Genomic DNA, 57,671 nt, shown 5'->3' with positions numbered 1-57,671 from the left:
GGCATGAACATGATCGACCCGTGGTTCCTGGTGCAGATCGAAGATCTGATCAAGGAAGAAGAGAAGGTCAAGACCCTGGGTCTGGCCAGCATCGACCGCGACATGATGTTCCGCCTCAAGCGCAAAGGCTTCTCCGACCAGCGCCTGGCCAAGCTGCTGGGTGTGACCGAGAAGAACCTGCGCACGCATCGCCACAAGCTGGAGATCTTCCCGGTCTACAAGCGCGTTGACACCTGCGCCGCCGAGTTCTCCACCGACACCGCCTACCTGTACTCCACCTATGAGGAAGAGTGCGAAGCCGCCCCGTCGGGTCGCGACAAGATCATGATCCTGGGCGGCGGTCCGAACCGTATCGGCCAGGGTATCGAGTTCGACTACTGCTGCGTACACGCCGCTCTCGCCCTGCGCGAAGACGGGTACGAGACCATCATGGTCAACTGCAACCCGGAAACTGTTTCCACCGACTACGACACCTCTGATCGCCTGTATTTCGAGCCAGTGACCCTGGAAGACGTGCTGGAAATCGTGCGCGTCGAGAAGCCAAAAGGCGTGATCGTCCAGTACGGCGGCCAAACCCCGCTGAAACTGGCGCGTGCCCTTGAAGCGGCCGGCGTGCCGATCATTGGCACCAGCCCAGATGCCATCGACCGTGCGGAAGACCGTGAGCGCTTCCAGCAGATGGTTGAACGCCTGAACCTGCGTCAGCCGCCGAACGCCACCGTGCGCAGCGAAGACGAGGCTATCCGCGCCGCCAGCAAGATCGGCTACCCGCTGGTGGTGCGTCCGTCCTACGTACTGGGCGGTCGGGCGATGGAAATCGTCTACGAAGAAGAAGAACTCAAGCGTTACCTGCGCGATGCGGTGAAAGTGTCCAACGACAGCCCGGTGCTGCTGGACCACTTCCTCAACTGCGCCATCGAAATGGATGTGGATGCGGTCTGCGACGGCACTGACGTCGTGATCGGCGCGATCATGCAGCACATCGAGCAGGCGGGTGTTCACTCCGGTGACTCGGCGTGCTCGCTGCCACCGTACTCGCTGCCGGCGCACATCCAGGACGAGATGCGCGAACAGGTCAAGAAAATGGCCCTGGAACTGGGCGTGGTCGGCTTGATGAACGTACAGTTGGCGCTGCAAGGCGAAGACATCTACGTCATCGAAGTCAACCCGCGCGCTTCGCGTACCGTGCCATTTGTTTCCAAGTGCATCGGTGTGTCCCTGGCCATGATCGCTGCCCGCGTGATGGCCGGTAAGACCCTGAAGGAAATCGGCTTCACCAAGGAAATCATTCCGAACTTCTACAGTGTGAAAGAGGCGGTGTTCCCATTCGCCAAATTCCCTGGTGTGGACCCGATCCTGGGCCCAGAGATGAAGTCCACCGGTGAAGTGATGGGCGTGGGCGATACCTTCGGTGAAGCATTCGCCAAGGCCCAGATGGGTGCCAGCGAAGTGCTGCCGACCGGCGGTACTGCGTTTATCAGCGTGCGTGATGACGACAAGCCACTGGTTGCAGGCGTGGCCCGTGATCTGATCAACTTGGGCTTTGAAGTCGTGGCCACCGCCGGGACCGCCAAGCTGATCGAGGCTGCCGGCCTGAAAGTGCGTCGCGTGAACAAGGTGACGGAAGGCCGTCCGCACGTGGTCGACATGATCAAGAATGACGAAGTCACGCTGATCATCAACACCACCGAAGGTCGCCAGTCGATCGCGGACTCCTATTCCATTCGTCGTAACGCCTTGCAGCACAAGATCTACTGCACCACCACCATTGCTGCTGGCGAAGCCATCTGTGAAGCACTCAAGTTCGGTCCGGAAAAGACCGTGCGTCGCTTGCAGGATCTACACGCAGGATTGAAGGCATGACCAAATACCCAATGACCGTCCAGGGCTTCAAGGCCCTGGAAGAGGAGCACGCCCATCTGACCAAGGTCGTACGTCCAAAGCTGAGCCAGGACATCGGTACGGCCCGCGAACTGGGTGACCTTAAGGAAAACGCCGAATACCACGCTGCTCGCGAGCAGCAAGGTATGGTCGAGGCGCGGATCCGTGACATCGAAGGCCGCCTGCAGAACTCGGTGGTCATCGACGTAACGACCATTCCGAAGACCGGCAAGGTGATTTTCGGCACCACCGTGGAAATCGCCAACGTCGAGACTGACGAAAGCGTGGTCTACCACATCGTCGGGGAAGACGAAGCTGACTTCAAACTCGGCAAGATCTCCGTCGGCTCCCCGCTTGCCCGCGCCTTGATTGCCAAGGAAGAGGGTGACGTGGTGGCGGTCAAGACGCCGGGTGGCGTGATCGAGTACGAGATTGTTGAAGTCCGTCACGTCTGAACGGCGGCGCCCGCTTCGTGCGGGCGCCATGCTTTGGCAGCTTGCCCAGATGCTTTGGGTGGGCGGCCTGTGGTTGTTGCACATTGGTGTGTTGCCGGCGCTGGGCCTGATTGGCCTGGCACCGTTGCTGATCGATGAGATCGATGGATTACTGAGTGCGCTGCTGGTGGGTTTTGCGGCGGCGTGCGTGACGCTCCAGGCGTTGGTGCTGGTCAAGGCCGAAGGCTTGGGGAGTTTGTGGCGGGATATTCGCGGCCAACTGCTGTTGATGGCGCTGTATGCATGTGCGATGTACTGCATCGTGCATGTGTGGCTGCCGGAAGCGTTGCGCTGGCAGTTATTCAGCTATCTTGTGCTAGGGTTCTCCGGCCTGGTGCTGGTTATACAGCCTGCACCGGGATGGAGTGGCGGGGCGCGCGAAGCACGCCCGTGACCCTTGTTGTCATTTGAAGCGATGAACGTTCGACAGTTGCTTGTTGACGCTGAAGTTCTTGCGATACAGCAGCGCCATCTTGCCGATGACCTGGACCAGGTCCGCTTTGCCAACCTTGCACAGTTCTGCAATGGCGGCCAGGCGCGCTTCACGGTCAAGGATATTGACCTTGATCTTGATCAGTTCGTGATCGTTCAGTGCGCGTTCAAATTCGGCTAACACACCTTCAGTCAAACCGTTATCTGCCACAATCAAAACTGGTTTCAGATGGTGGCCAATGGATTTGTACTGTTTCTTCTGCTCTTGAGTGAGCGGCATAATCTGACCCCTGCGTCTGATCTTGTAAAAAGCGGCGGCCAGTTTACCCGAGCGAGTCCGGGACCGCCCAGTTAATCACGACCCGTTTTATTTTTCGAGGTGGCCCGTGGCCCGTTCCAAAACTAGCCTTAAGTGGCTGCAAGAGCATTTCAACGATCCTTACGTCAAAAAGGCGCAGAAGGACGGCTACCGGTCCCGGGCCAGCTACAAGCTGCTGGAGCTCCAGGACAAGGACAAATTGTTTCGCCCCGGCATGAGCGTGATCGACCTGGGTGCAGCACCCGGTGGCTGGTCCCAGGTGGCCAGTCGTCTGATTGGCGGGCAAGGCCGATTGATCGCTTCCGACATCCTCGAGATGGACAGCATCCCGGATGTAACCTTCGTGCACGGCGACTTCACCCAGGACGCCGTACTGGCCGAGATCCTGGAAGCCGTCGGAAATTCGCAGGTAGACCTTGTGATTTCCGACATGGCCCCCAATATGAGTGGATTACCGGCTGTTGATATGCCGCGAGCCATGTTCCTCTGCGAGTTGGCATTGGATCTGGCGGGGCGGGTATTGCGTCCGGGTGGTGATTTCCTGGTCAAGGTCTTCCAGGGTGAAGGCTTCGACGAGTACCACAAGAATATCCGCAAGCTGTTCGACAAGGTACAGATGCGTAAACCGGACTCTTCCCGGGACCGGTCTCGCGAGCAATATCTGCTGGCGCGGGGGTTCCGCGGCATTGAAGGCGCTGCCAGTGATGAGCGTCTTTGAAGGTTTGAAGGGAGTCGATAGGTTTTTTTATATCGCTTTCGTCACGAAGCTTTACGAATATTGTGTAGTCAAAGTTTCACAAAGGGTTACAGACGGCGCCTGCCAGAGTTGTAGGTAATGTAGTAAGTTAGGCCGGTGAATATCATGCGAAGCGCGCGCCAGTAGCGGAGCTTGCTTCAGAGGGTAGTTAATTGAACGATATGGCAAAGAATCTGATCCTGTGGTTGATCATCGCGGCTGTCCTGGTGACGGTGATGAACAACTTCTCCAGCCCTAACGAGCCGCAGACCCTCAACTATTCCGACTTCATCCAGCAAGTTAAGGATGGCAAGGTCGAGCGCGTGGCGGTTGATGGCTACGTGATCACCGGCAAACGCAACGATGGCGACAGCTTCAAGACCATTCGTCCGGCCATTCAGGACAACGGTCTGATCGGCGACCTGGTGGATAACCATGTGGTTGTCGAGGGCAAGCAGCCTGAGCAGCAGAGCATCTGGACTCAACTTCTGGTCGCCAGCTTCCCGATCCTGGTGATCATCGCCGTGTTCATGTTCTTCATGCGCCAGATGCAAGGCGGTGCGGGAGGCAAGGGCGGGCCGATGAGCTTCGGCAAGAGCAAGGCGCGCCTGCTCTCCGAAGATCAGGTGAAGACCACCCTGGCTGACGTCGCGGGTTGCGACGAGGCAAAGGAAGAAGTCGGTGAGTTGGTTGAATTCCTGCGCGATCCGGGCAAGTTCCAGCGCCTGGGCGGCCGTATTCCTCGCGGTGTGCTGATGGTCGGTCCTCCGGGTACTGGTAAAACCTTGCTGGCCAAGGCGATTGCCGGTGAAGCCAAGGTGCCTTTCTTCACCATTTCCGGTTCTGACTTCGTCGAAATGTTCGTCGGTGTCGGCGCCAGCCGCGTTCGCGATATGTTCGAGCAGGCCAAGAAACACGCACCATGCATTATCTTCATCGATGAAATCGACGCTGTTGGTCGCCATCGTGGTGCTGGCATGGGCGGTGGTCACGATGAGCGTGAGCAGACCCTCAACCAGTTGCTGGTCGAGATGGATGGTTTCGAGATGAACGACGGCATCATCGTCATCGCTGCGACCAACCGTCCTGACGTGCTGGACCCTGCGCTGCTGCGTCCAGGCCGCTTCGACCGTCAGGTTGTCGTGGGCTTGCCGGATATCCGTGGTCGCGAGCAAATACTTAAAGTCCACATGCGCAAAGTGCCAATGGGTGACGATGTCGCTCCGGCAGTGATTGCGCGTGGTACGCCGGGTTTCTCCGGTGCCGACCTGGCCAACCTGGTCAACGAAGCTTCGTTGTTCGCGGCCCGTACAGGCAAGCGCATCGTCGAGATGAAAGAGTTCGAACTGGCGAAAGACAAGATCATGATGGGCGCAGAGCGCAAATCCATGGTCATGTCCGAGAAAGAAAAGCAGAACACCGCTTATCACGAAGCCGGTCACGCCATTGTGGGTCGCGTTGTGCCAGAGCATGACCCGGTCTACAAGGTGTCGATCATTCCTCGGGGTCGGGCGCTGGGTGTCACCATGTTCCTGCCGGAAGAGGATCGTTACAGCCTCTCCAAGCGTGCGCTGATCAGCCAGATCTGCTCACTGTACGGCGGTCGAATTGCTGAAGAGATGACCCTGGGCTTTGATGGCGTAACGACCGGGGCTTCCAATGACATCATGCGTGCCAGTCAGATTGCGCGGAACATGGTGACCAAGTGGGGCTTGTCGGAGAAACTCGGTCCGTTGATGTACGCCGAGGAAGAGGGTGAGGTATTTCTGGGTCGTGGGGGTGGTGGTCAGAGTGCCAGCTTCTCCGGCGAGACAGCCAAGCTGATCGACTCCGAAGTGCGCAGCATCATTGACCAGTGCTATGGCACGGCCAAGCAGATCCTGACCGACAACCGTGACAAGTTGGACGCCATGGCTGACGCGTTGATGAAGTACGAGACTATCGATGCTGACCAGATCGACGACATCATGGCAGGCCGTACGCCGCGTGAGCCGCGTGATTGGGAAGGTGGTTCGGGCACCTCTGGCACTCCGCCTGTCGTGCAGAACGAACGCCCTGAAACCCCGATCGGTGGTCCGGCAGCTGACCACTAAGGTTTGAAATGACTTCTGTGTTGTCCTCCACCCGGTTGCCTTGCGGCAACCGGGTTCTTGATTTGGCCCATACGCACGTGATGGGCATTCTTAATGTCACCCCTGACTCCTTTTCCGACGGCGGCCGCTTCAGCCAGCTCGATGCTGCGTTGCGCCATGCCGAAGCAATGGTGTCGGCGGGGGCGACCCTGATTGATGTCGGCGGTGAGTCGACTCGGCCGGGCGCTCGGGTGGTTTCTCCGTTGGAGGAGCTGGAGCGTGTGGCGCCGATTGTCGAGCGCATTGCTCGCGAGCTGGATGTCATTATCTCGGTCGATACTTCCACCCCGGCAGTCATGCGTGAGACGGCGCGCCTGGGGGCGGGGTTGATCAACGACGTGCGTTCCCTGCGGCGTGACGGCGCCCTGGACGCCGCAGCGGCTACCGGTCTGCCGGTGTGCCTGATGCATATGCTGGGTGAGCCCGGCACTATGCAGGACAACCCGCACTATGATGACCTGGTGGGTGAAGTGAGCAGCTTCCTGGCTGAAAGGGTCGCTCAATGCGCCGCAGTCGGGATTGCGCCTGAAAAGATTATCCTGGATCCAGGGTTTGGCTTCGCCAAGTCCTTGCAGCACAACTTAAGCCTGTTCAAGCACATGGAGTCCCTGCATGCCCTTGGTCGGCCCCTGTTGGTCGGTGTTTCGCGCAAGAGCATGATAGGGATGGCACTGAATCGTCCGGTAGGTGAGCGGTTGTACGGCGGTCTCGCACTCGCGGCGCTTGCTATGACCAAGGGTGCGCGTATCTTGCGCGTGCATGATGTCGCCGAGACGGTGGATGTGGTGCGCATGATTGCCGCGGTAGAATCAGCCGAATAAGAATGATGGAGCACTTATGACTAAAAAATATTTTGGCACCGACGGTATCCGTGGGCGGGTCGGCGAGTTTCCGATTACTCCGGATTTCATGCTCAAGCTGGGGTGGGCGGCAGGTATGGCGTTCCGTAGCATGGGCGCCTGCCGCATCCTGGTGGGTAAGGACACTCGAATTTCCGGGTACATGTTTGAATCCGCACTGGAAGCTGGTTTGTCCGCCGCGGGCGCCGATGTGATGCTGTTGGGGCCGATGCCGACGCCGGCTATTGCCTACCTCACGCGTACCTTCCACGCGGAAGCCGGGATTGTCATCAGTGCTTCTCACAATCCCCATGATGACAACGGCATCAAGTTTTTCTCGGGTCTGGGCACCAAGCTGCCGGATGAGATCGAGTTGATGATCGAAGAGCTGCTGGACGCACCGATGACGGTGGTTGAGTCCAGCAAGCTGGGCAAGGTGTCGCGTATCAACGACGCCTCTGGCCGCTACATCGAATTCTGCAAGAGCAGCGTACCAAGCAGCACCAATTTTGCCGGGCTGAAAATTGTTGTCGACTGCGCGCATGGTGCGACCTACAAGGTGGCCCCGAGCGTATTCAAGGAGCTTGGGGCTGATGTGACAGTGCTGTCGGCCCAGCCTAACGGGTTGAACATCAACGACAACTGTGGCTCGACGCATATGGGCCAGCTGCAGGCGGCGGTCCTGGCCGAGCATGCGGACCTGGGCATTGCCTTCGACGGTGACGGCGATCGCGTGCTCATGGTGGATCACACCGGCGCCGTGGTCGACGGGGATGACCTGTTGTTCATCATTGCTCGCGACCTGCATGAGCGTAACAAGCTGCAAGGGGGTGTCGTCGGTACGCTGATGAGCAACCTGGGGTTGGAGTTGGCCCTGGCAGATCTTGGCATTCCGTTCGTGCGTGCCAATGTCGGTGACCGCTATGTGATCGCCGAGTTGCTTGAGCGTAACTGGCAGATCGGTGGGGAAAACTCGGGGCATGTTGTTTGCTTCCAGCACACCACCACCGGTGACGCGATCATTGCTGCGCTGCAGGTGCTATTGGCCCTGCGTCGCCGTGAAGAGAGCCTGGCCCAGGCGCGCCAGGCCCTGCGCAAGTGCCCACAAGTATTGCTCAACGTGCGTTTTGCCGGTGGCGAAAACCCGATCGAGCATCCCGCTGTCAAAGAGGCGTGCGAGCGTGTGACCCTGGCAATGGCGGGGCGTGGCCGGGTGTTGTTGCGCAAGTCCGGCACAGAGCCTCTGGTGCGTGTCATGGTCGAAGGTGACGACGAAACTCAGGTTCGCGGCCATGCCGAAGACCTGGCAAAACTGGTAACTGAAGTTTGCGCCTGAATTCGGCTTGCCAGTGATGATGTGGTTGGGTAACATCTGCGCCCACTTTGACCGACGAGGTACAGCATGCGTCGCACTATGGTAGCTGGTAACTGGAAGATGCACGGTACCCGCGCCAGTGTCGCTGAGCTGATCAATGGCCTTCGTCATTTGGCCTTGCCTAGCGGTGTTGATGTCGCGGTTTTCCCGCCTTGCTTGCATATCACTCAAGTAGTTGATGGCTTGAAAGGCAAGTCGATTCAGGTCGGCGCGCAGAATTCTGCGGTGGAAGCCATGCAAGGTGCGTTGACCGGTGAGATTGCACCGAGTCAATTGGTCGATGCGGGTTGTTCCTATGTGCTTGTCGGGCACTCCGAGCGCCGTCAGATGATGGGCGAGCGTGATGGGACACTCAATCGCAAGTTCGCAGCGGCACAGGCTTGTGGCTTGATTCCAGTGTTGTGCATAGGGGAGACCCTGGAGCAGCGTGAATCGGGCAAGACTCTTGAAGTTGTCTCGCGTCAGCTGGGCAGCATCATCGAGGAGCTGGGTGTTGGTGCGTTTGCAAAGGCAGTTATTGCTTACGAGCCGGTCTGGGCCATTGGTACCGGGCTGACTGCTACACCGCAACAGGCGCAGGATGTGCACGCAGCCATCCGCGCGCAGTTGGCGGCAGAGAATTCTGAAGTCGCACAAGGTGTGCGACTTCTATACGGCGGCAGCGTGAAGGCGGCCAATGCGGTCGAACTGTTCGGCATGCCGGATATCGATGGGGGGCTCATTGGTGGAGCTTCCCTGAATGCAGATGAGTTCGGTGCGATCTGTCGCGCCGCGGGAAACTGAAAAAATGCTGGAAACAGTCGTAGTCGTTTTTCATCTGTTGGCTGCCCTGGGCGTAGTTGCCCTGGTTTTGTTGCAACAGGGTAAAGGTGCGGATGCTGGTGCGTCTTTCGGTGCAGGTGCTTCAAATACTGTGTTCGGAAGCCAAGGTTCCTCTACCTTTCTTAGTAAGTTTACTGCTATACTTGCCGCCGGTTTCTTCATAACCAGCTTGGGGTTAGGTTACTTTGCTAAAGAGAAAGCTCATGTGCTGACTCAAGTAGGTCTCCCAAACCCAGCAGTGTTGGAAGTACCAAAAGCAAAACCGGCTTCTGATGATGTCCCGGTGCTTCAAGAGCAAAAGTCGGCTACTCCAGCGACTGACGTACCTCCAGCTCAAGAGCAGAAGTAAGAAGGGTTGTAAACGCTGTATTGCCGAGGTGGTGGAATTGGTAGACACGCAACCTTGAGGTGGTTGTGCCCATAGGGTGTAGGGGTTCGAGTCCCCTTCTCGGTACCAATTATCAGGAGAGCCCGCTGTTGCGGGCTTTCTTGTAGGTGGAAGGTTACATTGACCCTGTAAGGGATCGGTCGTATACTTCCGCCCCAGCTTTGTCGCGGGGTGGAGCAGTCTGGTAGCTCGTCGGGCTCATAACCCGAAGGTCGTCGGTTCAAATCCGGCCCCCGCAACCAGTTTTAGCGGAGCCCCTTTTAAGGGGCTTTTTGTTAGCTGGACACTTTCAACGCCGCTGTTCGACGGCGTTTCAAGGATGGGCGTTTCGCCCATTTTTTTATTTTGCACAGCATGCACATACATGCACGAGGGGGTTCAGGTGTCGAGCAAGCTAGAAGAGTTGCAGGCCTTGTTGGCCCCGGTGGTCGTGGCCCTAGGCTATGAATGCTGGGGTATTGAGTTTTCGGCTCAAGGTCGCCACTCAATGTTGCGCGTTTATATCGATAAAGAGGGCGGCGTGCTGGTGGACGATTGTGCCATTGTCAGCCGTCAGATCAGCGGTGTCCTGGATGTTGAAGATCCGATCTCCGTTGAATACACCCTCGAAGTTTCCTCGCCAGGCATGGAACGCCCACTGTTCACTATTGATCAGTTTGCAAAATTTGCCGGTGAACAAGTGAAGATCAAGCTGCGATCCCCGTTCGAAGGGCGTCGCAACTTTCAGGGCCTTCTGCGCGGTGTAGAAGAACAGGATGTCGTGGTGCAGGTAGAAGACCATGAGTTCCTGTTGCCGATCGATATGATCGACAAGGCCAACATTATTCCCAGTTTTGACTGAGACGCGGATCCCGCGGATCCAATGGCTTGCGAAAGGCGAGGCGTACGATGAGCAAAGAAGTACTGCTGGTTGTTGAGTCGGTATCCAATGAAAAGGGCGTACCGGCAAACGTGATTTTTGAAGCGCTGGAGCTGGCCCTGGCCACTGCAACCAAAAAGCGTTTTGAAGACGAAGTTGATCTGCGTGTGGAAATCAACCGCCACACCGGTGCCTATGAGACTTTCCGTCGCTGGACGGTCGTCGAAGAAGCCGATCTTGATGATCCGGCCATCGAAACCTGGCCAAGCAAGGTTGCTGAAACGCACCCTGGCGCCAAGGTCGGTGATGTCGTCGAAGAAAAGATCGAATCGATCGAATTCGGCCGTATTGCTGCACAGACCGCCAAGCAGGTCATTGTGCAGAAGGTTCGCGAAGCCGAGCGCGCTCAAGTCGTTGACGCTTATCGCGAGCGCCTGGGTGAAATCATCTCCGGCACCGTGAAAAAAGTTACCCGCGACAACGTGATCGTCGACCTGGGCAACAACGCCGAAGCGTTGCTGGCCCGCGAAGACATTATCTCTCGCGAAACTTTCCGTGTTGGCGTGCGTTTGCGTGCGCTGCTCAAGGAAATCCGCACCGAGAACCGCGGCCCTCAGTTGATCCTGTCGCGTACCGCGCCGGAAATGCTGATCGAGCTGTTCCGTATTGAAGTGCCGGAAATTGCCGAAGGCCTGATCGAAGTCATGGCTGCGTCCCGCGACCCGGGTTCGCGCGCCAAGATCGCGGTTCGCTCCAAGGACAAACGCATCGACCCGCAAGGCGCTTGCATTGGTATGCGCGGTTCGCGCGTCCAGGCAGTGTCGGGCGAATTGGGCGGTGAGCGTGTGGACATCGTCCTGTGGGACGATAACCCGGCGCAGTTCGTGATCAACGCCATGTCGCCGGCTGAAGTGGCGGCAATTATCGTTGACGAAGATGCCCATGCAATGGACATCGCCGTTGGCGCAGACAATCTGGCTCAGGCCATTGGTCGTGGTGGTCAGAACGTGCGTCTGGCCAGCCAACTGACCGGCTGGACCCTGAACGTGATGACCGAATCGGACATCCAGGCTAAGCAGCAAGCTGAAACCGGTGACATCCTGCGCAACTTCATCGACGAGTTGGAAGTCGACGAAGACCTGGCGCAGGTGCTGGTAGATGAAGGCTTCACCAGCCTGGAAGAGATTGCCTACGTACCGTTGGAAGAAATGCTCAACATCGACGGCTTTGACGAAGACACCGTCAACGAGCTTCGCGCTCGGGCCAAGGATCGTTTGTTGACTAAAGCCATCGCTACTGAGGAAAAGCTGGCAGACGCCCATCCGGCCGAAGACCTGCTCTCGCTTGAGGGTATGGACAAGGATTTGGCGATGGAACTGGCGGTGCGCGGCGTAATTACCCGCGAAGACCTGGCCGAGCAGTCTATTGACGATCTGCTCGACATCGACGGCATTGACGATGATCGTGCCGGCAAGTTGATCATGGCCGCCCGAGCCCATTGGTTCGAGTAATTAGGCGCGGCCTGAGGAGAGAAGTGCATGACGCAAGTCACGGTGAAACAACTGGCCGATGAGGTCAAAACACCGGTAGAGCGCCTGTTGCAGCAGATGCGTGAGGCAGGTCTGCCGCACACCGCCGCCGATGAAGGTGTGAGCGATAGTGAGAAGCAGTCTTTGCTGACTCACTTGAAGAGCAGCCACAAGGCGAAAGTGGAAGAACCGCGCAAGATTACATTGCAGCGCAAAACCACCAGCACACTGCGTGTTGCTGGTAGCAAGAGCATCAGCGTTGAAGTACGCAAGAAGAAAGTCTTCGTACAGCGCAGCCCGGAAGAAATCGAAGCCGAGCGCAAACGCGAACTGGAAGAACGTCGCGCAGTAGAAAATGCTGCTCGTCAGAAGGCTGAAGAAGAAGCCAAGCGTCGCGCCGAAGAAGAAGCGCGTCGCCAGCCTGCTGCTGCGCAACCTGCTGCCACTGAAGCAGTCGCCGCGCCAAGCGCGCCGGTAGAAGCTGTGCGTGAGGCCGCTCCGGTTGCCGCCGCACCTGCTCCTGCAGCTGACGCCCGCAAGCGCGACGAACCGCGTCGTCCAGACAAGCCACGTGCCGACGATAACAATCGTCGTGGTGGTGGCGGTGATGGCGAGCGCAAAAACGCTCCGCATCGTGCCTCGGTCAAAGAGAAAGCGCCTGCTCCACGCGTTGCCCCACGTACTACCGACGAAGAAAGCGATGGCTTCCGTCGTGGTGGTCGCGGCAAGGCCAAGCTGAAAAAACGCAACGCCCACGGTTTCCAGAGCCCAACCGGCCCTGTCGTGCGTGAAGTGAAGATCGGCGAGACCATCACTGTGGGCGATCTGGCCCAGCAGATGTCGGTCAAGGCTGCTGAAATCATCAAGTTCATGTTCAAGCTGGGTACTCCGGCCACCATCAACCAGGTACTGGATCAGGAAACTGCCCAACTGGTTGCTGAAGAGCTGGGCCACAAAGTGACCCTGGTCAGCGACACCGCCCTGGAAGATTCCCTGGCCGAGTCCCTGAAGTTTGAAGGCGAGGCTGTTTCCCGTGCGCCCGTCGTGACCGTAATGGGCCACGTTGACCACGGTAAGACATCCCTGCTCGACTACATCCGTCGTGCCAAGGTAGCTGCAGGCGAAGCCGGCGGCATTACCCAGCACATCGGCGCTTACCACGTTGAAACCGACCGTGGCATGGTGACGTTCCTCGATACCCCGGGTCACGCCGCGTTTACCGCAATGCGTGCTCGTGGTGCCAAGGCGACCGACATCGTGATCCTGGTGGTTGCAGCGGACGACGGCGTGATGCCACAAACCATCGAAGCTGTTCAGCACGCGAAAGCGGCTGGCGTGCCGCTGGTGGTTGCCGTGAACAAGATCGACAAGCCGGGCGCTGATCTCGATCGCATCCGTAGCGAACTGTCGGTTCACGGCGTGACTTCCGAAGAGTGGGGTGGCGACACTCCATTCGTACCGGTCTCTGCGAAGATGGGTACCGGCGTTGACGAACTGCTCGAAGCCGTTCTGCTGCAAGCCGAAGTTCTGGAACTGACTGCTACTCCATCGGCTCCTGGCCGTGGTGTCGTGGTTGAGTCCCGCCTCGACAAGGGCCGTGGCCCGGTCGCGACCGTCCTGGTTCAAGACGGTACCCTGCGCCAAGGCGACATGGTGCTGGTCGGTTCGAACTACGGCCGTGTACGTGCCATGCTCGACGAGAACGGCAAGCCAATCAAGGAAGCAGGTCCAGCTATCCCGGTCGAGATCCTCGGCCTGGACGGTACGCCGGACGCTGGCGACGAGATGAGCGTGGTTGCCGACGAGAAGAAAGCCCGTGAAGTGGCTCTGTTCCGTCAAGGCAAGTTCCGCGAAGTCAAACTGGCCCGTGCTCACGCTGGCAAGCTGGAAAACATCTTCGAGAACATGGGCCAGGAAGAGAAGAAGACGCTTAACATCGTCCTCAAATCTGACGTCCGTGGTTCCCTCGAAGCGTTGAACGGCGCCCTGAACGGCCTGGGTAACGACGAAGTGCAAGTGCGCGTTGTCGGTGGCGGTGTCGGTGGTATCACCGAATCCGACGCCAACCTGGCACTGGCTTCCAACGCTGTACTGTTCGGCTTCAACGTGCGTGCCGATGCTGGCGCTCGCAAGATCGTCGAGCAGGAAGGCCTGGACATGCGTTACTACAACGTCATCTACGACATCATCGAAGACGTCAAGAAGGCCCTTACCGGCATGCTTGGCAGTGACGTCCGGGAGAACATCCTGGGTATCGCCGAAGTACGTGACGTGTTCCGCTCGCCGAAATTCGGCGCGATCGCCGGCTGCATGGTTGTCGAAGGCACCGTGTACCGTAACCGTCCAATCCGCGTACTGCGTGAAGACATCGTTATCTTCGAAGGCGAGCTGGAATCCCTGCGCCGCTTCAAGGATGACGCTTCTGAAGTGCGTGCCGGCATGGAATGCGGTATCGGCGTCAAGAGCTACAACGACGTCAAGGTTGGCGACAAGATCGAAGTCTTCGAGAAGGTTCAGGTTGCTCGCAGCCTCTAACTCGCGCACTTCAGGAGCCACACGGCGTGCGGGCATGCAGATGCCCCGCGCAGTGTCCGGACTCTAAACGCAACGCCCGGTCTGGCTTTTGTCAGGCCGGGCGTTTGCCGCTTTCAGACCCCACGGGTTTCACCGTGTGGCAGTAACAGGTAACAAGACATGGCAAAAGAATACAGCCGTACCCAGCGTATCGGCGATCAGATGCAGCGTGAGCTGGCCCAACTGATCCGTCGCGAAGTCAAAGACCCCCGCGTTGGCCTGGTCACCATCACCGCTGTTGAAGTGAGCCGTGACGTTGGTCACGCGAAGATTTTCATCACCGTGATGGGCCAGGACAGCAGCGAAGAAATCGCGCAAAGCATCAAGGTGCTCAACTCGGCTGCAGGTTTCCTGCGCATGCAGTTGGCCCGTGAGATGAAGCTGCGCAGCGTGCCCCAGTTGCACTTCCACTACGACGAAAGCGTCGTGCGTGGTGCGCACCTGTCGGCACTCATCGAGCGCGCCGTGGCTGAAGACAGCCAGCACCCGTCCACACCTGAAGACGCCAAGGAGTAAGCGGTGGCTCAGGTCAAACGTATTCGTCGCAATGTCAGCGGCATCATTCTGCTCGACAAACCCATTGGCTTTACCTCCAATGCTGCGTTGCAGAAGGTTCGCTGGCTGCTCAATGCCGAGAAGGCCGGGCATACCGGCAGCCTCGATCCCCTGGCCACCGGTGTATTGCCGTTGTGCTTTGGCGAGGCCACCAAGTTCTCGCAATACCTGCTCGATTCCGACAAGGGTTATGAAACCCTGATGCAACTGGGCAAGACCACCACCACGGCTGACGCCGAAGGTGATGTTCTGCAGGTTCGCGACGTGACCGTTGGTCGTGCTGATATCGAGGCTGCTTTACCCGCTTTTCGTGGAGAAATCAGTCAGATACCACCGATGTACTCGGCTCTCAAGCGCGATGGGCAGCCTCTTTACAAGCTGGCACGTGCGGGCGAAGTAGTGGAGCGCGAACCGCGTTCTGTTACTATTGCGCGCTTGGAATTGCTCGCCTGTGAAGGTGACACTGCGCGCCTGGCCGTGGACTGCAGCAAAGGCACCTATATCCGTACCCTGGTGGAAGATATCGGTGAAAAGCTCGGTTGCGGCGCGTACGTTGCAGAGCTGCGACGTACCCAGGCCGGACCTTTCAGCCTGGCCCAGACGGTGACGCTGGAAGAGTTGGAAGCGGTTCACGCCGAAGGCGGCAATGAAGCGGTGGATCGCTTCCTGATGCCATCGGACAGTGGTTTGCTGGATTGGCCATTGCTGCACTTCTCGGAGCACAGCGCGTTCTACTGGCTCAACGGCCAGCCGGTACGTGCCCCGGATGCCCCGAAGTTCGGCATGGTGCGAGTACAGGATCATAACGGTCGCTTTATCGGTATCGGTGAAGTGAGCGAAGACGGGCGCATCGCGCCGCGTCGACTGATTCGGTCAGAATGACCGGAACCAGTTTGTGGTAAAAGCGCAGTAGATTTTACGCAAACTGGAACGAGGGTGGCTGTTAACAGGCACGGTCACTACTCATTTTTAGATACAGGGATTTGTCCCTGGCCTGTTGAGACTGCCCTTTGGGTGGTTTCCTGAAAAAAGGATTGCCTCATGGCTCTCGACGTTCAAGAAAAAGCACAAATCGTAGCTGACTATCAGCAAGCTGTTGGTGACACTGGTTCGCCAGAAGTGCAAGTTGCACTGCTGACCCACAACATCAACAAGCTGCAAGGTCACTTCAAGGCCAACGGTAAAGATCACCACTCCCGTCGTGGTCTGATCCGCATGGTAAACCAGCGCCGTAAGCTGCTGGACTACCTGAAAGGCAAGGATCTGGGTCGTTATCAGGCTCTGATCGGTCGCCTGGGTCTGCGTCGCTAATAAGCGATTGCGCTAGAGGTTGGTTGTCTGTCGTGTGTCAGTGGGATTCCCGCTGGCCCATGGCAGGCTCCCAGCCTCAAGTTTTATCTGGACACACGTTTTACCCTGGACAGCAGTCGGGCCGACTCCCGGCATTGCCCAAGAATTTCGCAAGAAGACAAGTTCCCCAAGAGCCACAAAGAAGGTAGGACACCGTGAACCCGGTTATCAAAAAATTCCAGTTCGGTCAGTCGACCGTTACCCTCGAGACAGGCCGTATCGCCCGTCAAGCCTCCGGCGCAGTGCTGGTCACCGTTGACGATGACGTCACCGTACTGGTGACCGTAGTCGGCGCGAAGACCGCTGACCCGAGCAAGGGCTTCTTCCCTCTGTCCGTTCACTACCAGGAAAAGACTTACGCTGCCGGTAAGATCCCTGGCGGTTTCTTCAAGCGCGAAGGCCGTCCTTCCGAGAAAGAAACCCTGACTTCCCGACTGATCGACCGTCCGATCCGTCCGCTGTTCCCAGAAGGCTTCATGAACGAAGTGCAGGTTGTCTGCACCGTCGTTTCCACCAGCAAGAAAACCGATCCGGACATCGCTGCGATGATCGGTACTTCGGCTGCCCTGGCCATCTCCGGTATTCCTTTCGATGGTCCGATCGGCGCAGCCCGCGTTGCTTTCCACGAGAGCACCGGTTACCTGCTGAACCCGACTTACGAACAACTGAAAGCATCGAGCCTGGACATGGTCGTTGCCGGTACCTCGGAAGCCGTTCTGATGGTTGAATCGGAAGCCAAAGAGCTGACCGAAGACCAGATGCTGGGCGCCGTGCTGTTCGCCCACGACGAATTCCAGGCTGTCATCAAGGCTGTCACCGAGCTGGCTGCCGAAGCTGCCAAGCCAACCTGGACCTGGGCTGCTGCCCCGGAAGCCACCGAACTGCTGGGTGCTATCCGCTCCGAGTTCGGCGCTGCTATCTCCGACGCCTACACCATCACCGTCAAGGCCGACCGTTACGCTCGCCTGGGCGAGCTGAAGGATCAGGTTGTGGCCAAGTTGTCCGGCGAAGAAGGCCAGTCTTCCGCCAGCGACGTCAAAGCTGCATTCGGTGAAATCGAATACCGCACCGTTCGCGAAAACATCGTAAACGGCAAGCCACGTATCGACGGTCGCGACACGCGCACCGTGCGTCCGCTGAATATCGAAGTCGGCGTTCTGCCGAAGACTCACGGTTCGGCCCTGTTCACCCGTGGTGAAACCCAGGCCCTGGTAGTCGCGACTCTGGGTACTGCCCGTGACGCACAGCTGCTGGACACCCTGGAAGGCGAGAAAAAAGACCCGTTCATGCTGCACTACAACTTCCCTCCGTTCTCGGTGGGCGAGTGTGGTCGCATGGGTGGCGCTGGTCGCCGCGAAATCGGTCACGGCCGTCTGGCCCGTCGTTCGGTCCAGGCCATGCTGCCGGCGGCTGACGTGTTCCCGTACACCATCCGTGTTGTCTCGGAAATCACCGAGTCCAACGGTTCCAGCTCGATGGCTTCCGTGTGCGGTGCTTCCCTGGCACTGATGGACGCTGGTGTGCCGATGAAGGCACCCGTTGCCGGTATCGCCATGGGCCTGGTTAAAGAAGGTGAGAAGTTCGCCATCCTGACCGACATCCTGGGTGACGAAGACCACCTGGGCGACATGGACTTCAAAGTAGCCGGTACCGCCAAGGGTGTGACCGCGCTGCAGATGGACATCAAGATCAAGGGCATCACCGAAGAGATCATGGAAATCGCTCTGGGCCAAGCCCTGGAAGCGCGCCTGAACATCCTCGGCCAGATGAACCAGATCATTGGTCAGTCGCGTACCGAGCTGTCGGAAAATGCTCCGACCATGATCGCGATGAAAATCGACACCGACAAAATCCGTGATGTCATCGGTAAAGGCGGCGCGACCATCCGTGCGATCTGCGAAGAGACCAAGGCTTCGATCGACATCGAAGACGACGGCTCGATCAAGATCTTTGGCGAAACCAAGGAAGCGGCTGAAGCAGCACGTCAGCGCGTTCTGGGCATCACCGCTGAAGCCGAGATCGGCAAGATCTACGTCGGCAAGGTTGAGCGCATCGTCGACTTCGGCGCATTCGTCAACATCCTGCCTGGCAAGGACGGTCTGGTTCACATCTCCATGCTGAGCGATGCTCGCGTCGAGAAAGTGACCGACATCCTGAAAGAAGGCCAGGAAGTGGAAGTGCTGGTACTGGACGTGGACAACCGCGGCCGTATCAAGCTGTCCATCAAGGACGTAGCAGCAGCCAAGGCTTCGGGCGTTTAAATACCCGCAGGCTTTAAGCTGGAAAAAGGACCCTTCGGGGTCCTTTTTTTATGTCCGTGAGAAAATGCCGGTAAATCAGGCGCTTAGTAAATCGAAAAAAACCGCAACTTGCATGCAGCATCGGTCAGGTTCATGCAAGTTGCACGATTCCGAAAAAAGCGTGTTTTCTTAACGTATTGTTTTATAAGGATTTATTTGGATATCGAGACTTGGCACACTGTCTGCAATATCCCTGTTAACGCTGCAGCATCAAGGTTCACACACTGCAGACTTTTAATAAAACAGGAGTTACTCGTATGAAGAAGTTCGCTCTCGCTACTGCTACCGCTCTGACCCTGGCCATGGGTGCTAACGTGGCCTTTGCCCAGACTTCCCAAGCTCCAATGACCATGGCGGCGGGTGAAGCCACCAAGGCAAAAGAAAGCGTTTCGGATACTTGGATCACCACCAAAGTTAAGTCTGATCTGCTGACCGAAAAAGGCATTCCTGGTTCGGACATCAAGGTTGAAACCAACAAAGGTGTGGTTTCCCTCTCGTCGACCGTAGCCATTTCGGATTCGCAAAAAGCGACCGCTGTAGCGATCACCAAGAAAATCAAAGGCGTAACTGCAGTTTCTGCTGATGGCCTGCTGGCTGGCGGCGCTACCAAGGCAGACAACGTCGACAAAACCAAAAGCGCAGCTGCAGGTGCCAAAGAGTCCACCTCGGACACTTGGATCACCACCAAAGTGAAAGCTGACCTGGTAACCGAGAAAGGCATTCCTGGTACCGACATCAAAGTCGAAACCAATAAGGGTGTAGTTTCCCTGTCCTCTTCGGTCGCTGTGACTGAAGCACAGAAAACTACCGCGGTGAACATCACCAAGAAAATCAAAGGCGTTAAAGCTGTATCGGCCGATGGCCTGAAAGCAGAGTAACGCTTATCCATTCGTCTGAACTAGGCGAAGGCGGCAACGAGTGAGCTAGATATCCACTCAATGCACCTCACGAGTTCATGCGACCGGCCACAAGGATGTGGTCATTACAGGCCCCGGCATTCGTGTCGGGGCCTGTTCTATTATGGGTCGAAATAAAACCTTAGTGCGAAAGCGGTCAGATGTGGCAGCAGGCTTGCGCGCGAATTCGGTGTGTCAGCCCATAACTGACTGACTGACGCACCGCCTTCGCAAGCTACTCGGCATCCAGGTGCATTGGCGTCACCACCCGGCCATCCTTCTCGGCCTGGCCCAGGTTGGCATCGATGAAGTACACCCGGTCATCTTCCAACTGCCCTTTGTCCACCAGGTAATCCTTGATGGTACTGGCGCGATCCTGGCCGAGCTGGCGCAGCAGCACATCACTGCTGCTCCAGAACTTGATTACACCGTCTTTCAACTTGGCCGTGCGGTCGTCGCGGCTGAGGTCTTTCCACTCGGCTGGCGGCTGCTGCTTCAGGCGCGTGCGGTAGATGCCTTCCAACAGCGGGGCCTTCTCGCTTTCCGGAACCACCAACAACGATGCCTGGGCCGGGACCTTGTCGCCACGGCGCTGGAGCATCTTGTAGTAGTTGTATTGGTATTCACGCTCCAGGCGCTGGGAGGCAAGGAACGGGCCGTCGCTGCTGGCCGCGGCCGTGCCTTCGATTTCCAGGCGCAGGGTAGGGCGTTCCTTGAGTGCCTTGGCCAGTGTATTCAGTGCACCTTCGGCGTCTTTGCTCAATTCGCTGGAGCCGGCGGCGAAGGACACATTACCCAGGTCCTCCGAGCCTCCCCCGGTGATCAGCCCGCCGATGAATTTGAACGGCGCCGTCGCCGCGCGTACCACCAGGTTTCGCAGGGTCTGCCAGACGATCGGCATCACGCTGAATTGCGGGTTGTTCAAGTCGCCGGTGACCGGCAGTTCGATCGAGATCTTGCCGTCGCTGTCCTTGAGCAACGCGATGGCCAGGCGAATCGGCAGGTCCACGGCATCGGCGCTGTCGACTTTCTCACCCAACTGCAGTTGCTCGACCACCACCTTGTTTTCGGCCTTCAGTTGGCCTTTGGTGATCACGTAGTGCAAGTCGAGGTTGAGACGGCCCTTGCGGATACGGAAGCCGGCGAACTTGCCCGAGTAAGGCGTCAGGGTGGTCAGCTCGACACGTTTGAAGCTGGTGGCGATATCCAGCGCCGCCATCGGATCAAACGGGTTTACGCTGCCTTTGATGGTGACGGGGGCGTAACGGTCGACCTTGCCCTTGATGTCGACGCTGGCCGGTTTGGCCTGGCGGCTGTCGATGGTGCCGATCTGCCCGTTGAGTTGTTGAATCGCCGTGGCGAAGTTGGGCGTGAGGCTGAAGTCGGCGAAGTTGGCCGAGCCGTCGTTGATCGCGATTTGCCCGACATGAATGCCCAGGGGTTTGTCTTTGCTGGCCGGTTTTGCTGTTGACTTGGCGCCACTGTTGGCCGGCTGTGGAATCAGCAGGTCATCCACGTTGGTGGTGCGGTCGTCGTTGATCATGAACCGTGCATACGGTTGCAGCAGGTTGACCTTGTCAATCGACAGGCTCTCACCGTGCTGGTAGTTCACGCCTTCCAGCACCAGGCGCTGCCACTTCACGAAGTCGCGGGTCTTCAGGGTGTCGAGGGTGTGCAACTGGTCGACTTGCGCCCGGCCCGTTACCTGGAGCTTCAGCGGATCGGCGCTCTTGAGGTTGACGTCCAGATTGCTGCCGAGCATGCCGCTACGCAGTTCCAGGCGAATAAACGGGCTGATATAGGACTGCGCCACCCGAAGGTCGATGTCCTGGGTATTCACTTTCAGCTTGGCGCTGATCGGGTTGAGGTTGACCTCGCCGGTTGCCTGGATCTTGCCCTGCTTGCCCAGGCCGGAGTCGACCTTCAAGGTGAAGGGGCTCTGGTTGAGGCTGTCGAAGTTCTGCATGTCGACGTTCAACGGGCCCAGTTCAAGCGCAACGGCGGGTTTGACCTGGCGGTCGGCCAGGTGCACTTGATAGTTGCGCAGTTGCACATCCTTGAGCAGCACTTGCCAGGGTTTGCTCGGCGCGGCGGGTTCGGGTTTCGGTGAGTCAGCGGTGGCCGGCGCCGTGGCAGGTTCCGGCGCCTTGGCCGGTTTGCTCGGTTGGCTGGCGAACAGTTTCTGCCAGTCAAGTTGGCCGTCGGCTTCACGGGCGGCCCAGGTTTCCAGTTTGTTGCTGCGGATCTTGCCGATGACGACCTGCTGCTTGGCCAGGTCAACCGTGGTCTCACTGACGTCCAGGCGCTCCAGGCGCACCAGCGGGCGACCATCCGGCGCGTTGATGGCAAACGGCGCGACGCTCGCTGCGGTGTTGGTCAGGTTCAGCTCGGTCTCTTTGGCCAGGCTGAATCGGTAGTCGGTACTGAAGTTGAGTACGCCGTCTTCGAGCACCAGTGGCAAGGCGTCGCGTACATAAGGCCACCAGGCTTTCATCTTGCCGTCGGTAACCTTCAGAGTCCCTTCGGAAATGATCGGCACCAGGCTGAAATTGCCTTTCCAGTCGATCCGCCCGCCTTCAGGTCCGGCGGCCACCAAGGTCATGTCGGCGTTGTCTTCGGGCAAGGTGCTGAGGTTCTTCAGTTCGAAGTCGAGCGTGTCGTAGAGAAATTCGATAGGTTCGCTGGGGCGCAGGTCCTGAAAGTGCACATAGCCGCCCGCCAGCTTGATGCTGTCGATACGCAATGGAAACGGCTTGGCATTTGGATCGGCCGGGCTAGGCTCGCTGGTCGGCAGCTTGAACAGCTGCGCCAGGTTCAACTGGCCGGACTTGTCGAAGAGCAGTTCGGTCTTGGGCTTGTCCAATTGCACATCGGCCAGGTGCAGTGCGCGAGTCCACAGGCTATCGATCTGCAGGTTGGCGTAGAGACGCTCGAAACCCACTTGCTCCTTGCCCGGCTCGCCGATTTTCAGGCCCCATGCCGTCACTTCCAGGCTGAACGGGTTGAGCTCGATGCGCTCGATCCGGGCCGGCACCGTGGCGTAATGGGCCAGTTGTTGGTTGGCAATGCGAAGGGCGATGCCCGGCAGAATCAGAAAGCCCAGCAAGCTGTACAGGGCAAGGGCGGTCAACAGGGCGCCAGCGGCGCGAATCAATCCTTTGGGCATGGGTGACGCCATCTATGTCGAACAAGAGTGCCTTGGAGTATGGCACGGGATTTCGGTTCCGAAGTACGCGGCTTCTTGGGAAAAGTACTACAGCTGCAGGATCAGGGTCTTCAACGGCGGCTGTTGGTCTTGCGAGGGAAAGTCCGCGCCAGGTGTCATGATCTGCCAGTCGCGTACCGGCCGCCCGGCTTTCTCGGCGCAGCGCAGCACCTGGTCGCGCCAGTCGTCCATGCTGACTTTTGCGAGGTTGTTGCAGCAGATCAGCACGCCGTTGTCGGCGGTGGCGAGCAGCGCCGGCTTGAGCAGGCTCTGGTAGTCGCGCAGCAGGTCGACAGTGCCGAATGCGCTCTTGGCCCAGGCCGGTGGGTCGAGCAATACCAGATCATATTGACGTGGCTCCAGGCGCGGGTAACTCGGCAGCTTCTGCCCACGACGTTGGGTAATCGGCAAGCCGGCCAACTGGCGAATCGCAGGGAAATAATCCGACTGCACAAACTCCATGGTCGGCAATTGCGGGTTGAGCAGGCCGTTCTCACGGCCGACCGCCAGATTGCCTTCGGCGAAGTCCAGGTTGCACACCTCGCGGGCGCCGCCGGCCGCGGCACTCAAGCCGACGCCACAGGTGTAGGCAAACAGGTTCAGCACGCTTTTGCCCGCGCTGTGCGCCTTGACCCAGCCGCGCGTGTTGCGCAGGTCAAGGAACAGCAACGGGTCCTGCCCGGCATGCCGCCCGCGCACGCGGTAATTGAGGCCCCACTCGTGGCCGATCATGTCTTCCAGCGCAGCGGGTTCGGCGCGGTACACCGTGTCTTCGCGGTCGATTCGCGAGTTGCCACGGGAGCGGTCGTTGTACACCAGCAGCAGTTCAAGGCCCAGGTGCTGGTTGATCTGTTGATGCAGCGCCAGCAGGTCGCTGGTTTCCAGGCTCTGGTGGAAGCTCTGCACCAGCAGTTGCGGGCCGTAGCGGTCGACGGTCAGGCCGCCGGCGCCTTCCTGGCTGCCATGGAACAACCGATAGCAATCGGTGCCCTGGGCATGCAGCTCGTTGATCAGGTCTTGGCGTTGATCGAGGGCGGCGCGCAGCGCCTGATTCAAGGAAGACATGGAGCGCGCCTTGCTGGGGAAATGAGGGCGCGGAGTTTAACAGTTATGCGCCACGGCCTACATCAACCCCATCCGCCGATGGGCGCGTTGCACCGAACCATTGCGCATCGCCCAACGCAGCAACGGCGCACTGCGCTTGACCCCGGCGCGGATCATCTGGCGCTGCAGCGGGCTCTGCTGTTGGTCGAGCATGGCGCTGGCCCAGTCCGGCAGCAGATCAATGCCGGCCTGCATCATCAAGGCACCGAAAGGCTTGGCCAGGTGGCTGGGCGCAGGCGCATTGAGCAGCAGGCGCAGCACTTCATGGCTGCGCTCGTCGCACAGCAGTTGAGGACGAATACGCGCCATGTAATCCGCCACTTCCTGCCGCGAGCGAGGCACATGCCGCGCGCCCAGTCGCTCGGCGACCAAGGCAATCTCGCTGTAGTAACGGTCCTGATCCCGGCCGGACAGGTGCGGGTTGCGATAGCGCAGGTGGGCAGCGAGGAAATTGCTTACCTCGGCCACGTGCACCCAGGTCAGCAGCTCCGGATCGCTGGCGGCATAAGGTCGCCCGTCCGGTGCATGGCCGACCACCTGCAGGTGAATGGTGCGGACTTTTTCGATCAGCCATTCGGCATCCTTGCGCGAGCCGAAGGTGGTCCCGGAGATGAACTGCGAAGTCCGCCGCAGCCGCCCGAGCATGTCCTGGCGGAAGTTCGAGTGATCCCACACGCCCGCCAGGGCCAGCGGGTGCAAGGCTTGCAGCATCAAGGCGCTGATACCGCCGATCAGCATGCTGCTGAAGTCGCCATGCACCTGCCAACTGACCGAGTCCGGCCCGAACAGGCCGGGGTCGCCCTTGGGGTTTTCCAGGTCCAGCTGGCCCAGTGACAAGCCGGTCAGGCTCATCAACTGGGTTTCAATACGGCTGCGCAGAAATTCCATGGTGTCCTATCGGTTCAGGCGTTTGTCGATCAGGCCGTCGACCACACTCGGATCGGCCAGGGTGGAAGTATCACCGAGGCTGTCGAGTTCGTTACAGGCGATCTTGCGCAGGATCCTGCGCATGATCTTGCCCGAGCGAGTCTTCGGCAAAGCGGGCGCCCATTGGATCAGTTCCGGCTTGGCAAAGCTGCCAATTTCCTTGCTGACCAGCTCCAGCAGGTGCTTTTTCAATGTGTCATCGGGCTCGACGCCATTCATCGGGGTGACGAAGGCATAAATGCCCTGGCCCTTGACGTCATGGGGGTAGCCGACGACGGCCGCTTCGGCCACCTGGTCATGCAGCACCAGGGCGCTCTCCACTTCGGCGGTGCCGATACGGTGGCCGGACACGTTGATCACATCGTCGATGCGCCCGGTGATCCAGTAGTCGCCGTCTTCGTCGCGCCGGGCGCCGTCACCGGTGAAGTAGTAGCCGGGGTAGGGTTTGAAGTAGGTGTCGATCATGCGCTGCGGATCGCCATACACACTGCGGATCTGCCCCGGCCAACTGGCCTTGATCGCCAGCACGCCGCTGCCGGCGCCGCTGATCACCTTGCCGTGCTCATCCAGCAGCGCGGGCTGTACGCCAAACATCGGCTGGGTCGCACAACCCGGCTTGATCCGCCGGGCGCTGACCAGCGGGCTGAGCATGATGCCGCCGGTTTCGGTTTGCCACCAGGTATCGACAATCGGGCAGCGCTGTTCGCCGACCGCGTTGAAATACCAGTCCCACGCCTCCGGGTTGATCGGCTCACCGACACTGCCCAGCAGGCGCAGGCTGGCGCGGGAGGTGCTCTGCAAGGGGCCATGGCCTTCACGCATCAAGGCGCGCAGGGCGGTGGGCGCCGTGTAGAAGATATTGACCTGATGCTTGTCGATCACCTGCCAGAAGCGTGAGCTGTCCGGGTAGCTCGGTACGCCCTCGAACATCAGCGAGGTGGCGCCATTGGCCAGCGGGCCATACACGATATAGCTGTGGCCGGTGACCCAGCCGACATCGGCGGTGCACCAGAACACCTCGCCATCGCGGTAATCGAGCACGTATTTGAAGGTCATCGCCGCCTGCAGCAGGTAGCCGCCGGTGGTGTGCAGCACGCCCTTGGGCTTGCCGGTGCTGCCGGAGGTGTAGAGGATGAACAGCGGGTCTTCGGCGTCCATGGGCTCGGGTGGGCAATCGTCGCTCGCGGCTTCCAGGGATTGCCGATACTTCAGGTCGCGGCCTTCGCTCCAGTTCACAGTCGCGCCGGTGCGCTCGACCACCAGCACTGTACTGACGTCCGGGCAACTGGCCAGGGCCTTGTCGACATTTTGTTTCAGTGCCACCGGCTTGCCGCCGCGCACGCCCTCATCGGCGGTGATCACGGTGCGGCAGTCGGCATCGAGGATGCGGTCGCGCAAGGCATCCGGCGAGAAACCCCCAAACACCACCGAGTGCACTGCACCAATGCGCGTGCAGGCGAGCATGGCGTAGGCCGCCTCCGGGATCATCGGCATGTAGATACACACCCGGTCACCTTTCTTCACGCCACGGCTTTTCAGCACGTTGGCGAGGCGACAGACGTTTTGGTGCAGTTGGCGGTAGGTGATTTTGGAAGCGTTTGTCGGATCATCGCCTTCCCAGATGAAGGCCGCCTGATCGGCGCGTTGCGCCAGGTGACGGTCGATACAGTTGTAGCTGACGTTCAGTGTGCCGCCGGCGAACCACTGGGCGGCGCCGGTGTGGATGTCCGACTGCTGGACGGTGTGCCACGGAGTTATCCAGTCGAGAAAGGCCATGGCCTGTTCAGCCCAGAAAGTATCCGGCTGGTCGATGGATTGGCGATAGAGGCGCTGATAGTCCTCTTGGCTGAGTTGCGCAGCCCGGCGGACGGCATCGGCGGTGGGGAATTGGCTGAGGTCGAACATGAGCGGTCCTTATTCTTGTTTTAGCGACAAGAGGGGAGCCGTGCGACCCTCGTAGGTGCCGGCTTGCCGGCGATGGCGTCCTGAAGATCGCTATCGCTGGCAAGCCCGCTCCTACACAGGGTGTGCTCCCGCAGGTTCAGACCGTAAGTGTAGTGCCGATCCCTTTAACCGCGGTGACGACCGCGGAAGTAGTTGATCAGGCCCTGGGTCGAAGCATCCTCGGCGGAGGTTTCTTCGGCGCCGGTCAGACGGTTGTAGACGCCCTTGCCCAGCTCCTTGCCCAGCTCCACGCCCCATTGGTCGAAGGCGTTGATGCCCCAGATCACGCTCTGCACGAACACCTTGTGCTCATACATCGCCACCAGCGCGCCCAGGCGGCGCGGGCTGATCCGTTCGACCACAAGGGTGTTGCTCGGGCGGTTGCCCGGGATCACCTTGTGTGGCGCCAGTTTCTGCACTTCGGCTTCCGGCAGGCCTTTGTCGCGCAGTTCGGCTTCGGCTTCGCTGCGGGTCTTGCCGAGCATCAGCGCCTGGCTCTGGGACAGGCAGTTGGCGTACAGCCACTGATGGTGATCGGACACCGGGTTGAAGCTGACAATCGGCACGATGAAGTCGGCCGGGATAAGTTGGGTCCCCTGGTGCAGCAACTGGTGGTACGCGTGCTGACCGTTGCAGCCGACGCCGCCCCAGATCACCGGGCCGGTATCGGTGGACACCGGTGTGCCATCCTGGCGCACGCTCTTGCCGTTGGATTCCATGTCCAGCTGTTGCAAATGCTTGGTGATGTTACGCAGGTAGTGGTCGTACGGCAGGATCGCATGGCTCTGCGCGCCCCAGAAGTTGCCGTACCACACGCCCAGCAGGCCCAGCAGCACCGGCATGTTCGACTCGAACGGGGCGTTCTGGAAGTGCTGGTCCATGGTGTAGGCACCGGACAGCAGCTCCTTGAAGTTGGACATGCCGATGGCCAGGGCGATGGGCAGGCCGATGGCCGACCACAGCGAGTAACGACCGCCGACCCAGTCCCACATCGGGAAGATGTTCTCTTCGCGAATACCGAAGGCCACCGCTGCCGCGTTGTTGCTCGATACGGCGATGAAATGGCGATACAGCTCGGCTTCCGAGCCACCCTGGGCCAGGTACCAGGCGCGGGCGGCCTGGGCATTCTTCAGGGTTTCGAGGGTATTGAAGGACTTCGACGAGACGATAAACAGCGTGGTCTCGGCGCGCAGCTTCATGGTCAGTTCGTGGAACTCACTGCCGTCGATGTTCGCCAGGTAGTGGCAGCGCACGCCTTTATGGGCGTAGGACAACAGCGCTTCGGAGACCAGCTCCGGGCCGAGGAACGAGCCACCGATACCGATGTTCACCACGTCGGTGATCGGCTTCTCGGTGTAGCCACGCCACAGGCCGTCGTGGATGCGGCCGACCAGGTCAGTGATCTGGTTCAGCACCTTGTGCACGTCCGGCATGATGTTCACGCCGTTGACCGACAGCTTGTCGCCCACCGGGCGGCGCAGTGCGGTGTGCAGGGCCGGGCGGCCTTCGGAGGAGTTGACTGGCTCGCCGGCGTACAGTGCGTCGATCGCGCCTTTGAGATTCACTTCCTTGGCCAGGCCCACCAGCAGGTCGCGGGTTTCGCTGGTGATCAGGTTTTTCGAGTAATCGAGGAAAAGTCCGCAGCTGCTCAAGGTGAACTGGGAAAAACGCTGGGGATCGGCAGTGAACGCTTCGCGCATGCTGAAATCCTGCATGGCTTGGCGATGTTGATTGAGCGCTTGCCAGGCGGGCAGAGCGGTAACGTCATGAGGAGTGCGGTAGTACGCCATCGCTGCGGGTTTCCTTTTATTACGGGGACTGCCTTTAGGACACTTCAAAGCCCGGAACGTCCAGTCTTTCATCAAGGGCGGGTTCCGGACAGCGCTAACCATAGCGCAGGGCGATTACATTAAACCTAGCGTGTCGATATGTCTTGGCTTTGTCTGCGCTGTGGCCGGTACTTTTTTATACCGGCACAGCGAGGAGGGCAACTGGCGGGGGGATCAGAGGTTCAGGTGCAGGTTGTCGATGAGGCGGGTAGCGCCCAGATAGGCGGCGACCAGGATCACCACATCGCGGTCCTCGGGCGTGGCCGGGCGCAGGTTCACGCCCTGGCGCACTTCAAGGTAATCCAGGCGCAGCCCGGCGGCTTCGATCTGCCGGACCTGTTCGGCGCGCAGCGTGGCGAAATCGTGGTCACCGCCTTTGATGGCGGCGGCGATCTGGCCGAGGCTGCGGTACAGCACCGGGGCGATGGCGCGTTGCTCATCGCTGAGGTAACCGTTGCGCGATGAGAGCGCCAGGCCGTCGTCGGCACGCACGGTCGGTTCGCCGATGATCTGGATCGGCATGTTCAGGTCATGGACCATGGCGCGAATCACCGCCAGTTGCTGGTAGTCCTTCTGGCCGAACACGGCCATGTCCGGCTGGACCATGTTGAACAGCTTGCTGACCACCGTCGCCACGCCCTCGAAGTGCCCGGGACGACTGGCGCCGCACAGGCCTTCGGACAACTGCGGGACGCTGACGCGGGTCTGGCCGCTCATGCCACCGGGGTACATTTCCTCGACGGTCGGCGCGAACAGCAGGTTGCAGCCGGCTTGCAGGAGCTTTTCCTGGTCCGCGGCCAAGGTCCGCGGGTATTTGTCCAAGTCTTCGCCAGCGCCGAACTGCAGTGGGTTGACGAAGATGCTCGCGACGACGAAGTCAGCCTGTTGCGCGGCTTTGGTCACCAGGGTGGCGTGGCCGCTGTGCAGGTTGCCCATGGTGGGCACGAAGCCGATGCGTTTGCCGGCTTTACGGGCATGGGCGACGGCAGCCCGCAGTTCGCGGACGGTTTTTACGGTGTTCATGCAGAGAATCCGTGTTCGGCGCCGGGGAAGGTCACGCCTTTGACTTCGGCGACATAGGCGCTCAGCGCGGCGTGGATGCTGTCCTGGCCGGTCATGAAGTTTTTCACGAACTTCGGCACGCGGCCGGTGAGCGACAGGCCGAGCATGTCATGCAGCACCAAGACCTGGCCATCGGTGGCCGAGCCTGCGCCAATACCGATCACCGGCACTTTAACGGCCTGGGTGATTTCTGCTGCCAGTTCGCTGGGCACGCATTCGAGCAGGATCATCGCAACGCCCGCTTGTTCCAGGGCGATGGCATCGGCACGCATCTGGCGCGCCTGGGCTTCATTGCGGCCCTGGACCTTGTAGCCGCCGAGGATGTGCACCGACTGTGGCGTAAGGCCCATATGTGCACAGACCGGCACGCCGCGTTCAGCCAGCAGGCGAATCGACTCGGCGAGCCATACGGCGCCTTCCACTTTGACCATGTGCGCACCGGCGCGCATCAGTTTGCCAGCGTTGTGGAACGTCTGCTCGACAGTGGCGTAATCCATGAACGGCAGGTCGGCAATGATAAATGCGCCGTCGTTGCCGCGCTTGACGCTGGCGGTGTGATAGGCGAGTTCATCGGTGGTGACGGGCAGCGTGCTGTCATTCCCTTGAAGAACCATGCCCAGGGAGTCACCTACCAGCAACACTTCAACCCCGGCCTGGCAACTGGCTTGGGCGAAGGTGGCGTCATAGCAGGTGAGCATGGTGATTTTTTCACCTTTGAGCTTGAGGCTCTGCAAGGTGGTCAGGGTAATGTCTGGCATGAAAAGGGTCCTCGTTCAGGCGCTTGGAAACAGCGAGTAACGCGCGTGAGTCTTCGTTTATACAGGCGCACTGTCTTGAGAGCAGTGCTTATAAGGCCTGGATTGCGCCCTTCAGCGCCGGGTTGGCGGCAGCGGGACGCCTATAGTCGTGAGGAGGACACGGGAAGTCAATTGGATGTGTTACCGCATTGTTACGATGGCGGTGTTACCGCTGTTACTGACGCGATTCAGCAAGTGGGAAAGGGATTTTGAGGGCGTAGGTGAACAAAATGTGGGAGCTGGCTTGCCTGCGATGCAGGCGCCTCGGTCTTTCAGTGAAACCGAGGTGATGCTATCGCAGGCAAGCCAGCTCCCACATTGATTGAGTCAGTTTTGGGGCAAGCGTTCCAGGCCGACAAAGGGGCAGGCGGTCAGCAAGTCGTTGAGCGTTTGCCCGTTGGGCATTTGCAGCGATGCGGGCGCTAGCTCGGCCAGCGGGTACAGCACAAACGCGCGCAGGTGCATCTGGTAATGGGGCACCTTGAGGCGCGGCTCGTCGATCAGGCGATCGCCGAACAGCAGGATGTCCAGGTCCAGTGTGCGCGGCCCCCAACGCTCGAGGCGCTCGCGGCCCTGATCGTTTTCGATGGCTTGCAGCGCATCCAGCAGCTCAAGGGGCGCCAGGCTGCTGTCCAGGGCCGCCACCGCGTTGGTGTAGCGCGGTTGGCCCGGGAGCAGGGAATCGCTTTGGTAAAACGCCGACACACCGGCGACGGTGGTCCCCGGTAGTTGTGCGAGCGCTTCGATGGCGCTGCGCAATTGCTGATCCGGGGCGGCCAGGTTACTGCCCATGCCGATGTAGATACGTTCCACGTTTATTCGCCTGCGGCGCCCGAGGCATCGGCGGCGCTGCGCTTGCGCTTGGTACCGCTGCGACGACGTTTCTTCGGCCCTTCGCCGGCGCTCTCGCCCTTGCTGCCAAGGTCGCGAATCATGTCGCGGCGCTGGCTTTCATTGGCGTCCTGGTAGTCGGTCCACCATTCACCCAGGCCATCGGTCTGCTCGCCGGCGCTTTCGCGCAACAGCAGGAAATCGTAGCCGGCACGGAAGCGCGGGTTGTCCAGCAGCAGGTCGGCGCGCTTGCCGCTGCGGCGTGGCAGGCGCTCCTGCATGTCCCAGATCTCGCGGATCGGCAGGGTGAAGCGTTTCGGAATGGCGATGCGCTGGCACTGCTCGGCGATCAGCTCATGAGCCGCTTCCTGCATGGCCGGAATCGGCGGCATGCCACGCTCTTGCAGGCGCAGTACGCGTTTGGGCAGGGCCGGCCACAACAGCGCGGCAAACAGGAACGCCGGGGTCACCGGTTTGTTCTGCTTGATGCGCAAGTCGGTATTGATCAGCGCTTCGCTGATCAGCGTGTGGGTGTACGTCGGGTTGTATTCCAACGCCTCGGCACTGGCCGGGAACAGCGGATCGAACAGCTGCAGGTCGACGAGCATTTCGAAGGTGTCGGCAGCGTAGCCCGAGAGGAACAGCTTGAGTACTTCCTCGAACAGGCGCGCCGAAGGAATCTCGCGCAGCATCGGTGCCAGGTCGCGGATCGGCGCGGCCGTGTGCTTTTCGATGCCGAAGTTGAGCTTGGCGGCGAAACGCACGGCCCGCAGCATGCGCACCGGGTCTTCCTGGTAGCGCTGCACCGGGTCGCCGATCAGGCGGATCAGGTTGTTGCGGATGTCGTGCACGCCATTGGCGTAATCGAGAATGCGCTCGCTGACCGGGTCGTAATACAGGGCGTTGATGGTGAAGTCGCGGCGCTGCGCATCTTCTTCCAGGGTGCCATAGACGTTGTCGCGCAGGATGCGCCCGCTTTCGTTGCGGGAAGACTGGTTGGTGTCTTCCTCTTCATCGTTTTGCGGGTGGCCGGCGCGGAAGGTCGCCACCTCAATGATTTCGCGGCCGAAGTGGATATGCACCAGCTTGAAGCGGCGGCCGATGATGCGCGCATTGCGAAACTCGGCACGGACCTGTTCAGGCGTGGCGCTAGTGGCGACGTCGAAATCCTTGGGTGTGATATTGAGCAACATGTCGCGTACGCAACCGCCGACCAGATAAGCCTGGTAGCCGGCGTTCTGCAAACGTTCGACGATGTTCACTGCATAACGGCTGAACTGAGCGCGCTGCAGCGAATGCTGGCTGCTATTGAGCACTTCAGGCGTGCTGCGTTTGTGTTGCGTACGACGCAAGGGAGAACGGAATGACTGGAACAACTTCTTCAGCATGGGATGCACTGTTTGAAGGAATGTTCGGCCATAACGAAGAATGACCGCATGATGGGCGGGGATTCTAGCATTTAGTCAGGGGATGGTGTAGGAACAAGCTGCAGGCCTTGCGCCATAAGCCTTAAATCGTCAAATGCTCGAGTTTTCATGCGGAAACTACAAGGGGAGCCGAAGCTCCCCCAGAAGTAGTTGCGTGCTCTATTTTTATTATTGATTTCGGGCTTCTTGTTTTTGTTGATCGCCCTCGTCATGAAGCTTCACCTTCATGACACTCCCAATCGGGAGTCAAGAGCAAACGGATTGCTTTGGTCGCTGTGTTGCTGATCTACGATCCAACCAGTTCAGGCTCTGCCTTAGGGCAGTTTTTGTTGTTCTCGGCCTGGTTGCGGGGCAAGCCCCAAATGCAACGCCTCTCCAAAAGAATCAGTTAGCTGCGCCTCCGCCGTGTTGTTTTTATTGTGCGTGAGTCGATTCGTCTTATTTTTATTGTCTTGTACAAAGCTTGTTATTGTTTTTGTACTAAGCATATAGCAGGGTGCGTGCCAACTTTTGTGCCGCCCAGCAAAAGCGGGGGTTTGAGGCGGTTTTGGGTTTTCGACGGGCGAAAAAAAGCCGGGGCTTCGTTACCGTAAGCCCCGGCTTTTGTTACGTGAAAAATCAGCGGTAACAGTTTTTTCACATCTGAGGGTGTTACCTGTGGGGGCGCACCCTCAACTCTCGCTGGCCACCCCGGTCTTGCGCCGTGGGATGCCCAGGCGCTGGCGCCGTTCCCACAGGCACTTGCGGCTCACGCCCAGCTTGCGTGCCAGTTCGGTTTCGGTCATGTGGTCCTGGTGCTCAAGGACGAAATGCTGGAAGTAGTCTTCCAGTGACAAATCCTCCGTCGGCTCGTGGCTGGTATTGCTACCGCCGCCCTGTTGTGGGGCCAGGCCGATGAAGTCGTCATCCTCAAGGTCACTGAGCTCGATATCGATGCCCAGCAGCTCGGCGGAAATCTCCGGGCTCTCCGACAGAATCACCGCACGTTCGACCGCATTCTCCAGTTCACGCACGTTACCCGGCCACGAGTAATGCCGAATGGCCTGTTCGGCATCCGGGGCGAACTTGAGGTCGGTACGGTTGATGCGGGCGCTCTGGCGCAGCAGGAACGCGTTGGCGATCTCGTTGACGTCGGCGCCACGCTCGCGCAGGGCCGGCAGCTTGAGGGCGATCACGTGCAAGCGATAATACAAGTCTTCACGGAACTGGCCGATCTTGGCCAGGCTCTTCAGGTCACGGTGCGTGGCTGCGATCAGGCGCACATCCACCTTCTGCGATTGCACCGAACCGACGCGGCGAATCTCGCCTTCCTGCAGCACGCGCAGCAGACGCGCCTGGGCTTCCAGGGGCAGCTCACCGATTTCATCAAGGAACAATGTGCCGCCGTCCGCCGCTTCGACCAAACCTGCACGGCCGGCGCTGGCGCCGGTGAACGCGCCTTTCTCGTGGCCGAACAGCTCGGACTCGATCAGCGATTCGGGGATCGCCGCGCAGTTCACCGAGATCATCGGTGCCTTGGCGCGCTTGGACAGGTTATGCAGGGCTCGGGCTACCAGTTCTTTACCGGTACCCGACTCGCCCTGGATCAGTACATTGGAATCAGTCGGCGCGACCTTGCGGATCTTGCTGTACAGGTCCTGCATCGGTGGGCAGGAGCCGATGATACCGATCTCGCCGTTACTGTTGTCGACCCCCGGCTTGTCGGCGCCGTTGGCCGCTTTACCGGCGGGGCGCTGTTCGGCAGGAGCGCTGCTGGCCGACTGGCGGTCACGCAGGATGCGGGCCACGGCCTGGAGCATTTCATCGTGGTCGAAAGGCTTGGCGATGTAGTCCACCGCGCCCATCTTCATGGAGTCCACCGCCGAGCGCAGGCTGGCGTAGCTGGTCATGATCAGCACCGGGGTGCCCTGGCCAAGCTTGATCAACTCGGTGCCAGGCGCGCCCGGCAGGCGCAGGTCACTGACAATCAGGTCGAACGTGGGAATGCTGAACCGCTCCTGGGCTTCCTGCACCGAGCCGGCTTCGCTGACCTGGTACTGATTACGTTCAAGCAGGCGACGCAAGGCAGAGCGGATAATGGTTTCGTCTTCGACGATCAAAATGTGCGGCATTGATTCAATTCTCTCGACGGTCTCAGTTCACAGCGGACGTCGCTTCGACATGACGCGGCAAGGTCACCCGAATACGGGTGCCGCGTTGGCTTTCGGTGTCAGCCGGGCTGTCGATGGTGATTTGTCCATAATGCTCTTCAACGATGGAATAGACCAGTGCAAGGCCCAGACCGGTACCTTCACCCGGATCCTTGGTGGTGAAGAAGGGTTCGAACAATCGGTCCATGATGTTCTGTGGAATGCCGCTGCCTTCATCCTCCACGATCAGGTCGACCGTGTGCTCGAAAGCCTCGCTCTTGACGCGTACCGCGCTGTGCGGCGGCGACGCGTCACGGGCGTTGGACAGCAGGTTGATCAGCACTTGGGCCAGGCGTTGTGAGTCGCCGTCGACCCAGTGGTCGGGGTCGCACAAGTTGAAGAACTGTACTTCGAAATTACGCCGGTTCAAGGCCAGCAGCCCAATGGCATCCTGCGCCACCTCGGCCAGGCACACGGCCTCGTCCTGATTCTGATGGGCGCCGGCATGGGCAAAGCTCATCAGCGACTGCACGATGCGCGAGACCCGCTTGGTCTGTTCGAGGATTTGCCCGCTGATCTCGGTGATTTCGCCGTCTTCCTCGCGCTCTTCGCGCAGGTTCTGCGCGAGGCAAGCGATACCGGTGATCGGATTGCCGATTTCATGGGCCACGCCTGCGGCCAGGCGACCGATGCTGGCCAGGCGCTCGGAGTGCACCAGCTTGTCTTCGAGCATCTGCGTGTCGGTCAGGTCTTCGACCAGCAGCACCAGGCCGCTGTTGCCGGGGGCCAGCGGCTCGTCGATGGCGGCTTTGTGCAGGTTGAGCCAGCGGGTCTGGCCGTCAAGGGCCAGGTGCTGCTTGTGCAAATGCTCGTCGGGCAGGTTGATAAAGCCTTGCAGCAGTTCTTTCCACGGATCGCCCAAGGTGTTCAGGCGCGAGCCGACCACCCGTTGTGCGGCGATGCCGGTGAGTTCTTCCATGGCCTTGTTCCACATCAGGATCTCTTGATCCTTGGCCAGCGAGCACACGCCCATCGGCAGTTCCTGCAGGGTCTGGCGGTGGTAGCGACGCAGGGCATCGAGTTCGGCGGCCAGCCCGGTGAGGCGTGAGTGGTAATCCTCCAGCCGGCTCTCGATGAAATGGATGTCTTCGGTGACGTAGTTTTCGCCGCCGGCCTTGTAGGGCAAAAAGGTTTCGACGATGTCCTGGGACACGCTGGGGCCCATCAGGCCGGACAGGTTGGCTTCAATACGGTCACGCAGGCGGCGCAAGGCGTACGGGCGCCGCTCGTCAAACGGCAGGTAAAGGTCGCGCAGCGCCTGCTCGACCTCCTTTTGCGCGGCCTTGGCGCCCAGCGGCTTGGCCAGTTGCGTGGCGAACTCCTGGGGTGAGGCGGCGTGCAGTTCGCGGCGCTGCGGGCGGCGCACGTTGTCTACTGCGCAGGCTTCGGCGGCGCTGGTTTCTTCGGGGCTGGCGTTGGTGAACAGTGAAATCAGGGTGAACATCAGCACGTTGGCCGCCAGCGAGGCAATCGCCGCCATGTGCCAGCTGGTGTCGTCCAGCACGTAGATCATGTTCAGCAGCGGGATGTAGAAGCCCTGCAGATTGCCGACCAGCGGCAGCAGCATGGTCACGAGCCACACCAGGATCCCGGCCAGCAGCCCGGCGATGAAGCCACGTCGATTGGCCGTCGGCCAGTACAGCACCGACAGCACTCCCGGCAGGAACTGCAAGGTCGCGACAAACGCGACGATGCCCAGGTTGGCGAGGTCTTGTCCGGCGCCGAGCAACAGGTAGAACCCGTAGCCGGCCATGATGATCGCGACAATCAGCGCGCGGCGCGTCCACTTCAGCCAGCGGTAGATATTGCCTTCGGCCGGTGGCTGGTACAGCGGCAGCACCAGGTGATTGAGCGCCATGCCCGACAGCGCCAGCGTGGTGACAATAATCAGCCCGCTGGCTGCCGACAAGCCGCCGACATACGCCAGCAGCGCCAGGGCCGGGCTGTTGGCGGCGATGCCGATGCCGAGGGTGAAGTATTCCGGATTGGTCGTTGCCCCGAGTTTGAGGCCGGCCCACAGGATCAGCGGCACCGCCAGGCTCATCAGCAGCAGGAACAGCGGCAAGCCCCAACTGGCGCTGACCAGCGAGCGCGGGTTGAGGTTCTCGGTGAAAGTCATGTGATACATGTGCGGCATCACGATGGCCGAGGCGAAGAACACCAGCAGCAGCGTGCGCCATGGACCTTCCTGCAGCGGCGTGTGCAGGGCGGCGAGGGCCGTCTGGTTTTGCAGCAGCCACAGTTCCAGCTGTTGCGGGCCATCGAACACGCCGTAGAGCGCATAAAGGCCGACACCGCCGATGGCGATCAGCTTGATCACCGACTCGAACGCAATCGCGAACACCAGGCCTTCATGCTTCTCGCGGGTGGCGATATGGCGTGAGCCGAAGAAAATCGTGAACAGCGTGATCAGCGCGCAGAAGGCCAGGGCGACGCGGTGCTGCACGGGCTCACGGGTGAGGATGCTGATGGAGTCGGCCACTGCTTGAATCTGCAGGGCCAGCAAGGGCAGTACGCCGATCAGCATGAAAACGGTGGTCAGCGCGCCGGCCCAGGTGCTGCGAAAACGGAAGGCGAACAGGTCGGCCAATGACGACAGTTGATAGGTGCGGGTGATCTTCAGGATCGGGTAGAGCAGCACCGGCGCGAGCAAAAATGCGCCGGACACGCCCAGGTAACTGGACAGGAAGCCGTAGCCATACTGATAGGCCAGGCCCACCGTGCCATAGAACGCCCAGGCGCTGGCGTAGACGCCCAGGGACAAGGTGTAGGTCAGCGGATGGCGAATGATCGCCCGCGGAATCATTCCGCGCTCACTGATCCAGGCGACCCCGAACAGCGCCGCCAGGTAGGCGGCGCTGATCAGCAGCATCTGGGTGAGGCTAAAGCTCATCGGCATCTTTTTGGCTCTGCAGGATAAAGGTCACGACGATCAGGATCAGCCACAGCAGATATGGGCGGTACCAGGCGCCCGTGGCGTCGATCCACCAATCCATGATGGCGGGGGAAAACAGGTAGATCCCGACGACCAGCAGCAGGACCAATCGATAGATGTACATGTTGGCCTCTGATTGAAAAACTGCGGCGATGGTAACGGATGGTGGGCAAGCTGCAAGCGCCTTCAGCTCAATTGCGCTTCGGCCAACGTGAGTGTGCGCGGGATGCGGCTGGCATCCCACTGCGCAATGCCCCAATCCAGCAGCTCCCGTGGGCTGGCGTGGAGCAACTCGCTGCCGGGTTGCTGGCCGAGCGCGCGCAGGGCTCTCAATAGCAAAGGCGTGGCCTGGTCAGGTGTCAACGGCGGGGAGCGATAGGATTTGCCCAATTTGTTACCGTCCGGCTGGACAATCAACGGTACGTGAAGATAGCGCGGTTGGCGCAGGCCCAGCAGCTCCTGCAGATACAACTGGCGCGGCGTGGAGTCGAGCAGGTCGGCGCCGCGCACGATATCGGTCACCCCTTGCCAGGCATCGTCGAGGACCACGGCCAATTGATAGGCGTACAGGCCGTCACGGCGGCGGATGATGAAATCGCCTACATCGCGGCCCAAGTGCTGTCTGAATTCACCCTGAACGCGGTCAGTAAAGTGGTATTCCAGCTCAGGAACGCGCAGGCGAATGGCGGCATCTTGCTGGTCATGCCCGGCATTGCGGCACAGTCCCGGATAAATCCCGTTGTAGCCCTCCAGCTGTTTGCGCGAGCAGGTGCACGCATAGGCCAGGCCGTGGTTGAACATATCGTTCAGCACTTTGGCGTAGGCATCATGCCGCTCGCTTTGTCGGACCAATTCACCGTCCCACTCAAAGCCGTAGCTTTCCAGGGCGTGCAGGATCGCCGTTTGGGCGCCGGGCTCTTCACGTGGAGGGTCGAGGTCTTCCATGCGCATCAGCCAGCGGCCTTGGTTGGCGCGGGCGTCGAGGTAGGAGGCGAGGGCGGCGACCAGCGAGCCGAAGTGCAAATGGCCGCTGGGCGTGGGGGCGAAACGCCCGATATAAGTAGAGGCTGTCATGGGCCGGATACTACTGGAAAAGCAGTAAATTCCAGAAACAAAAATGGGGCGTTCGCACGCCCCATTTCTTTCAGCTCGGCGGGATTACTTGCCGACCTGTTTTTCCTTGATTTCAGCCAAGGTCTTGCAGTCTACGCAGAGGTCCGCGGTAGGGCGGGCTTCCAGGCGACGAATACCGATCTCGACGCCGCAGGATTCGCACCAGCCGTATTCTTCGTCTTCGATCAGTTGCAACGTCTTGTCGATTTTCTTGATCAGCTTGCGCTCGCGATCACGGGCGCGCAGTTCGAGGGCGAACTCCTCTTCCTGGCTGGCACGGTCGGCCGGGTCCGGGAAATTGGCGGCTTCGTCCTTCATATGGTCAACCGTGCGGTCGACTTCCTGCATCAAGTCCTGCTTCCACTTCTTCAGGATATTGGAGAAGTGCTTGCGCATGGGCTCGCTCATGTACTCCTCACCCTTCGCCTCAACATAGGGTGTGAAGCCGCTGAGGCCTGAGGATTGTTGTTGCTTTGCTTGGGTGGACATGAATAGACCGCCTCTCACTCTTCTAATCCATTGCGCAGGATTGCAACGTCACCGACACCTGCCGGCCCTGCGGCTGCAAGCGGGCGAACTTACCAGATAGATTCAGGGTGCGCCACTCCCGGTTGTCGAGGGCCATCACGCCAGGGTTGCTGACAGCAGCAGCCCGCTATGGCTGGGTATGGATCGCCCTGCGTGTTGATTTTAGTCGTTTTACAAGCGCTTGCTGGCCCATCTTGAGCGGCCGAGCAGGCAATAGAACATGTTTTACGCCAGGGGTTCGGTAGAATCCTTATTTTGTCCTCACCGTTAAGGAAGGCTAATGGCTCAGCCCTACAGTGCGCGCAGTCGCGCCATCGAACCTTTTCATGTCATGGCGTTGCTGGCGCGAGCCAATGAGCTGCAGGCGGCCGGCCATGATGTGATCCACCTGGAAATCGGCGAACCGGATTTCACCACCGCCGATCCAATCATCCAGGCCGGCCAGGCAGCATTGGCCAACGGCAAAACCCGCTATACGGCGGCCCGTGGCCTGCCGGAGCTGCGCGAGGCCATCAGCGGCTTCTACCAGCAGCGCTACCGCCTGGACATCGACCCCGAGCGCATCTTGATTACCCCGGGCGGTTCCGGCGCCTTGCTGCTGGCCAGCAGCCTGTTGGTGGACCCCGGCAAACATTGGCTGCTGGCTGACCCGGGTTACCCGTGCAACCGGCACTTCCTGCGACTGGTGGAAGGGGCCGCGCAGTTGGTGCCGGTGGGCCCCGATGTCCGTTATCAACTGACCGCCGACCTGGTTGCCAGGCATTGGGACCAGGACAGTGTGGGGGCTCTGGTGGCCTCGCCGGCCAACCCCACCGGCACAATCCTCACGCGGGATGAATTGGCAGGGCTGTCCAGTGCCATCAAGGCCCGAAACGGCCATTTGGTCGTGGACGAGATTTATCACGGCCTCACCTACGGCACCGACGCCGCCAGCGTGCTGGAGGTCGATGATGAAGCGTTTGTCCTGAATAGTTTTTCGAAGTATTTCGGCATGACCGGCTGGCGCCTGGGGTGGCTGGTGGCACCACCGGCAGCCGTCGGAGAGTTGGAGAAGTTGGCGCAGAATCTGTACATCAGCGCGCCCAGCATGGCCCAGCATGCGGCACTGGCCTGCTTTACCCCGCAAACCTTGAGCATTCTGGAAGAGCGCCGCGCCGAATTCGGCCGCCGCCGTGACTTCCTGCTGCCAGCGTTGCGCGAACTGGGTTTCGGCATCGCCGTCGAGCCGGAAGGGGCGTTCTACCTGTACGCCGACATCAGCGCCTTCGGCGGTGATGCCTTCGCGTTCTGCCGACACTTCCTCGAAACCGAGCATGTCGCGTTTACGCCCGGCCTGGACTTCGGCCGTTATCAAGCCGGCCACCATGTGCGCTTTGCCTACACGCAAAACCTTGATCGGCTACAAGAAGCGGTGGAGCGGATCGCCCGTGGCCTGCGGAGTTGGCAAGGCTGATGCGTTTTTATCCTCCCCTCGAAGAAGCGCGCCTGATTCGCCGATACAAGCGTTTTCTCACCGATATCGAGACCGTTACCGGCGAATTGCTGACCATTCACTGCCCCAACACCGGCTCGATGCTCAATTGCATGGTCGAGGGCGGGCAGGTCTGGTTCAGCCGTTCCAATGATCCCAAGCGCAAATTGCCGGGCACCTGGGAAATCGCCGAAACGCCTCAGGGCCGCCTGGCCTGTGTCAACACCGCGCGCGCCAATCAGTTGGTCGAAGAGGCGTTGCTGGCCGGGGTGATTGTCGAGCTCAATGGCTTTACTGCATTGAAGCGCGAAGTGCCTTACGGCCAGGAGAAAAGCCGCATCGACTTTCGCCTGGATTACCCGAATGGCGCGGCCTATGTCGAGGTCAAGAGCGTGACCCTGGGTTTCGATGACACTCCCGTTGCCGCCTTCCCCGATGCAGTCACCCAGCGCGGCGCCAAGCATTTGCGCGAATTGGCGCACCTGGCGCGTGACGGCGTGCGCGCGGTGCAGCTGTATTGCGTCAATCTCTCCGGCATTGACGCAGTGCGCCCGGCGGTGGAGATCGATGCCGCCTATGCCGCGGCCTTGCGTGAGGCAAAGGCGGCGGGCGTCGAGGTGTTGGCGTATGGCGTGAAGGTTACGCCTGAGGAAATCTTCGTTGACCGTCGACTGGAGGTGCTGCTCGACTAGAGTTGCACCCACAGCCCCTGTTCGTCTTCGCGGCCGGGCAGGGCAGTGAGGCTTGCGCCTGCGCAGGGTCCGGCGATGCACTCGCCGCTTTCGATCAGGAACAGCGCACCGTGGGTCGCGCACTGGATCAGGCTGGCACTGGTGTCGAGGAAGCGGTCGGGCTGCCATTCCAGGGGGATACCGCGATGGGGGCAGCGGTTGATATAGAAGTAGGCAACACCGTCGCGGCGCACCGCCAGCAGCTTGCAGCCGTCCAGATCAAACCCCAGGCTGGAGTTGGGGGCGAGGGCGTCGGAGGGGCAGAGAAACTTCATTTCAATCCTTAAGTGCCTTGACGTGCAAATGCAAACAATTATCAAATGCCGGCTTCGCCCGTCAGCTGACTGAGTGCTTGGTTCGATGTTCGGCAGGGGTTACCTGTCACATCACCGAGTGCTCGAAAGGCCCTGCCCTTGGAAGGAAACCCTGTTATGCGCCTGAGTGCCAGCGCTATTGCGCTTGTTGTCGGACTGCTGGTCAACCACGGGGCGCAAGCCTCTGAACTGCCTCAACGCTGGGTGAGTGCCGGTGGGGCGCTGTCGGAGTGGGTGACGGCCCTGGGCGGTGAGTCGAAGCTGGTGGGGGTGGACACCACCAGCCAGCATCCGGAATCGCTCAAGGCGTTGCCGAGCATTGGCTATCAGCGCCAGTTGTCGGCTGAAGGCATTCTCAGCCTGCGTCCCCAGGTGCTGGTAGGGACCGACGAAATGGGGCCGCCGCCAGTGCTGGCGCAAATCCGCAGCGCGGGCGTGCAGGTGGAGATGTTCTCGGCGGAACCGGACCTCCCGGCCCTCAAAGGCAATCTCCAGCACCTGGGCAAGTTGCTGGGCAACCCGGCCAAGGCCGATGAATTGTTTACCGGATATGAGCAAGCCCTCGACCAACAGAAACGCTGGGTTGCCAAGGCCCAGGCCACGCAAAAGGCGCCGGGTGTGTTGGTGCTGATCGGCCACGCCGGCGGTAAATCGCTGATCGCGGGCAAGGACACTGCCGCCGACTGGGTGTTGCAGCAGGCGGGCGGGCACAACCTGGCGACTCATAATGGTTACAAGCCGTTTTCGCTGGAGTCGCTGGCGGGGTTGAGCCCTGATGTGTTGGTGTTCGCTGATCGGGCCCTGACCGGCGACGCGGCACGCGCGGCGTTGTTCAAGGAGAATCCGATCCTTGCCTCGACGCCGGCGGCCAAGAATGGCCGAGTGTTTGAGCTGGACCCGACCTTGCTGGTCGGCGGCCTGGGGCCGCGTTTGCCGCAAAGCCTGGTAGAGCTGTCCGCCGGGTTCTATCCCGCCCAGGCTAAAGCCGCCCCATGACCACTCTGGTTAAACCGCGAACGTTATTTATCGGGCTGACGATACTGTGCGCCCTTGCGATTTGGCTATCCCTGGCGCTGGGGCCTGTGAGCCTGCCCTTGCTGGATACGCTGAAGGCGGCGCTGCGATTGATCGGGGTGCCGATCCAGGCGCAAGGGTTGGAGCAGGCTGAGCTGATCCTGGGGCAGATTCGTCTGCCGCGAACCTTGCTGGGGCTGGCTGTCGGCGGTGTATTGGCATTGTCGGGCGTGGCCATGCAGGGGCTGTTTCGCAACCCGCTGGCGGATCCGGGCTTGGTGGGGGTTTCCAGTGGTGCGGCGCTGGGCGCAGCAGTGGCGATTGTCGGGGGGGCGTTTTTCGGCGGCTTGCCGGATGCCTTCGGGCCTTACCTGTTGTCGTTGTGTGCATTCCTCGGTGGCCTGGGGGTGACCGCGCTGGTCTATCGACTGGGTCGGCGTAACGGCCAGACCAATGTCGCCACGATGCTGCTCGCCGGTATCGCGCTGACGGCCCTCGCGACCTCGGTGGTCGGCTTGTTCACTTACCTGGCCGAGGACGCGACCCTGCGCACCCTTACGTTCTGGAACCTGGGCAGCCTCAATGGCGCCAGTTATTCGCGGCTGTGGCCTCTGTTGCTGGTGAGCGCCGGCGTAGCACTGTGGTTGCCGCGCCGCGCGAAGGCGCTGAATGCCTTGCTGCTGGGCGAGTCGGAAGCGAGCCACCTCGGGATCGATGTCGAGCGGCTCAAGCGCGAGTTGGTGTTCTGCACCGCGTTAGGAGTAGGCGCAGCGGTGGCCGCGGCGGGCATGATCGGCTTCGTGGGGTTGGTGGTGCCGCACCTGGTGCGCCTGTTGGCGGGGCCGGATCATCGCGTGCTGTTGCCGGCTTCGGTGTTGGCGGGCGCCAGCCTGCTGCTGTTTGCCGACCTGGTCGCGCGCCTTGCCTTGGCGCCGGCTGAATTGCCGATTGGTATTGTTACTGCATTTATCGGTGCGCCGTTTTTTCTGTACCTGTTGTTGCGGGGGCGTGCCTGATGCTGCGTGTGGAAGACCTGCATATCCGTCGCGGCAGCAAGACGGTGTTGGCGGATATCACTCTCGATCTGTTGCCGGGCCAGGTGCTCGGCGTACTCGGCCCCAACGGAGCGGGCAAGAGTACGTTGCTCGGCGCATTGTGCGGTGAGCTGCATCCCGACCAGGGCAAGGTGTGGCTGGACCAGCAAGCACTCAAAGACTGGACCGGCGCACAGCGCGCGCGGCGCTTGGCGGTATTGCCGCAAAGCTCGACCCTGGACTTTGCTTTTCGCGTGGAGGAAGTCGTCGGCATGGGTCGTTTTCCGCATCAGACCGGCCGCACGCGCGATGACGAAATTATCGACGCGGCGCTACAGGCTGCGGATGTCGGCCACTTGAGCGGTCGCAGTTACCTGGCGTTGTCCGGTGGCGAGCGTCAGCGCGTCCACCTGGCGCGGGTGCTGGCGCAGCTATGGCCGGGCGAGACGGGGCAGACGTTGCTGCTGGATGAGCCCACTTCAATGCTGGACCCGTTACATCAACACACCACATTGCAGGCGATTCGCACCTTTGCTGATCGCGGCGCGGCGGTGCTGGTGATTCTGCATGACCTGAATCTGGCTGCACGTTATTGCGACCGGATTTTGCTGCTGGAGCAGGGCCGACCGCATGCGCTGGACACGCCGGAACAGGTGATGCGTCCGGAGCCACTGAAAGCCGTGTTCGGCCTGGATGTGTTGGTGCAGCCCCATCCTGAGCGGGGGCATCCCCTGATCATCGCCCGCTGAACGGTATGGCAGGCAGCTTTCTGCAGGCAAAAAAAGACCCGGCAAGAGCCGGGTCAAATAACCGTGATTAGCCTGATGAGGAGATAATCTGAGAGTCCGAACCAATGGTCTTTCAGTTATCGGCTGATCTCGCGACCAGTTGTGATAATCATAACGATTCTCATTTGAGAGTCAATGCTTGTTTTTGGTCGCTTCGAATTTTTCCTCAAACAATCGTTCGAAATGCCTGTAATTGTTGGGCTTGCTGACTGATCTAATTTCTCTGCCGTGCCGAGAGGGCGTCCAGCTGGCGGTTCAACGCCTCCTTGCGCTCGGCCGGAATGTCGTTCCAGTGCACATCCATCAAGGCCCCTTCGATTGCATACAGCAGCACTTTCGAAGCCCGGAACCCGCGCGTCCTCACTGCTCGATAGGCATCCACAGCCCCCAGGCGGCGCAAGTCGGACGCACTGTGGATGCCCACCGCATGCAGCCACTGTGCAGACGTCTTGCCGAGGTTTTTCAGGTGTTGCAGCTCATCATTCATCAAGCCTCCTTGCGACGGCCGAATGGTGCGGTGGGTATCGTGACCAGGCAAGCCTGAAAAGGAGTGTAGCGCTCAGTAGGAAAAGCGTAGTTCTTTGGTCAGGAACGGCCTAAAAGCTTATAAGAATGACGCGGGGATTTTGACGGCGGGCAGGTGCAAGGTCCTTGGTACGTGGGTGCGTACCAAGGTCCGGGAGGACAATGTCTACTTGGTGCGGTAACGCAGGCGAGTGCCGAAATTGACCGACATGAGGATCTCGTCGGCGGTCAGTTCAGGTGGGAAGTAGGTGCCCGAGATTTGCGCATGCGCCAGGCTGGCGCCTTCCAGTGAGCAGTCACGCAAATCCAGGCCACGCAGGTCGGCAGAGCGGAAGTACGCGTCGGTGAAATCCACGCCGACGGCATTCAGCTCGCGCAGGTCCAAGCCACGGAAATCGCCGCCACGCATGTCGATCGCCCCTTCTTTTGGGCGTTCCTGATTGAAACCGCGGATATCGTCTTTATGCAGGAGCGAGTAGAGCGGTGTATCGAGAAGCTTGGGCTGACTCATGACGGCGACTCCTGTTGGATTTATGACGCCATTATAGTGCCACTATTGCTTGGTCGTGCGCCCAAGTAGACGACACGACCAAGAAATTTTTCTTACAGGCCCGGCAAGCGCTGACGAATATGCGCGACCAAGGCATCCAGTGTCCCGCTTTCATTGGTCTCGACGCGTTTGCTCAGCAGCAGTTCTTCGGCCGTCAGTGGGTCACGATTGGCCTGCTGTTCTTCGATTACCGCCAGCGTTGCGTCAGACGGATCGTTCTTGTCTGCCTGACGTTGTGCCAGCCAGGCGCTGATAACGGCTTGAGGTGCGTTGCAATCCAGGATCAGGAAAGGCGCGCCGGTGGCCTCGGCAACCTTGGCCGCTGCGTCGCGCTGTTCGCGTTTGAGGAAGGTCGCATCCAGCACTACCGGGTAGCCGGCACGCAATACGATGTCGGCGATTTCATTCAGGCGTGCGTAGGTGGCGGCGCTGGCATCCGCGGCATAAATGCCGGCCTGTGGCGTGTTTTCCACGTGTTGCTCGCCGAACAGGCGCTTGCGCTCCACATCCGAACGCAGGCGCACCGCCCCCAGTGCTTCGACCAGGCGCATGGCGACGTGGCTTTTGCCGACCGCCGAAACACCGTGGGTGATCGCCAGGAAACGCGATGGAATGGTGCTGTAGCTTTCAGCCAGGTTGGCGTAGTTACGGTACTGGCGCAGGGTAGTGGCGCGCTGCACCGGGCTTGCCTCGCTCGGCATGCTGAACAGCGAGATCTTGGCGCGGACGAGCGCACGGTAGGCTTTGTAGAAGTTCAGGACTTCGAGGCCCTGATAGTCGCCGGTCAGTTCCAGGTACTGGCTGATAAAGCGCCGCGCCAGCGACTTGAGGCCACGGTCTTCCAGGTCCATCGCCAGGAAACCGGTGTCGGCGTACACATCGGTGAAACGGAACGGTTCGTTGAACTCGATGCAATCGAAAATAACCACGTGGCCATCGATCAAGGTGGCGTTGCCCAGGTGGATATCACCGTGACATTCGCGGGTGAAGCCTTCCAGCTTGCGCTGTGCCAGCAATGGCTTGAGGCGCTCGAAGCTGCTTTCAGCCCAGGCTTGCAGTGCTTCGAGTTGGTCCAGGTCGGCCTTGTCGCTGAGGAACGGGCGGATCTGGTCGAAGTTCTGCCGGACCGGTGCCATCACTTCGTCCGGCGTGCCGGCAGGGTGATCCTGCGGGACTTTCGGCGCGGTGAGGTGAAAGTGCGCGATCTGTTTGGCCATTTCATCGATGTGTGCGCTGGTCAGTTCGCCATTGGCCTGCAGGGTGCTGAGCAGTTGGCTTTGCGGGAACTGACGCATTTTCAATGCGTATTCGATGACCGGGCCGTCGCCGCCCAATTGCGGGGCTTCGGCCGTGCCGGTGATTGGCAATACTTCAAGATACAAATCTTCGGTCAGGCGCTGGTTGAGGCGCAGTTCTTCCTTGCAGAAGTGACCCCGGTCGTCCAACTGGGTGAAGTCCAGGAAGCCGAAGTTCATCGGCTTCTTCAATTTATACGCATAAGGACCGGTCAGGATGACCCATGAAATATGGGTCTCGATGACGTGGAACGCTTCTACCGGATGGGGGTATAAAGCCGGGTTTTGCAGGGCGGCGATCAGGGACTGGCTCACGGGCGATCCTTCAGAGTCTGGAGAAAAACATGGCGGGCATTATGGCTGCTGCGGCCGGTCGTGCAAACCGCTGTCCGGCTCATGTTGATCAGCCATAAAGTGCGTATAATCCGCCGCCATGACTCGAACCCGATCTCCCCGTTCCCGTAAAAAACCTCCTTCGCGTGGCCTGCGCCCATGGCTGGGCTGGGCGCTCAAGCTCGGCCTGGTGGGCCTTGTGGTGCTTGCCGGCTTCGCCGTTTACCTCGACGCCGTGGTCCAGGAGAAGTTCTCCGGCAAGCGCTGGACCATTCCGGCCAAGGTGTACGCACGCCCGCTGGAATTATTCACCGGCCAGAAGCTGAGCAAGGATGACTTCCTCACCGAACTCGATGCCCTGGGCTACCGCCGTGAACCCGTGAGCAATGGTCCGGGCGCTGCGGCTGTCAGCGGCAATACCGTCGACCTCAATACCCGTGGCTTCCAGTTCTATGAAGGCCTGGAAAAAGCCCAGCCGGTGCGCGTGCGTTTTTCCGGTGACTATGTAGCCGAGCTGTCATCGCTCAATGGCTCGAAGCTGCCGGTGGTGCGCCTCGAACCGCTGATGATCGGCGGGATTTACCCGAAGAATCTTGAAGATCGCATCCTGATCAAGCTGGATCAGGTGCCGCCGTATCTGCTCGAAACCCTGGTTGCTGTCGAGGACCGCGATTTCTACAGCCACTGGGGCGTGTCGCCGAAGTCGATTGCCCGCGCCATCTGGGTCAACACGTCTGGCGGCAAGATGACTCAGGGCGGCAGTACGCTCACCCAGCAGTTGGTGAAGAACTTCTACCTCACCAACGAGCGCAGCCTGACCCGTAAGCTCACGGAAGCCATGATGGCGATGCTGCTTGAACTGCATTACAGCAAGCAGGAAATCCTTGAGGCCTACCTCAATGAGGTCTTCGTCGGCCAGGACGGCCAGCGCGCAGTGCACGGTTTCGGTCTGGCCAGCCAGTTCTTCTTTGGCCAGCCGCTGTCCGAGCTGAAGCTGCATCAGGTCGCGTTGCTGGTGGGCATGGTCAAGGGGCCTTCCTACTACAACCCGCGTCGCAATCCTGAGCGTGCGCTGGAGCGCCGCAACCTGGTGCTCGATGTGCTTGAGCAGCAGGGCGTGGCCACTGCGGAACAAGTCGCTGCAGCCAAGAAAATGCCACTGGGTGTGACTACCCGCGGCAAGTTGGCCGACAGCTCCTTCCCGGGCTTTATCGACCTGGTCAAGCGCCAGTTGCGTGAAGACTACCGTGACGAAGACTTGACCGAAGAAGGCCTGCGGATCTTCACCAGTTTCGACCCGATCCTGCAGATGAAGGCCGAAGCCTCGGTCAACGACACCTTCAAGCGCCTGACCGGCCGCAAAGGCTCCGACGAAGTCGAGGCCGCCATGGTCGTGACCAACCCGGAAACCGGTGAGGTCCAGGCCATGATCGGCAGCCGCCAAGCCAGTTTTGCCGGTTTCAACCGTGCACTGGATGCGGTACGGCCGATCGGCTCGCTGGTCAAGCCGGCCGTCTACCTGACCGCGCTGGAAAAGCCGAGCAAATACTCGCTGACCAGTTGGCTGTCGGACGATCCGCTGTCGGTCAAAGGGGCCGATGGCCAGGTGTGGACGCCGCAGAACTTCGACCGTCGCTCCCACGGTACGGTGTTCCTGTACCAGGGACTGGCGCACTCCTACAACATCTCCACCTCCCGGCTCGGCCTCGAAGTGGGCGTGCCGAACGTCCTCAAGACGCTGGCGCGCCTGGGCATCACCCGTGAGTTCCCGGCTTTCCCGTCGATCCTGCTGGGCGCTGGCGCAATGACGCCGATGGAAGTGGCGACCATGTACCAGACCCTCGCCAACGGTGGCTTCAATACGCCGATGCGCGGGATCCGCAGTGTGCTGACCGCCGAGGGCGAGCCGCTCAAGCGCTATCCCTTCCAGATCCAGCAGCGGTTCGACGCAGGCTCCATCTACCTGATCCAGAACGCCATGCAGCGCGTGATGCGCGAAGGTACCGGCAGTTCGGTCTATAAGGTGCTGCCGTCCAACCTGACGTTGGCGGGCAAGACGGGTACCAGTAATGACTCGCGCGACAGCTGGTTCGCAGGCTTCGGCCAGGACGTGCTGGCAGTGGTGTGGTTGGGGCGCGACGACAATGGCAAGACGCCGTTTACCGGTGCGACCGGTGCGCTGCAGGTCTGGACCAGTTTCATGCGCAAGGCCGACCCGCTGCCGCTGAACATGCCGCAGCCGGACAATATCGTGCAGGCCTGGATTGATCCACACACCGGCCAGGGCTCTGACGCCAACTGTCCGGGCGCGGTGCAGATGCCGTATATTCGCGGCAGCGAACCACCACCCGGCGCCGCATGCGGTGGCAGTGCCCCTGCTGACGCGGAATCGGTGATGGATTGGGTCAAGGGCTGGATGAATTAAGCAAAGAGGGTTTCAAGTGAACAAGTGGTGGATTCCAGCTATTACAGCTCTGGCTTTGCTCAATGGTTGCGCCAGCGTGCAGCGCGGCTCCATTCCCGTGGTGGACTCGAGCACCGCTGTCTCCAATAACGACCGGATCTCGGCCAACGGCGGGTTCCGCCAGACCGTGACCACGCGTCCTGCCCAGGCCGCCACCCAGGCTGTACCGCAGGATTCGGGCGTGGTGGTGATGGTGCCGGGCGCCGGGGCGGCTACCTCCGCGCCGATCAGCGCCGAGCCGTGGACCCCGGGGCCGAGCACTTCGGGCCCGATCGACACCGCGCCGGTCCAGGCGGCGCCGATCAATCAGGGCACCTACAACATGCCGTCGACACCCAGCGGCATCCCGTCATCGTCCAGCGCTGGCGGCCTGTCGGCTGACGAGCAACTGGATGGGCCGGTACTGGCCTTGCTGACCACCGCCCAGCAACAACAGGCCGGTGGCGACTTGAACGGTGCATCATCGAGCCTGGAGCGCGCCCAGCGTGTGGCGCCGCGCGAGCCGCAAGTGCTGTATCGCCTGGCTCAGGTACGCATGGCCCAGGGCGACGCACCGCAAGCCGAACAGTTCGCCCGTCGTGGCCTGACCCTGGCCAATGGGCGTCCCGACCTGCAAGCCAGCCTGTGGGCCCTGATCGGCGATGCACGGGCTGCGCAGGGCGACGCCGCCGGTGCTGCCCAGGCACGTCAGAAAGCCAAGGTCAGCCTCTGATGGATGCACGTTTTCCAGCGATTGCCGAACAGTTATTGCTGATCGAGCGCGAATTGCGCGTGCAAGGCTGGTGGGATGAAGTGCCCCCCAGCCCCGAGGCGCTCAGCAGCGTCGAGCCGTTCTCGGTGGACACCCTGGACTTTCATCAGTGGCTGCAGTGGATCTTCCTCGTGCGCATGAAGCAGATCCTCGAGCAGGACCTGCCACTGCCCAACGCATCCGGGATCCTGGAGATGGCCGAGATGGTCTATGCCGACCGTCCGTTGCAGAGCCTCGGATTGCGCAATGCGCTGAAAAAGTTCGACCAATTGATCGTCGACGCTCGTTAATTGCCTGACTGTCGGGTTTTCCGGCAGTCTTGCGCACATTTCTACCGCTTGACGACATTCAGGCGAGTTTTATCCCTCCTCAAAGCCCTTTCTTCTACGTTCTCATGCGCTTAGTTGGAAAAAAGCGCAATTATTGCTTGACTTGAAGGGGCTGAAACAGAAGAATCCAAAGTCCGCTGTATCGGGACTGCCAGAAGCAGACCCGCTCAGCAGATCATGAGGCGCACATCCGCGCCGACCTGTTACACCCGCAACGCGTTACCTCGCGCTGGGTGGGAAAAGCCCGCAACACTTGGGACGATCCCAATACTTGCTCAGTCAGTGCTGACGTAGTCGGCGACCACCGTCGCTCATGCTCTGTTGAGAAGTAAACCTATTAAGACCCGTCGGTTTTCAACGGACGGTATTCTGGCGTTTTAGAGGTGAACAACGTGGAGCTTTTATCTGGCGGTGAGATGCTCGTCCGCTTTTTGCGTGACGAAGGCGTCGACTATATCTACGGGTACCCAGGTGGTGCTCTGCTGCATGTCTACGACGCACTGTTCAAGGAACCGGCTGTTACCCACATCCTGGTTCGCCACGAACAAGCTGCTACCCATATGGCTGACGGTTATGCCCGTGCCACCGGTAAAGCCGGTGTGGTACTGGTAACGTCCGGCCCAGGCGCGACCAATGCCATTACCGGCATCGCGACTGCTTATATGGACTCCATCCCGATGGTGATCATTTCCGGCCAGGTCGCCAGCACCATGGTGGGTACCGATGCATTCCAGGAAACCGACATGATCGGTATCTCCCGGCCGATCGTGAAACACAGCTTCATGATCAAGCATGCGTCGGAAATCCCGGAAGTCATGAAGAAGGCCTTCTACCTCGCTCAGTCCGGTCGCCCGGGTCCTGTGGTGGTCGATATCCCGAAGGACATGACCAACCCTGCGGAAAAATTCGAATACGTGTTCCCGAAGAAAGCCAAGCTGCGCTCCTACAGCCCGGCTGTTCGTGGGCACTCGGGCCAAATCCGCAAGGCGGCAGAAATGCTCCTGGCGGCCAAGCGCCCGGTGCTGTACTCGGGCGGTGGCGTGATTCTGGGCGGTGGTTCTGCACCACTGACCGAACTCGCCAAGCTGCTTAACCTGCCGGTGACCAACACCTTGATGGGCCTCGGCGCGTTCCCGGGCACGGACCGTCAGTTTGTCGGCATGCTTGGCATGCACGGCAGCTACACCGCCAACCTGGCCATGCACCACGCCGACGTGATCCTGGCAGTCGGCGCGCGGTTCGATGATCGGGTGATCAACGGCGCGAGCAAATTCTGCCCGAATGCCAAGATCATCCATATCGACATCGACCCGGCGTCCATCTCCAAGACCATCAAGGCCGACGTGCCGATCGTGGGTCCTGTTGAAAGCGTGCTGACCGAAATGGTTGCTGCGCTCAAGGACATCGGCGAGACGCCGAACAAGGAATCCGTTGCCAGTTGGTGGAAGCAGATCGACGAATGGCGCGGTGATCGCGGCCTGTTCCCTTACGACAAGGGCGACGGCAGCATCATCAAGCCACAAACCGTGATCGAAACCCTGTGCGAAGTGACCAAGGGCGACGCCTTTGTGACCTCCGACGTGGGCCAGCACCAGATGTTCGCGGCGCAGTACTACAAGTTCGACAAGCCTAACCGCTGGATCAACTCCGGTGGCCTGGGCACGATGGGCTTTGGTTTCCCTGCGGCGATGGGTGTGAAGCTGAGCTTCCCGGACACTGACGTTGCGTGCGTCACCGGTGAAGGCAGTATCCAGATGAACATCCAGGAGCTGTCGACGTGCCTGCAATACGGCCTTCCGGTGAAGATCGTCTGCCTGAACAACGGCGTGCTGGGCATGGTTCGTCAATGGCAGGACATGAGCTACAACAGCCGTCACTCCCATTCCTATATGGAATCGTTGCCGGATTTCGTCAAATTGGTTGAAGCCTATGGCCACGTCGGCATTCGCATCACCGATCTGAAAGATCTGAAGCCGAAGATGGAAGAGGCGTTCGCCATGAAGGATCGCCTGGTGTTCATCGATATTCAGGTGGATACCAGCGAGCACGTCTACCCGATGCAGATCAAAGACGGCTCTATGCGCGACATGTGGCTGAACAAGACGGAGCGTACTTAATCATGCGGCACATTATCTCCCTGCTTCTGGAGAACGAACCCGGCGCTCTGTCTCGTGTTGTCGGCCTGTTTTCGCAACGCAACTACAACATCGAAAGCCTGACCGTGGCCCCGACCGAAGACCCGACCCTGTCGCGCCTGACGTTGACTACTGTTGGCCACGATGAGGTGATCGAGCAGATCACCAAAAACCTCAACAAGCTGATCGAAGTGGTCAAGCTGGTCGACTTGTCGGAAAGTGCCCACATCGAGCGCGAGCTGATGCTGGTTAAGGTCAAGGCCACGGGCGCCCAACGTGCCGAGATCAAGCGTACTACCGACATCTATCGCGGGCAGATCGTCGATGTGAGCGCCAGCGTTTATACCGTTCAATTGACCGGTACGAGCGACAAACTGGACAGCTTCATCCAGTCGATCGGGACGGCCTCGATTCTGGAAACTGTACGCAGTGGTGTCACCGGGATTGCCCGTGGCGACAAAGTACTCAGCATCTAACCCAATTAGTGAATGGCCTCACGGCCTGGATATATAGAGGAACCTCATGAAAGTTTATTACGATAAAGATTGTGACCTGTCGATCATCCAGGGCAAGAAAGTCGCCATCATCGGCTACGGCTCCCAGGGTCACGCGCAAGCTTGCAACCTGAAAGATTCCGGCGTTGACGTGACTGTTGGCCTGCGTAAAGGCTCGGCCACCGTTGCCAAGGCTGAGGCCCATGGCCTGAAAGTGACTGACGTTGCTTCCGCCGTTGCTGCTGCCGACCTGGTCATGATCCTGACCCCGGACGAGTTCCAGTCCGCGCTGTACAAGAACGAAATCGAGCCGAACATCAAGAAGGGCGCCACCCTGGCCTTCTCCCACGGCTTCGCGATCCACTACAACCAGGTTGTGCCACGCGCTGACCTCGACGTGATCATGATCGCGCCGAAAGCACCGGGCCACACCGTGCGTTCCGAGTTCGTCAAGGGCGGCGGTATCCCTGACCTGATCGCGATCTACCAGGACGCTTCGGGCAACGCCAAGAACGTTGCACTGTCCTACGCTGCTGGCGTGGGTGGCGGTCGTACCGGCATCATCGAAACCACCTTCAAGGACGAGACTGAAACCGACCTGTTCGGTGAACAAGCCGTTCTGTGCGGCGGTACTGTCGAGCTGGTCAAGGCCGGTTTCGAAACCCTGGTTGAAGCTGGCTACGCGCCGGAAATGGCCTACTTCGAGTGCCTGCACGAACTGAAACTGATCGTTGACCTCATGTACGAAGGCGGTATCGCCAACATGAACTACTCGATCTCCAACAACGCTGAATACGGCGAGTACGTGACGGGTCCGGAAGTGATCAACGCCGAATCCCGCCAGGCTATGCGCAACGCCCTGAAACGTATTCAGGACGGCGAATACGCCAAAATGTTCATCAGCGAAGGCGCTACCGGCTACCCTTCGATGACCGCCAAGCGTCGTAACAACGCCGCTCACGGTATCGAAGTCATCGGCGAGCAACTGCGCTCCATGATGCCGTGGATCGGTGCCAACAAGATCGTCGACAAAGCCAAGAACTAAGTCGCACGCATCAAGAGAAAACGCGGCTTAGGCCGCGTTTTTTCGTTTGGGGGGCCGGTTCTGGTATAAAGCTGCATCGTTTGCGGGCGAACACTCGCCGCACGTATTTGTCGAATTTTTTCAAACCGTTGCAAGGTAAAGTCCATGAGCGAACGTCCCGAAGAGCCAAGCCAGGCTTCTGACGCCGAAAGCCTGCTACCGATCGATGAACATGTCGAGGAAGGGCATGACGCTGAAGGCCGCAAGGTCCGGCATCGTGGCATCTATCTGCTGCCCAATCTGTTCACCACGGCGAACCTGTTCGCCGGGTTCTATTCCATCATCAACTCCATGAGTGCCCAGAGTGCGCTGGCGGCAGGTGATGCGGCGAGTGCCAGCAAGTATTTCGGCTTTGCCGCGATTGCGATCTTCGTGGCCATGGTGCTCGACGGCCTTGATGGTCGGGTGGCGCGCATGACCAATACCCAAAGCGCCTTCGGTGCCGAGTATGACTCGCTGTCCGACATGGTCGCCTTCGGTGTCGCGCCGGCGTTGCTGGCGTTTGCCTGGGCGCTGGGTGATATGGGCAAGGTCGGCTGGATGGTTGCCTTCATCTATGTGGCGGGCGCCGCTTTGCGTCTGGCGCGCTTCAATACCCAGGTGGGGACTGCCGACAAGCGCTACTTCATTGGTCTGGCCAGCCCTGCGGCTGCCGGGGTGGTGGCGGGTATTGTCTGGGCGTTCAGTGACTACGGCATCCAGGGTTCCAAGATGTCGTTCCTGGTGGCATTGATGGTGGCTGCTGCCGGCATGCTGATGGTCAGCAACATCAAGTACAACAGCTTCAAGGAGCTGGACTTGAAGGGGCGCGTGCCTTTCGTGGCAATTCTGGCGGTGGTGCTGGTGTTCGCCGTGGTGTTCAGTGATCCGCCGCGCATTCTGTTGCTGGCGTTCCTGGTCTACGCCGCTTCGGGGCCGGTTCAGTACTTATTGCATATGCGCCGGGACAAAACATTGCCTTAATGTAATTTCCCCCATACTCCGCAGTCTATTGGTGCATCAGTTCTCCAATGCTGCGGAGTTGCCATGTTAATCAAATTCCCCAAAGCGTCCGATTGCAATGAATCGGATGTCACGCCTGAATCCCTCTACTTTTCTCGCCGTGCGTTGCTCGGCGGTGCGCTTGCCGGTATGGCTGCCAGCAGTCTGCCGCGTTGGGCCAGTGCGGATGATGCTGCGCGTTACGCCGACGTCGAGCCAGGTAAGGCCCCGGGATGGTTTGCTGAAAAGCTGCCAGGCACCCAATGGCAGGCGGTGACGGTAAAAAACGAAGCCATCACCCCCTTCAAGGATGCTACTCACTACAACAACTTCTATGAGTTCGGTACCGGCAAGGGCGATCCAGCGGTGAATGCGGGCTCACTCAAGACCGAGCCGTGGAGCGTGGTGATTGATGGTGAAGTCGCCAAGCCTGGGCGTTACGCCCTGGAAGACTTCATGAAGCCGTATCAGTTGGAAGAGCGTATCTACCGTTTGCGCTGTGTCGAGGCGTGGTCGATGGTCATTCCCTGGATAGGCTTCCCTATAGCAGCCTTGCTTAAACAGGTCGAACCCACCTCCAAGGCCAAGTACATCCGCTTTGAAACCCTTCAGGACCCCAAGAGCATGCCGGGGCAGCGCTCGAGCTTCGGTTTGATCGACTGGCCTTATGTAGAAGGCCTGCGCCTGGATGAGGCGATGAACCCTTTGGCGATCCTTGCCGTGGGTATGTATGGGCGCGAGTTGCCGAACCAGAATGGGGCGCCGCTGCGTTTGGTCGTGCCGTGGAAGTATGGCTTCAAAAGCGTGAAGTCAATCGTGCGGATCAGCCTGGTGAGTGAGCAGCCGAAAACGACCTGGCAGAGTATCGCGGCGGATGAGTATGGGTTCTATGCGAACGTGAATCCTACGGTTGATCACCCGCGCTGGACCCAGGCCCGCGAGCGCCGTTTACCGAGTGGTTTGTTCAGCCCCAATGTGCGCGAGACGCAGATGTTCAATGGTTACTCGGACGAGGTTGCCTCTCTTTATACCGACCTCGATTTACGGAAGAACTATTGATGCGCTATCCGATCTGGCGTGCCAGCGTCTTTATCGCGGCGGGAGTCTGGCCGTTGTACTGGTTGTATGAGGCTTGGAGTTCCGCTCTGGGGCCAGATCCCGGAAAGGTGCTGGTTGACCGTTTGGGGTTGGGGACCCTGATCCTGTTGCTGGTCACCCTTGGGATGACACCGTTGCAGAAGCTGAGCGGGTGGGCAGGGTGGATAGCTGTACGTCGGCAGTTGGGTTTGTGGTGTTTTGCCTACGTGGTGCTGCACCTGGCGGCGTATTGCGTGTTTGTCCTGGGGTTGGATTGGTCGCAGTTGGGGGTTGAGCTGCGCAAGAGGCCGTACATTATTGTGGGGACGCTAGGTTTCTTGTGCTTGCTGATATTGGCGGTGACGTCCAATCGCTACAGTCAGCGTCGGCTGGGTGTTCGTTGGAAGAAGCTGCATCGCCTGGTACATGTGATTCTCGGCCTTGGGTTACTGCATATGTTGTGGATTGTGCGGGCGGACCTGAAGGAGTGGGCTATCTATGCTTCTATAGGAGCGCTGCTGTTAGTCCTTCGAATCCCTCCTGTAATGCGCAGGATTCCCCGCCTTATCGCGAAAAAATCACTTTCTGCAACAAAAGCGTAATTAGTGCTTGACGGCAGATTCTGGAAGTCTATAATTCGCCCCACTTCCGGCGCAGTCGAAACGGAAAACTCCTTGGTAAACAAAGAGTTACGCGAGATTCGACAGCGACTTGCTTCAGTTCATCGAAGCCCAGAAGGAGTTGGTAGAGCAGGGTTGTTTGGCTCTATTAACGTTTCGATCCTCTCGGTCGAAAGCGGAAAAAAAGAGGTGTTGACAGCAGCGTGTAACGCTGTAGAATTCGCCTCCCGCTAACGAGAGATCGGAAGCGCAAGTGGTTGAAGTTGTTGAAGAAATCTTCGAAAACTTCTGAAAATAATCACTTGACAG

Annotated in this window: 50 protein-coding genes and 2 tRNA genes (1 of these 52 running past the window's edge); 33 read left to right on the top strand and 19 right to left on the bottom strand. The window is 59.8% G+C overall.

The window, feature by feature from the left end; genetic code table 11:
• The 3 genes in view from carB to QMX97_RS05255 are tightly spaced (at most 28 nt apart) and all read left to right on the top strand, a layout consistent with a single transcriptional unit that may run on beyond the window.
• A protein-coding gene (gene carB, locus QMX97_RS05265) for a carbamoyl-phosphate synthase large subunit (protein WP_065910267.1) crosses the window boundary here: on the top strand, positions 1–1,863 show its 3' portion. The gene continues 1,359 nt to the left of window position 1, outside the view; the window shows 1,863 of its 3,222 coding nt (coding positions 1,360–3,222); its start codon lies beyond the left edge, outside the window; its stop codon occupies positions 1,861–1,863.
• Entirely contained in the window at positions 1,860–2,336 is a 477-nt protein-coding gene (greA, locus tag QMX97_RS05260) for a transcription elongation factor GreA (protein ID WP_003235048.1), read from the top strand. Before carB ends, greA begins: the two co-directional genes overlap by 4 nt.
• Positions 2,337–2,364: 28 nt before the next feature.
• The gene (locus QMX97_RS05255; protein WP_120449941.1) at positions 2,365–2,769 is read left to right on the top strand and encodes an MFS transporter; all 405 of its coding nucleotides are present in this window, start codon (positions 2,365–2,367) and stop codon (positions 2,767–2,769) included.
• A gap of 9 nt (positions 2,770–2,778) precedes the next feature.
• On the opposite strand, the gene QMX97_RS05250 is transcribed toward QMX97_RS05255, so the two are convergent.
• Positions 2,779–3,087 (bottom strand): YhbY family RNA-binding protein, encoded by a 309-nt coding sequence (locus QMX97_RS05250; RefSeq protein ID WP_010206607.1) that lies wholly within the window; start codon positions 3,085–3,087, stop codon positions 2,779–2,781.
• Positions 3,088–3,193: 106 nt separating this feature from the next.
• On the opposite strand from QMX97_RS05250, the gene rlmE reads away from it, so the two are divergent.
• The 16 genes from rlmE (at position 3,194) to QMX97_RS05170 (ending at position 19,463) form a co-directional block, all read left to right on the top strand.
• The gene (rlmE, locus tag QMX97_RS05245; protein WP_010206606.1) at positions 3,194–3,844 is read left to right on the top strand and encodes a 23S rRNA (uridine(2552)-2'-O)-methyltransferase RlmE; all 651 of its coding nucleotides are present in this window, start codon (positions 3,194–3,196) and stop codon (positions 3,842–3,844) included.
• A gap of 200 nt (positions 3,845–4,044) precedes the next feature.
• On the top strand, positions 4,045–5,955 hold the full coding sequence (ftsH, locus tag QMX97_RS05240; protein WP_032803717.1) for an ATP-dependent zinc metalloprotease FtsH: 1,911 nt from the start codon (positions 4,045–4,047) through the stop codon (positions 5,953–5,955).
• 8 nt (positions 5,956–5,963) lie between these two features.
• The gene (gene folP, locus QMX97_RS05235; RefSeq protein ID WP_282396317.1) at positions 5,964–6,815 is read left to right on the top strand and encodes a dihydropteroate synthase; all 852 of its coding nucleotides are present in this window, start codon (positions 5,964–5,966) and stop codon (positions 6,813–6,815) included.
• Positions 6,816–6,831: 16 nt separating this feature from the next.
• Positions 6,832–8,169 (top strand): phosphoglucosamine mutase, encoded by a 1,338-nt coding sequence (glmM, locus tag QMX97_RS05230; RefSeq protein WP_065910270.1) that lies wholly within the window; start codon positions 6,832–6,834, stop codon positions 8,167–8,169.
• Between the two features lie 66 nt (positions 8,170–8,235).
• Positions 8,236–8,991: a triose-phosphate isomerase gene (gene tpiA, locus QMX97_RS05225; protein ID WP_058427650.1), complete on the top strand. Its 756-nt coding sequence runs from the start codon at positions 8,236–8,238 to the stop codon at positions 8,989–8,991.
• A gap of 4 nt (positions 8,992–8,995) precedes the next feature.
• Positions 8,996–9,379, top strand: coding sequence for a preprotein translocase subunit SecG (secG, locus tag QMX97_RS05220; RefSeq protein WP_010206600.1), 384 nt, complete (start codon positions 8,996–8,998; stop codon positions 9,377–9,379).
• Between the two features lie 22 nt (positions 9,380–9,401).
• A tRNA-Leu gene (locus tag QMX97_RS05215) sits at positions 9,402–9,487 on the top strand.
• Positions 9,488–9,583: 96 nt separating this feature from the next.
• Positions 9,584–9,660: transfer RNA gene (locus QMX97_RS05210), tRNA-Met, on the top strand.
• Positions 9,661–9,800: 140 nt separating this feature from the next.
• On the top strand, positions 9,801–10,259 hold the full coding sequence (rimP, locus tag QMX97_RS05205; protein ID WP_003235029.1) for a ribosome maturation factor RimP: 459 nt from the start codon (positions 9,801–9,803) through the stop codon (positions 10,257–10,259).
• A 47-nt stretch (positions 10,260–10,306) separates the two neighbouring features.
• Positions 10,307–11,788 carry a transcription termination factor NusA gene (gene nusA, locus QMX97_RS05200; protein ID WP_008057419.1) on the top strand — a complete coding sequence of 494 codons (1,482 nt, stop codon included), beginning with the start codon at positions 10,307–10,309 and terminating at the stop codon, positions 11,786–11,788.
• A gap of 27 nt (positions 11,789–11,815) precedes the next feature.
• Entirely contained in the window at positions 11,816–14,341 is a 2,526-nt protein-coding gene (gene infB, locus QMX97_RS05195) for a translation initiation factor IF-2 (protein ID WP_025857113.1), read from the top strand.
• Positions 14,342–14,500: 159 nt separating this feature from the next.
• Complete coding sequence (rbfA, locus tag QMX97_RS05190) at positions 14,501–14,896, top strand: 30S ribosome-binding factor RbfA (RefSeq protein WP_016973761.1); 396 nt, start codon at positions 14,501–14,503, stop codon at positions 14,894–14,896.
• A gap of 3 nt (positions 14,897–14,899) precedes the next feature.
• Positions 14,900–15,817, top strand: a complete 918-nt coding sequence (gene truB, locus QMX97_RS05185; RefSeq protein ID WP_034117853.1) for a tRNA pseudouridine(55) synthase TruB — start codon at positions 14,900–14,902, stop codon at positions 15,815–15,817.
• 159 nt (positions 15,818–15,976) lie between these two features.
• Complete coding sequence (gene rpsO / locus QMX97_RS05180) at positions 15,977–16,246, top strand: 30S ribosomal protein S15 (RefSeq protein ID WP_003176135.1); 270 nt, start codon at positions 15,977–15,979, stop codon at positions 16,244–16,246.
• Between the two features lie 194 nt (positions 16,247–16,440).
• The gene (gene pnp / locus QMX97_RS05175; RefSeq protein WP_282396307.1) at positions 16,441–18,546 is read left to right on the top strand and encodes a polyribonucleotide nucleotidyltransferase; all 2,106 of its coding nucleotides are present in this window, start codon (positions 16,441–16,443) and stop codon (positions 18,544–18,546) included.
• A gap of 296 nt (positions 18,547–18,842) precedes the next feature.
• Positions 18,843–19,463 (top strand): BON domain-containing protein, encoded by a 621-nt coding sequence (locus tag QMX97_RS05170; protein ID WP_065910272.1) that lies wholly within the window; start codon positions 18,843–18,845, stop codon positions 19,461–19,463.
• Positions 19,464–19,716: 253 nt separating this feature from the next.
• Here the strand turns inward: QMX97_RS05170 and QMX97_RS05165 are convergent, their stop codons facing one another.
• The 14 genes from QMX97_RS05165 to dksA all read right to left on the bottom strand — a co-directional run bounded on the left by QMX97_RS05165 (position 19,717) and on the right by dksA (position 39,333).
• Positions 19,717–22,647, bottom strand: a complete 2,931-nt coding sequence (locus QMX97_RS05165; protein ID WP_282396306.1) for a DUF748 domain-containing protein — start codon at positions 22,645–22,647, stop codon at positions 19,717–19,719.
• An 87-nt stretch (positions 22,648–22,734) separates the two neighbouring features.
• Positions 22,735–23,751 carry a class I SAM-dependent methyltransferase gene (locus QMX97_RS05160; RefSeq protein WP_065910276.1) on the bottom strand — a complete coding sequence of 339 codons (1,017 nt, stop codon included), beginning with the start codon at positions 23,749–23,751 and terminating at the stop codon, positions 22,735–22,737.
• Between the two features lie 57 nt (positions 23,752–23,808).
• Positions 23,809–24,678, bottom strand: a complete 870-nt coding sequence (locus QMX97_RS05155; RefSeq protein WP_106802607.1) for an oxygenase MpaB family protein — start codon at positions 24,676–24,678, stop codon at positions 23,809–23,811.
• A 6-nt stretch (positions 24,679–24,684) separates the two neighbouring features.
• The gene (gene acs / locus QMX97_RS05150; RefSeq protein WP_282396305.1) at positions 24,685–26,622 is read right to left on the bottom strand and encodes an acetate--CoA ligase; all 1,938 of its coding nucleotides are present in this window, start codon (positions 26,620–26,622) and stop codon (positions 24,685–24,687) included.
• 164 nt (positions 26,623–26,786) lie between these two features.
• Positions 26,787–28,451: a glucose-6-phosphate isomerase gene (gene pgi / locus QMX97_RS05145; RefSeq protein WP_065910282.1), complete on the bottom strand. Its 1,665-nt coding sequence runs from the start codon at positions 28,449–28,451 to the stop codon at positions 26,787–26,789.
• A gap of 213 nt (positions 28,452–28,664) precedes the next feature.
• Positions 28,665–29,513, bottom strand: coding sequence for a pantoate--beta-alanine ligase (gene panC, locus QMX97_RS05140; protein ID WP_065910284.1), 849 nt, complete (start codon positions 29,511–29,513; stop codon positions 28,665–28,667).
• On the bottom strand, positions 29,510–30,310 hold the full coding sequence (gene panB, locus QMX97_RS05135; RefSeq protein ID WP_282396304.1) for a 3-methyl-2-oxobutanoate hydroxymethyltransferase: 801 nt from the start codon (positions 30,308–30,310) through the stop codon (positions 29,510–29,512). The genes panC and panB overlap by 4 nt, the downstream gene beginning before the upstream one ends.
• 366 nt (positions 30,311–30,676) lie before the next feature.
• Positions 30,677–31,162, bottom strand: a complete 486-nt coding sequence (folK, locus tag QMX97_RS05130) for a 2-amino-4-hydroxy-6-hydroxymethyldihydropteridine diphosphokinase (protein ID WP_065910288.1) — start codon at positions 31,160–31,162, stop codon at positions 30,677–30,679.
• Between the two features lie 2 nt (positions 31,163–31,164).
• A complete protein-coding gene (locus QMX97_RS05125) occupies positions 31,165–32,568 on the bottom strand; it encodes a polynucleotide adenylyltransferase PcnB (protein WP_065910290.1) in 1,404 nt (467 codons plus the stop codon).
• A gap of 710 nt (positions 32,569–33,278) precedes the next feature.
• Positions 33,279–34,718: a sigma-54 dependent transcriptional regulator gene (locus QMX97_RS05120; protein ID WP_065910292.1), complete on the bottom strand. Its 1,440-nt coding sequence runs from the start codon at positions 34,716–34,718 to the stop codon at positions 33,279–33,281.
• A 22-nt stretch (positions 34,719–34,740) separates the two neighbouring features.
• Positions 34,741–37,695 carry a sensor histidine kinase gene (locus QMX97_RS05115; protein WP_168167075.1) on the bottom strand — a complete coding sequence of 985 codons (2,955 nt, stop codon included), beginning with the start codon at positions 37,693–37,695 and terminating at the stop codon, positions 34,741–34,743.
• Positions 37,679–37,855 (bottom strand): hypothetical protein, encoded by a 177-nt coding sequence (locus QMX97_RS05110; RefSeq protein ID WP_003176118.1) that lies wholly within the window; start codon positions 37,853–37,855, stop codon positions 37,679–37,681. The genes QMX97_RS05115 and QMX97_RS05110 overlap by 17 nt, the downstream gene beginning before the upstream one ends.
• Positions 37,856–37,917: 62 nt before the next feature.
• Complete coding sequence (gluQRS, locus tag QMX97_RS05105) at positions 37,918–38,805, bottom strand: tRNA glutamyl-Q(34) synthetase GluQRS (protein ID WP_065910296.1); 888 nt, start codon at positions 38,803–38,805, stop codon at positions 37,918–37,920.
• A gap of 84 nt (positions 38,806–38,889) precedes the next feature.
• A complete protein-coding gene (dksA, locus tag QMX97_RS05100) occupies positions 38,890–39,333 on the bottom strand; it encodes an RNA polymerase-binding protein DksA (protein ID WP_065910298.1) in 444 nt (147 codons plus the stop codon).
• A 319-nt stretch (positions 39,334–39,652) separates the two neighbouring features.
• On the opposite strand from dksA, the gene QMX97_RS05095 reads away from it, so the two are divergent.
• Entirely contained in the window at positions 39,653–40,825 is a 1,173-nt protein-coding gene (locus QMX97_RS05095) for a pyridoxal phosphate-dependent aminotransferase (RefSeq protein ID WP_065910300.1), read from the top strand.
• Positions 40,825–41,535 (top strand): DNA/RNA nuclease SfsA, encoded by a 711-nt coding sequence (gene sfsA, locus QMX97_RS05090; protein WP_065910302.1) that lies wholly within the window; start codon positions 40,825–40,827, stop codon positions 41,533–41,535. Before QMX97_RS05095 ends, sfsA begins: the two co-directional genes overlap by 1 nt.
• Here sfsA and QMX97_RS05085 read toward each other — a convergent pair.
• Positions 41,532–41,849: a Rieske (2Fe-2S) protein gene (locus tag QMX97_RS05085; RefSeq protein WP_262135298.1), complete on the bottom strand. Its 318-nt coding sequence runs from the start codon at positions 41,847–41,849 to the stop codon at positions 41,532–41,534. The genes sfsA and QMX97_RS05085 overlap by 4 nt on opposite strands.
• Positions 41,850–42,005: 156 nt before the next feature.
• Here QMX97_RS05085 and QMX97_RS05080 point away from each other — a divergent pair, with 156 nt between their 5' ends.
• Genes QMX97_RS05080 through QMX97_RS05070 form a run of 3 tightly spaced genes read left to right on the top strand, consistent with a single transcriptional unit; the run spans position 42,006 to position 44,685 of the window.
• Positions 42,006–42,884 (top strand): ABC transporter substrate-binding protein, encoded by an 879-nt coding sequence (locus QMX97_RS05080; RefSeq protein WP_106802616.1) that lies wholly within the window; start codon positions 42,006–42,008, stop codon positions 42,882–42,884.
• On the top strand, positions 42,881–43,918 hold the full coding sequence (locus tag QMX97_RS05075; RefSeq protein ID WP_282396294.1) for an iron ABC transporter permease: 1,038 nt from the start codon (positions 42,881–42,883) through the stop codon (positions 43,916–43,918). The genes QMX97_RS05080 and QMX97_RS05075 overlap by 4 nt, the downstream gene beginning before the upstream one ends.
• A complete protein-coding gene (locus QMX97_RS05070) occupies positions 43,918–44,685 on the top strand; it encodes a heme ABC transporter ATP-binding protein (RefSeq protein ID WP_282396293.1) in 768 nt (255 codons plus the stop codon). The genes QMX97_RS05075 and QMX97_RS05070 overlap by 1 nt, the downstream gene beginning before the upstream one ends.
• Positions 44,686–44,938: 253 nt before the next feature.
• On the opposite strand, the gene QMX97_RS05065 is transcribed toward QMX97_RS05070, so the two are convergent.
• From QMX97_RS05065 to QMX97_RS05055, 3 genes are all read right to left on the bottom strand, one after another.
• Positions 44,939–45,211: a TfoX/Sxy family protein gene (locus tag QMX97_RS05065; RefSeq protein WP_120449919.1), complete on the bottom strand. Its 273-nt coding sequence runs from the start codon at positions 45,209–45,211 to the stop codon at positions 44,939–44,941.
• A 204-nt stretch (positions 45,212–45,415) separates the two neighbouring features.
• Positions 45,416–45,760, bottom strand: coding sequence for a pentapeptide repeat-containing protein (locus QMX97_RS05060; protein WP_065910314.1), 345 nt, complete (start codon positions 45,758–45,760; stop codon positions 45,416–45,418).
• Positions 45,761–45,852: 92 nt separating this feature from the next.
• The gene (locus QMX97_RS05055) at positions 45,853–47,409 is read right to left on the bottom strand and encodes a bifunctional aminoglycoside phosphotransferase/ATP-binding protein (protein ID WP_065910316.1); all 1,557 of its coding nucleotides are present in this window, start codon (positions 47,407–47,409) and stop codon (positions 45,853–45,855) included.
• 118 nt (positions 47,410–47,527) lie between these two features.
• On the opposite strand from QMX97_RS05055, the gene mrcB reads away from it, so the two are divergent.
• The 9 genes from mrcB to msrQ all read left to right on the top strand — a co-directional run bounded on the left by mrcB (position 47,528) and on the right by msrQ (position 57,344).
• Entirely contained in the window at positions 47,528–49,852 is a 2,325-nt protein-coding gene (mrcB, locus tag QMX97_RS05050; RefSeq protein ID WP_065910318.1) for a penicillin-binding protein 1B, read from the top strand.
• A 16-nt stretch (positions 49,853–49,868) separates the two neighbouring features.
• Complete coding sequence (locus QMX97_RS05045; protein ID WP_065910320.1) at positions 49,869–50,603, top strand: tetratricopeptide repeat protein; 735 nt, start codon at positions 49,869–49,871, stop codon at positions 50,601–50,603.
• On the top strand, positions 50,603–50,932 hold the full coding sequence (locus QMX97_RS05040; protein ID WP_065910322.1) for a YqcC family protein: 330 nt from the start codon (positions 50,603–50,605) through the stop codon (positions 50,930–50,932). The genes QMX97_RS05045 and QMX97_RS05040 overlap by 1 nt, the downstream gene beginning before the upstream one ends.
• A 431-nt stretch (positions 50,933–51,363) precedes the next feature.
• On the top strand, positions 51,364–53,088 hold the full coding sequence (locus QMX97_RS05035; RefSeq protein WP_065910352.1) for an acetolactate synthase 3 large subunit: 1,725 nt from the start codon (positions 51,364–51,366) through the stop codon (positions 53,086–53,088).
• Between the two features lie 2 nt (positions 53,089–53,090).
• On the top strand, positions 53,091–53,582 hold the full coding sequence (ilvN, locus tag QMX97_RS05030; RefSeq protein WP_003176102.1) for an acetolactate synthase small subunit: 492 nt from the start codon (positions 53,091–53,093) through the stop codon (positions 53,580–53,582).
• 46 nt (positions 53,583–53,628) lie between these two features.
• Positions 53,629–54,645, top strand: coding sequence for a ketol-acid reductoisomerase (gene ilvC, locus QMX97_RS05025; RefSeq protein WP_003176099.1), 1,017 nt, complete (start codon positions 53,629–53,631; stop codon positions 54,643–54,645).
• A 144-nt stretch (positions 54,646–54,789) separates the two neighbouring features.
• Entirely contained in the window at positions 54,790–55,647 is an 858-nt protein-coding gene (gene pssA, locus QMX97_RS05020; protein ID WP_065910324.1) for a CDP-diacylglycerol--serine O-phosphatidyltransferase, read from the top strand.
• 63 nt (positions 55,648–55,710) lie between these two features.
• Positions 55,711–56,724 carry a protein-methionine-sulfoxide reductase catalytic subunit MsrP gene (gene msrP, locus QMX97_RS05015; protein WP_106802621.1) on the top strand — a complete coding sequence of 338 codons (1,014 nt, stop codon included), beginning with the start codon at positions 55,711–55,713 and terminating at the stop codon, positions 56,722–56,724.
• Positions 56,724–57,344: a protein-methionine-sulfoxide reductase heme-binding subunit MsrQ gene (msrQ, locus tag QMX97_RS05010; protein ID WP_282396289.1), complete on the top strand. Its 621-nt coding sequence runs from the start codon at positions 56,724–56,726 to the stop codon at positions 57,342–57,344. The genes msrP and msrQ overlap by 1 nt, the downstream gene beginning before the upstream one ends.
• Positions 57,345–57,671: the final 327 nt, after the last annotated feature.

Source organism: Pseudomonas sp. PS01298 (assembly GCF_029959745.1).
In the GTDB taxonomy this organism is placed as follows: Bacteria; Pseudomonadota; Gammaproteobacteria; order Pseudomonadales; family Pseudomonadaceae; genus Aquipseudomonas; species Aquipseudomonas aylmerensis.
Note: the sequence above shows the minus strand (reverse complement) of the source record. Positions and strands in the feature narration are given on the sequence as shown.

Excerpts from the sequence above, each read along its gene's own strand:
- greA (WP_003235048.1), top strand. The coding sequence starts at position 1,860 with ATGACCAAATACCCAATGACCGTCCAGGGCTTCAAGGCCCTGGAAGAG.
- QMX97_RS05255 (WP_120449941.1), top strand. The coding sequence starts at position 2,365 with ATGCTTTGGCAGCTTGCCCAGATGCTTTGGGTGGGCGGCCTGTGGTTG.
- QMX97_RS05250 (WP_010206607.1), bottom strand. The coding sequence starts at position 3,087 with ATGCCGCTCACTCAAGAGCAGAAGAAACAGTACAAATCCATTGGCCAC.
- ftsH (WP_032803717.1), top strand. The coding sequence starts at position 4,045 with ATGGCAAAGAATCTGATCCTGTGGTTGATCATCGCGGCTGTCCTGGTG.
- folP (WP_282396317.1), top strand. The coding sequence starts at position 5,964 with ATGACTTCTGTGTTGTCCTCCACCCGGTTGCCTTGCGGCAACCGGGTT.
- glmM (WP_065910270.1), top strand. The coding sequence starts at position 6,832 with ATGACTAAAAAATATTTTGGCACCGACGGTATCCGTGGGCGGGTCGGC.
- tpiA (WP_058427650.1), top strand. The coding sequence starts at position 8,236 with ATGCGTCGCACTATGGTAGCTGGTAACTGGAAGATGCACGGTACCCGC.
- secG (WP_010206600.1), top strand. The coding sequence starts at position 8,996 with ATGCTGGAAACAGTCGTAGTCGTTTTTCATCTGTTGGCTGCCCTGGGC.
- nusA (WP_008057419.1), top strand. The coding sequence starts at position 10,307 with ATGAGCAAAGAAGTACTGCTGGTTGTTGAGTCGGTATCCAATGAAAAG.
- infB (WP_025857113.1), top strand. The coding sequence starts at position 11,816 with ATGACGCAAGTCACGGTGAAACAACTGGCCGATGAGGTCAAAACACCG.
- rbfA (WP_016973761.1), top strand. The coding sequence starts at position 14,501 with ATGGCAAAAGAATACAGCCGTACCCAGCGTATCGGCGATCAGATGCAG.
- rpsO (WP_003176135.1), top strand. The coding sequence starts at position 15,977 with ATGGCTCTCGACGTTCAAGAAAAAGCACAAATCGTAGCTGACTATCAG.
- QMX97_RS05170 (WP_065910272.1), top strand. The coding sequence starts at position 18,843 with ATGAAGAAGTTCGCTCTCGCTACTGCTACCGCTCTGACCCTGGCCATG.
- QMX97_RS05165 (WP_282396306.1), bottom strand. The coding sequence starts at position 22,647 with ATGCCCAAAGGATTGATTCGCGCCGCTGGCGCCCTGTTGACCGCCCTT.
- QMX97_RS05160 (WP_065910276.1), bottom strand. The coding sequence starts at position 23,751 with ATGTCTTCCTTGAATCAGGCGCTGCGCGCCGCCCTCGATCAACGCCAA.
- QMX97_RS05155 (WP_106802607.1), bottom strand. The coding sequence starts at position 24,678 with ATGGAATTTCTGCGCAGCCGTATTGAAACCCAGTTGATGAGCCTGACC.
- acs (WP_282396305.1), bottom strand. The coding sequence starts at position 26,622 with ATGTTCGACCTCAGCCAATTCCCCACCGCCGATGCCGTCCGCCGGGCT.
- pgi (WP_065910282.1), bottom strand. The coding sequence starts at position 28,451 with ATGGCGTACTACCGCACTCCTCATGACGTTACCGCTCTGCCCGCCTGG.
- panC (WP_065910284.1), bottom strand. The coding sequence starts at position 29,513 with ATGAACACCGTAAAAACCGTCCGCGAACTGCGGGCTGCCGTCGCCCAT.
- panB (WP_282396304.1), bottom strand. The coding sequence starts at position 30,310 with ATGCCAGACATTACCCTGACCACCTTGCAGAGCCTCAAGCTCAAAGGT.
- QMX97_RS05125 (WP_065910290.1), bottom strand. The coding sequence starts at position 32,568 with ATGCTGAAGAAGTTGTTCCAGTCATTCCGTTCTCCCTTGCGTCGTACG.
- QMX97_RS05120 (WP_065910292.1), bottom strand. The coding sequence starts at position 34,718 with ATGCCGCACATTTTGATCGTCGAAGACGAAACCATTATCCGCTCTGCC.
- QMX97_RS05115 (WP_168167075.1), bottom strand. The coding sequence starts at position 37,695 with ATGCCGATGAGCTTTAGCCTCACCCAGATGCTGCTGATCAGCGCCGCC.
- QMX97_RS05110 (WP_003176118.1), bottom strand. The coding sequence starts at position 37,855 with ATGTACATCTATCGATTGGTCCTGCTGCTGGTCGTCGGGATCTACCTG.
- gluQRS (WP_065910296.1), bottom strand. The coding sequence starts at position 38,805 with ATGACAGCCTCTACTTATATCGGGCGTTTCGCCCCCACGCCCAGCGGC.
- dksA (WP_065910298.1), bottom strand. The coding sequence starts at position 39,333 with ATGTCCACCCAAGCAAAGCAACAACAATCCTCAGGCCTCAGCGGCTTC.
- QMX97_RS05095 (WP_065910300.1), top strand. The coding sequence starts at position 39,653 with ATGGCTCAGCCCTACAGTGCGCGCAGTCGCGCCATCGAACCTTTTCAT.
- sfsA (WP_065910302.1), top strand. The coding sequence starts at position 40,825 with ATGCGTTTTTATCCTCCCCTCGAAGAAGCGCGCCTGATTCGCCGATAC.
- QMX97_RS05085 (WP_262135298.1), bottom strand. The coding sequence starts at position 41,849 with ATGAAGTTTCTCTGCCCCTCCGACGCCCTCGCCCCCAACTCCAGCCTG.
- QMX97_RS05080 (WP_106802616.1), top strand. The coding sequence starts at position 42,006 with ATGCGCCTGAGTGCCAGCGCTATTGCGCTTGTTGTCGGACTGCTGGTC.
- QMX97_RS05075 (WP_282396294.1), top strand. The coding sequence starts at position 42,881 with ATGACCACTCTGGTTAAACCGCGAACGTTATTTATCGGGCTGACGATA.
- QMX97_RS05070 (WP_282396293.1), top strand. The coding sequence starts at position 43,918 with ATGCTGCGTGTGGAAGACCTGCATATCCGTCGCGGCAGCAAGACGGTG.
- QMX97_RS05065 (WP_120449919.1), bottom strand. The coding sequence starts at position 45,211 with ATGAATGATGAGCTGCAACACCTGAAAAACCTCGGCAAGACGTCTGCA.
- QMX97_RS05060 (WP_065910314.1), bottom strand. The coding sequence starts at position 45,760 with ATGAGTCAGCCCAAGCTTCTCGATACACCGCTCTACTCGCTCCTGCAT.
- mrcB (WP_065910318.1), top strand. The coding sequence starts at position 47,528 with ATGACTCGAACCCGATCTCCCCGTTCCCGTAAAAAACCTCCTTCGCGT.
- QMX97_RS05040 (WP_065910322.1), top strand. The coding sequence starts at position 50,603 with ATGGATGCACGTTTTCCAGCGATTGCCGAACAGTTATTGCTGATCGAG.
- ilvN (WP_003176102.1), top strand. The coding sequence starts at position 53,091 with ATGCGGCACATTATCTCCCTGCTTCTGGAGAACGAACCCGGCGCTCTG.
- ilvC (WP_003176099.1), top strand. The coding sequence starts at position 53,629 with ATGAAAGTTTATTACGATAAAGATTGTGACCTGTCGATCATCCAGGGC.
- pssA (WP_065910324.1), top strand. The coding sequence starts at position 54,790 with ATGAGCGAACGTCCCGAAGAGCCAAGCCAGGCTTCTGACGCCGAAAGC.
- msrP (WP_106802621.1), top strand. The coding sequence starts at position 55,711 with ATGTTAATCAAATTCCCCAAAGCGTCCGATTGCAATGAATCGGATGTC.
- msrQ (WP_282396289.1), top strand. The coding sequence starts at position 56,724 with ATGCGCTATCCGATCTGGCGTGCCAGCGTCTTTATCGCGGCGGGAGTC.